This window comes from Streptomyces mexicanus (assembly GCF_902506575.1).
Classification (GTDB): Bacteria; Actinomycetota; Actinomycetes; order Streptomycetales; family Streptomycetaceae; genus Streptomyces; species Streptomyces mexicanus.
In genome coordinates this window covers 715,344-773,014 of sequence record NZ_LR732544.1, presented here as the reverse complement: position 1 = coordinate 773,014, position 57,671 = coordinate 715,344, and the positions used below count along the sequence as shown (strand labels likewise).

The window sequence follows — 57,671 nt, the reverse complement described above, 5'->3', positions numbered from 1 at the left end:
GCGGCCACGGGACGGCCGGCCTGGGGCCGAACGTCCTGGTCTTCGACCCGTCGATGGGTGACGCGGCGATCCAGGCGCAGATCGACGCCGTGTTCGCCGTCCAGGAGTCCAACCAGTTCGGCACCGAGCGGTACGCCCTGGCGTTCAAGCCGGGCACGTACAACGTCGAGATCAACGTCGGCTTCTACACCCACGTCCTGGGGCTCGGCAGCAGCCCGGAGGACGTCGTGATCAACGGCCATGTGACCGTCGACGCCCAGTGGTTCGACGGCAACGGCACCCAGGACTTCTGGCGGGCCGCCGAGAACCTGACCATCGTGCCGCCGGACGGGCTGGAGCGCTGGGCCGTCGCCCAGGCCGGCCCGATGCGTCGCGTCCACGTCAAGGGCGACATGATCCTCATGCCCAGCCCGCCCGGCAACGGCTGGTCCAGCGGCGGCTTCCTGGCCGACAGCGTGGTGGACGGCCGGATCGACTCGGGTTCGCAGCAGCAGTGGTTGTCGCGCAACGACACCATCGGCAGCTGGACCGGCGCCAACTGGAACATGGTCTTCGTCGGCGTCCAGGGCGCGCCCGCCACGTCCTTCCCGACCCCGCCCTACACGACCGTCGACCGCACGCCGGTGATCCGGGAGAAGCCGTTCCTGACCGTGGACCGCCGCGGGGCCTACCACGTCTTCGTGCCCGCGCTGCGCCGCGACAGCACCGGCACCTCCTGGGCCGGCGGGCCGGCCGCCGGCCACAGCATCCCGCTGACCGAGTTCCACGTCGCCCGGCCGGGCGACTCCGCCGCGAGCATCAACGCCGCGCTCGCCCGCGGCAAGCACCTCCTGCTCACCCCGGGCATCTACCCCCTGTCCGCACCGCTGCGGATCACCCGGCCCGGCACCGTCGTGCTCGGCCTCGGCCTGGCCACCCTCCAGGCCGTCAAGGGCAACTCACTCATCGAGGTCGCCGACGTCGACGACGTCTCCGTGGCCGGCGTGATCCTCGAGGCCGCCTCCGCCCGCTCCCGCGTGCTGCTGCGCGTCGGCGACGGCCGCACCCGCAGGAGCCACGCGCACCGGCCCACCGCGCTCTTCGACGTCTTCCCGCGCATCGGCGGCGCCGTCCCCGGCGGCACCGACGTCAGCATCCGGATCGACAGCAACGACGTGATCGTCGACCACGTCTGGGCCTGGCGCGCCGACCACGGCCTCGACGGCACGGTCGGCTGGTCGGTCAACCCCGCGGGCGTCGGCTTCCTCGTCGACGGCGACCGGGTCACCGCCTATGGCCTGTTCGTCGAGCACCACCAGAACTACGAGGTGCTCTGGAACGGCAACCACGGCCGCACCTACTTCTTCCAGAACGAGCACCCCTACGACGTCCCGACGCAGTCGGCCTGGAGACACGGCGACACCAACGGCTTCGCCGCCTACAAGGTGGGCGACCACGTCACCGAGCACCACGCGTGGGGCCTGGGCAGCTACGCCTACTTCAACCTCGACGCCGACATCTACACCGACCGCGCCTACGAGGTCCCCGACACCCCGGGCGTCGTCTTCACCTCGCTGATGACCGTCTGCCTCAACGGCGCGGGCGGCGGCGGCATCCTGCACTGCATCAACGACACGGGCGACCCCGTCGAGAACGGCTTCGGCACCTACTCCATGAAGTCCTACTCGAACGGTGTCGGCACGGTCTGACCTGTCCCACACGCGGTGACCCTCACCCCGTGCACTCTGCCCGCACCGTCTCGCCGGGTCCGCCGTCCGCGCGGGGAATCCGGCCCCGGCGGTCGGTCAGGGCACCGACGTGCAGGGGGCGCCCGCCGTCGCGCGGGTCGCGCTCTCCGAGGCGGGGCGGGGGGCGTGTGCCGCGGGTGCCGGTGACCGCGATCCGGACGGTGCGGGCGGCCGAGGCCGCGGTGAGGAGGACGGGGAGGCCGCGTCCCCGGGACGAGGCGGCAGGGGCCACCGGCTGGGGCGGAACCCGCCTTCCGAACAGCCGGGGGCCGCTCCCTGCGCCCTCGCCGAGACGTGCGAGGGCCGGCCTGTCGCCTACTCCGGGGGCGTCGGGGTGTCAGGGGTGCGGTACATCGCCTGCACGTCCAGCTCCAGCTGCACGGTCGGCCCGACGACCGCGATGCCGCGGGCCAGCATGGAACGCCAGTTGAGGGTGAAGTCCTCGCGGTGCAGCTCCGTCTTCGCCAGTGCGGCGCAGCGCAGTTCCTGCCCGTAACCGCCGTTGACGGTACCGAGATACGTCGTGTCCAGGCCCACGGAGCGGCTGGTGCCGTGCATGGTGAGCGTCCCGTGCAGCGTCCACTTCTGGCCGCCGTGGTAGACGAACCGGGTGCTGGTGAAGTCGATGTACGGGTAGCGCTCGACGTCGAGGAAGTCCGCGGACCGCAGGTGGTTGTCGCGGGTCTTGTTGCCGGTGTTGATGCTGGAGGCGTCGATGCGCACCGACACCTGGGAGTCCGCCATGTCCGGTGCGATGCGGATGCCGCCGTCGAAGCGGGTGAAGCGGCCGTGGACGTGGGCCATGCCCACGTGCTTGGCGATGAACCGGATCGCGGTGTGCGGCGGGTCGAACAACCAGGTGCCGGGGGAGGGCAGTTCCAGCTGACGGGCGGGCAGCAGCGCGATCCGCTCCGGCGGGAGGGCGACTCCGGCGGTGATGTCGACGTTCTTGCGGGCGGGCGTCAGTCCCTCTGCCGTGGCCATCACGCTGTAGGAGCCCGGTGGCAGCGTCGCCACGAACAGACCGTACGGGTCGGTGGTGCCGCGGGCGATGACACGGTGGCTGTCGAGCGCGGTCACCGTGATCTCGGCGCCGCCCATGGGCTGCCCCATGGGGTCGACGACTTCGCAGCGGTAGGCGCCCGCGCCGGCCGGCAGCGATGCCGCAAAGCCTGACGCGCCGGCGGAAGCGCTGCGGGAACGCCGACGTCGGAGCAGTCCGATGCCCATGCTGTTCACCCTTCTTCGCACGTGCCAGTCCGCGAGGCCCGCACCGTTGCCGGCGTGAGCGATCGCCAGGGTCCACCCGGGACTGGTTGCAGACGCGATGAGATCAATTTTTCAACGATCATAGAGCAGGCTGTGCGAACCGCCGTTCACCCGAAGTGCCGTGCGGCAAACCGCCGCGACGCGTCCGACACCGTGAAATGCCGTGTTGCCGGGCCGAGACGCGTCTTGCGGGTCCGGAACTTTGCAGCACTGCTGTGGCGAACGCCACGCGGCTGCCACGCGAAGCCGCGCGGTGTTCACGTGTCGCTCGACGTTCCCTCACGCGACCCGCACATGCCGCGCGCCGCAGCTTCCGCTTCGGGGCGACCGCACGCCCCGGCGAGCCCCACCTGTCCGGCGCGGCTCGCCACCGGCCACCGAACAACTCGGCGCGCGGGTCGCCCCGTTATGGCCACGGGCCTGCTGCTCGCAAGCCGGCCCCCTGCGTCGTCGTGTCACTGACGCCGACGCGCGGTGCCGGGGGCCGGACCGCATGCGCGCCAGGTGAGGGCTGTGTGATGATCAGGTGCGCAGCACTCCGGCGCGCGTACGGCGCCCTGCCGTGGCGACGCGCCGGCTGCGGCCCGTGCACAGCAGTTCACCCCGGAGTCCGATCATGCCCTTTTCCGCCGAGGAGACGGACACCCGCAAGGTGCAGACGGCGGTGGCGGGATCCCCCGGCGCCGACCACCCGGTGTACCTGCCCATGGACGCGGCCGCCTTCGACCGCTTCATCCGGGCCTACCCCGCCCGCGAGTTCTACTGCGGGACACTCCTCGGCGGCTGCGGCAGAAGGCTGTCGGCCCGCAAGTACCGCGACAAGAAGTGTCACTTCGCCCATGTCGTATCGGGGCAGTGCCGGCGCGTCGCGACGAACGAGGCCAGCGCGGACCATCTCTACATCGGCAGGGCGCTCGCCGGCTGGCTGAAGCAGCAGAAGTACCGGAACGTGCAGGTGCGCTACAGGCAGCGCGGACACGACCTGCGCGAGGTGGTCGACGTCCTGTACACCCGCGCCGGGAGCCCGCTGCGCCACCTGGTGCGCGTCCAGCTGGCCAGGGCCTCCAAGGCCGAATGGGAGCGCGCCGACACCGATCTGCGCGGCCAGTGGGTCGAGGTGCACTGGCTGTTCGGCCCCGACAGCATGGTCGCCAACTGGCAGATGGACAGGCAGGGATACGCCGTGCGCGTTCGGTGCCGGCCGCTCGGCGTGACCCGCCTCGTGGAGGTCGGCGTACAGGTCCCGGACCGTCCCGTCGCCTGGGTGCCGCTGTCGGAGTGCCGCATGACCGGCCACGGCATGCTCGTGCCCGGGTTGCGTCCCACTCCGGCCGGCCTGGTCCCGCACGACCGGCAGGCGCCCGTGCCGACCGCGGAGGCTCCACGGCGCCCGGCGGACGTTCCCCGCCCGGCGGGCCGCCCCGCGCCGACGCCGCCCGGGAACAGCGAGGCGGAACGGGTCACGGCCCCGCCCGCGGGCAGCGAGGCGGCACCGGTCGCAGCCCCGCCGGTCGTCCGGCCGGACCAGAAGCCGCGTGCGCCGCACACCGCCCCGCCCCCGGCACCCCGGTCCTGCAGGCGACCCGCTCCCGAGGGCTCCGGCGACGTGCCGCCGGCAGGACCGCTGCCGTCGGTCCTCCTGCCGGAGCAGGTCCGAGCGCAGCAGGACAGGGAGACCACCGAACGACTGCTCCTGCTCCTCGACCGCCTCGACGACATCGGGGACGAACTCCACCTGGACCAGGTGCACACCGCCCTCCGCGAGATCGCATCCTGCGTCCGAGCCCTGTGGCGCCCCCCGGCCGCCGCCGTGAGCCGGCGGATCGACGCATGGCGCGCCCATGTCTCCGCCCTGACCGCTCGCCCCACCTTTCGCCAGATATGCGCCCACGCGGACCGGCTGCGCTGGACGCTGGGCACGGCCGCCCGCACGGCCCGTCCGCTGACCTGGCGGGAGCTCGGGACACGCCTCGACGAACGGCTGCCCGCGCTCCACCCGGACGACAAGGTCGCCGTACTCGTCGAAGTCGACCGGGCCACCTGCACCGACAGACCGCTGCTGTCGGCACTGATCGCCGCCCCCGGCAACCGGGTCCATCCGCTGTACGCCCGGGTCCTGGACCACCCGGACCGGCCGGTGCCTCCGCCCGGATGCGCACAGACCTCCTGGGAAGCGGACCTGCGCCGCCACAGGCGCCTGCACGTCGGCCCGGACAGGGAGTTCGTCGTCACCGCTCGGCCCGGGCGGTCGCACGGAAAATCCGGTGCCCGGCGCCTCGCCGTTCCCTAGACTCGCCCCGTACCGCGCGCCTTGCGGCGCCCCCTGAGATCCCCGGAAGGAGCCGGCCATGCGTGAGCACACCGCACACGTCGGCTCCCTGTCACGGTTTCAGGTGATCCTGGTGTCTTCGCACCTCCGGTGCCCGCTGCGCGGCCGGCACCGGAGGTCCGTGCCGGGGGCCTGACCCGGGCCGACCGGGCTTCGCTTCCCGTTCCGTCGCACACCCGCGGTCGGCTGCCTCGCCGCACACCCGCGGACTGTTGTGCCGACACACACCCGCGGACTGTTGTCCCGTCGCACACCCGCCGTCCGCCGACGGGCGACCGGGCGAGCCCTCGCACGGCAATCGCGCTGCCCTTTTTCCCGCATCGCCAAGAAAGGCCACGCGCCGTGCGTATCCACCGTACCCACCCGGACCACCCCGTCGCCGCCGTCCGCAACCTCGGCATCCTCGCCCACGTGGACGCCGGCAAGACCACCGTCACCGAGCGGATCCTGTACGCCACCGGCGCCACCCACAAGCGGGGCGAGGTGCACGACGGCACGACCGTCACCGACTTCGACCCGCAGGAGCGGGAGCGGGGGATCACCATTTCCTCGGCCGCCGTCAGCTGCGACTGGGACGGGCACCGGATCAACCTCATCGACACACCCGGACACGTCGACTTCGCCGACGAGGTCGAGCGGTCGCTGCGGGTGCTGGACGGGGCGGTCGCCGTGTTCGACGCCGTCGCCGGGGTGGAACCGCAGAGCGAGTCCGTGTGGCGGCAGGCCGACCGGTACGGGGTGCCGCGGATCGCGTTCGTCAACAAGATGGACCGGGCGGGCGCGGACCTCGACACCGCCGTGGCCTCCCTCCGGGAACGCCTGCACCCCTGCCCGCTGGTCGTGCAGATGCCCATCGGCGCGGAGAGCGGCTTTCGCGGGGTCGTGGACCTGGTCCGCATGCGCGGCCTGGTGTGGAGCGACGGCGGCGACCTCTTGGTCCGCGACGTACCCGGCGAACTGCGGGAGGAGGCCCGGTACCGGCGGCACGCCCTGGAGGAGGCCGTGGCCGAGCGGCATCCGGCCGCGCTGGAGGAGTTCTGCGCGCGACAGACGCTCGGCACCGCCACCCTCCGGTCGGCGCTGCGCGACCTGACCCGCACCGGTGACGGTGTCGTCGTGCTGTGCGGCTCCGCCTACCGCACCCGCGGGATCGAGCCGCTGCTGGACGCCGTCGTCGACTGGCTGCCCTCGCCGCTCGACGTGCCCGCCGTACGGGGCACCCGCGGTGAGGAGGAGGTGGAGCGCCCGGCCGATCCGGCCGGCCCGTTCGCCGCGCTCGCCTTCAAGGTGCACGCCACCCCCACCGGGCGGCTCACCTGCCTGCGGGTGTACTCGGGAACCGTCGAGAAGGGGGACACCGTGTGGAACGCCACCGCGCGGCGCACCGAGCGGATCGGGCGGATCCTGCGCGTGCAGGCCGACCGGCACACGCCGCTGGACCGGGCGCACGCCGGGGACATCGTCGCCGTGGTCGGGCTGAAGTCCGCCCGCGCCGGCACCACCCTGTGCGACCGTGACGCCCCGCTCGTCCTCGAACCGCCCGGCGTCGCCGAACCGGTCGTCTCCGTGGCCGTCGAGGCCCGCAGGAGCGCCGACACCGACCGGCTGGCCGGTGCGCTGGCCCGGCTCACCGAGGAGGATCCCTCGCTGGCCGTGCGCACCGACCCCGAGACCGGGCAGACGGTGCTGTCCGGCAGGGGCGAGCTGCACCTGGAGGTGGCGGTGGAGAAGCTGCGCCGGGCGCACGGGATCGAGGTCGGGGTCGGCCGGCCCCGGGTGGCACTGCGGGAGACCGTCGTGCGCGGGGTGTCGCAGTGCGTGTACCGGCACGTCAAACAGGACGGCGGGGCGGGGCAGTTCGCGCACGTCGTGCTGGACGTCGAGCCCGCCGACGGCGAGGGTTTCTCCTTCCGGTCGGTCGTCGTCGGCGGACGGGTGCCCCAGGAGTACGTGCGTGCCGTCGAGGCCGGGGGCCGGGAAGCCCTCGCCGACGGGCCGCTCGGCGGCCATCCGGGGACCGGGCTGCGGGTCACCCTGACCGACGGCGCCACGCATGTGAAGGACTCCTCGGAGGCGGCCTTCCGCACCGCGGGGCGGCTGGGGCTCCGGCAGGCTCTGCGCGGCTGCGCGATGCGGCTGCTGGAGCCGGTCGCGGAGGTGACGGTGACCGTGCCCGAGGAGAGCCTGGGCGGTGTCCTCGGTGACCTGGCCGCGCGGCGCGGCCGGGTCACCGGGCAGGTCACGCGGGCCGGTACGGCGGTCGTCAGCGCGACCGTGCCGCTGGCCGAGCTGTTCGGCTACGCCACCCGGCTGCGCGGCCGCACCCAGGGCCGGGGCACGTTCAGCAGCCGGCCCGCGGGATACGCCCCCGCGCCGGTCGCGGCCCCGGCCGGATAGCCGGCCGCCGGGTGTGTTCCCTCTCCGGAGCAGGGGAGGGAACACACCTCACCGGGCCGTGCCCGGCCTCAGGGATACGACACCACCGTCGAGGGGGTCGTGGACGTCCCCGAGGTGGGCGCGCCCGTGTCGTTGATGACGTGCTCGTACTGTCCGTTGCCGCCCAGCGAGACCACGAGCAGGTCGTGGAACTTCACCCCCGAGCGGTTCGGGGCGGCGAAGCCGTGGTGCTGGACGATCGTCGGGTCGACGTCGTAGTTGCAGTAGCTGCCCAGGCCCCAGGCCTCGTGGTCGGTGACGTTGTCGCCGACCTTGTAGGCCGCGTAGCCCTTCACCGACCCGTCCTGGACCGCCGCCTGGTTCGGGGCGTCGTACGCCTTCTCGTTCTGGAAGAAGATCGTGCGGCCGCGCTGGCCGTACCACTGCACGTCGTACTTGTTGAAGTGCTCCACGAACAGGCCCGTGCACAGCACGTCGTCGCCGTTGACGACGACGCCGTAGTCGGCGCGGTTGGTGTCCCAGCCGACGCCCGTGCCGTGGTCCGCGCGCCACACCCAGGTGTGGTCGACGATGGTGTGGCGGCTGTTGATCACCATGCTGGTGGTGGCCTTGCCGGCGCCCGCGCCGCCGATGCGCACGAACACGTCCTGCACGGTGGTCGGGTTGGCCGAGTGGTCGGTGGTCGCGCCCTGCGGTCCGACCTCCAGCAGGGTCGCCGAGTTGACCGGGCCGGCGTCGATGAGGAAGCCGGCGAGCCGTACGCCGTCGACGTCGGCGACCTTCATCACGGTCGTGCCGTTGTCCGGGACCAGGGTCGCGAAACCCAGGCCGAGGACGACCGTGCCCGGACGGTTCACCTGGATCGGCTGGTCCACGTGGTAGATGCCCGGGGTGAGCAGCAGGTGGAGTCCCTGGGCCAGCGCCTGGTTGAGGGTCGCCGCCGTCACGCCGGGCCGGGCCACGTAGAACTGCGACAGCGGCAGCGAGGTGCCGCGCGGGGTTCCGTTGCCCCAGGTCACACCGCGCGCCGCCGTCCGCTTCTCCGGCAGGAAGACACGGAAGGCGCTGCCGTCGAGGTACAGGAAGGGCTTCTCCCGGGAGACGGGGGTGGTGGACAGCGTGGTGTACGGCGGGTTGGGGAAGCTCTGCGCGGGGGCGCCCTCGACGCCGGAGAACACCATGTTCCACACGGCGTTGACCCAGCCGCCGACCGCGCTGTCGCGGGTGTACCACTGCTGCTGCGAGTACGGGCCGACCTGGCCGTCGATCCGGCTGTCGGCGATGTAGCCGCCGCTGGCCCAGCCGTAGCCGGCCGGCGCCAGGTTCAGGCCGCCGCGCACGTGCATCCGGCGGAACGGGGCGGCCTGGGCGACGGCCCAGCGGTTGGTGCCGCTGACGGGGACCAGGGCCAGGTTCTCGGCCGAACGCCAGAAGTTCTGCGTGGCGTTGCCGTTGAACCAGCCCGCGTCGACGGTGACGTCCCCGTTGATGGTGGTGTCGTCGGGGGACAGGCCGAGGCCGGCGATGGAGGTGTAGAAACCTATCTGGGCGTTCAGGCCCTGGTAGGTGCCGGGTTTGAACAGCAGGGCGTAGCGGCCGGTGCCGAACTGGGCCGATTCCTGGCGGTGGAAGATGTCGTCCAGGGTGGCCTGGATGTTCGGTGTGGACGGGTCGAAGACGTACACGTTCGGCCCGAGGTCGCCACCGCCCTGCAGGGCACGCGGGCTGGTGCGGGCGGTGGCGACCTCGGGCCGAACGTGCACGTCTTCGACCCGTCCACACCGAACATCCAGGCCCCGCCCCTTATACACATCCCCGAGCCGGGGGGCGGGTGGGGGCGGGCAGGGCGGTGGGACGTGGGGGAGTCGGAGGACATGGGGCGGCTCTCCTGGTTCATGAAGTGAACGGGGTGGGGTTCGAGAGCGCTCTCTCGCCGCTGAATGGTTCACGCGGGTGAACGAAGCGTCAAGAGGCGGGACAGGAACGACCGGTGGGACGCGCGGGCTTGCCGACCGTCCGTCAGGCGCCCCGGCCCGCCCCTGCGACCATGGGGGACGCCCTCCCCGGCACCCGGCTCGCACGTCGTCGAACGCCGTCGATATCCAACCGTTGCAATGCGCCGGCCTCGGGCTTCCGGTGCTGGTCAGGGGTGCTGTCGGGCCTGTGCGCGGGGCTCGGTCGCGCCCGGTGCGCCCCTCTCGGCCTCCTCGCCGTTGTCGTATCCCTTGACGGAGCCACCCCGGAGGTTTTAACTCACGTCCTAAATTAAGCCCTGAGGTGGCTTCGGAAGTCGAACTCGGACGTTGCGGCCGAGTATCGCCCTTCCGCGGCCTCCTCGCGGTTCTCGACTCCCGGAAAGGGACACCAGGAGCCATGCGCAGCATCCGAGCCGCGGCCGTAGGCGCCGTCACCATGTCTCTCGCCCTGGCGGCCTCGGCCTGCGGAGGCGGGTCGTCGACGGGCGGCGGGTCCAACGACTCGCCCAAGACCCTCACGTACTGGGCCTCCAACCAGGGCGCCAGCGTCGAAATCGACAAGAAGGTCCTCCAGCCCGAACTCGACAAGTTCGAGAAGCAGACCGGGATCAAGGTGAAGCTGGAGGTGGTGCCCTGGAACGACCTGCTGAACCGGATCCTCACCGCGACCACCTCCGGGCAGGGCCCGGACGTGCTGAACATCGGCAACACCTGGAGCGCCTCCCTGCAGGCCACCGGCGCGCTGCTGCCCTGGGACGCGAAGAACTTCGCGAAGATCGGCGGCAAGGACCGGTTCGTCGACTCCGCCCTCGGCTCCACCGGTGCGCCCGGCAAGGACCCGGCGGCCGTGCCGCTGTACTCCATGGCGTACGGGCTCTACTACAACAAGAAGATCTTCGCCGACGCCGGCATCGCCAAGCCGCCCGCCACCTGGGCGGAGCTGATCGCCGACGGCAAGAAGATCCAGGCCAAGGGCAAGCAGGTGATCGGCGCCGAGGGCTCCAGCCTCAACGAGAACGTCCACCACGTGTTCGTCTTCGCCAAGCAGCACGGCGCCGACTTCTTCACCTCCGACGGCAAGCCCGACTTCACCAGCGACGGCGTGGTCGCGGCCGTCAAGCAGTACGTCGACCTGATGGCCAAGGACAAGGTCATCCCGGCCGGCAACGCCGAGTACGCGCAGAACCAGTCGGTGAGCGACTTCGCCAAGGGCAAGACGGCCATGCTGCTGTGGCAGACCGCCTCCGCCAACCTCAAGTCCCAGGGCATGAGCCAGGACGCCTACGGGGTCGCGCCGGTGCCCGTGCAGTCCGGCACCCCGGGCACCGGCACCCAGGTGAACTCCATGGTCGCCGGCGTCAACGTCGCCGTCTTCAAGAACACCCACAACCTGGACGGCGCCACCCGGTTCGTGAAGTTCCTGACCAGCGACGACGAGCAGAAGATCCTCAACAAGGCGTTCAGCTCCATCCCGCCGGTCAAGACCGCCCAGTCGGACCCCGCGTTCAACACCCCGGACAACGCCGTGCTGAAGAACACCCTGGCGACCAGCGCCGCCGCGCTGCCCCAGGTGCCCTCCGAGTCCCAGTTCGAGACGACCGTCGGCACGGCCGTCAAGGAGCTGTTCGCCGACGCCGCCGCCGGCCGCGCGGTGACCACCGACTCCGTCAAGGCCAAGCTCCTCAAGGCCCAGCAGCAGATGCCGGCGAAGTGAGCACGATGACGACCACCGTGGACGCCGGCCGGCCCGCCGTACACCACAAGACCCCCGGGGCGGCCGGCCCGCGCCGCCGCCCCGGGCGGATCCGCCGCGCCGCACTGCCCTACCTGCTGCTCCTGCCCGCCCTGCTCCTGGAACTGCTGGTCCACCTGGTGCCGATGGTGATCGGCGTGGTGATGAGCTTCAAGGAGCTCACGCAGTTCTACATCCGCAACTGGACCGCCGCACCCTGGTCGGGCCCGGAGAACTACCGCATCTCGGTGGACTTCGACGCCCCCGTCGGCGAGGCCCTGCTGCACTCCTTCCTCGTCACCGTGGGCTTCACCCTGCTCTCCGTCGCCCTGTGCTGGCTGATCGGCACGGCCGCCGCGATCTGCATGCAGGACACCTTCCGCGGCCGGGGCCTGCTGCGCGCGCTGTTCCTCGTGCCCTACGCGCTGCCGGTCTACGCGGCCGTCATCACCTGGGTGTTCATGTTCCAGCACGACAACGGCCTGGTGAACCACGTCCTGCACGACCAGCTGCACCTGACCGACAAACCGTCGTTCTGGCTGATCGGCGACAACAGCTTCTACGCGCTGCTGACCGTGTCGGTGTGGAAGGGCTGGCCGTTCGCCTTCCTCATCGTCATGGCCGGGCTGCAGAACATCCCGCGCGAGCTGTACGAGGCGGCCGCCCTCGACGGCGCCGGGATGTGGCAGCAGATCCGCCGGATCACCCTGCCGTCGCTGCGCCCCGTCAACCAGGTGCTCGTGCTGGTGCTGTTCCTGTGGACGTTCAACGACTTCAACACCCCGTACGTCATGTTCGGCAGGGCCGCGCCGCGCGCCGCGGACCTCGTCTCGGTCCACATCTACCAGGCGTCCTTCGTCAGTTGGGACTTCGGCACCGGCTCGGCGATGTCCGTCCTGCTGCTGCTGTTCCTGCTGCTGGTCACGGGCGTGTACCTGGCCCTCACCTCGCGCGGACGGAGGACCGCCGATGTCTGACACCTACCGCTCGCCGATGGCGCCGCCGCGCTCCTTCACCTGGACCAGGCGGATCTTCCTGACCCTGCTCACCGGCTTCGTCCTGGTGCCGGTGTACGTGATGGTCTCCAGCTCGCTCAAACCCTTGCAGGACGTCTCGGGGAAGTTCCGCTGGCTGCCCAGCGGGCTGACCTTCCGCCCGTACATCGACATCTGGTCGACGGTCCCGCTCGCCAAGTACTTCGTGAACTCGCTGATCGTGGCGGGCTCGGCCACGGCCGGCTCGGTGGTGATCGCGGTGTTCGCCTCCTACGCGGTCAGCCGCTACTCCTTCCGCGGCAAACGGGTCTTCACCGTCACCGTGCTGTCCACGCAGATGTTCCCGGGCATCCTGTTCCTGCTGCCCCTGTTCATGTTGTACGTCAACATCGGCAACGCCACCGGCATCGCCCTGTTCGGCTCCCGCGGCGGGCTGATCCTCACGTATCTCACCTTCACCCTGCCGTTCTCGATCTGGATGCTGATCGGGTACTTCGACTCGGTGCCGCGCGACCTGGACGAGGCCGCCCTGGTCGACGGCTGCGGCCCACTGGGCGCGCTGCTGCGCGTCGTCGTCCCCGCCGCGGTCCCCGGCATCATCGCCGTCGCCGTCTACGCCTTCATGACCGCCTGGGGCGAGGTGCTCTTCGCCTCCGTCATGACCAACGACACCACCCGCACACTCGCCGTCGGCCTGCAGGGCTACTCCACGCTCAACGACGTGTACTGGAACCAGATCATGGCCGCCTCGCTCGTCGTCAGCGTCCCCGTGGTCGCCGGCTTCCTGCTGCTGCAGCGCTACCTGGTGACCGGACTGACGGCGGGAGCCGTGAAGTGACCCACCCGCTCGACCGCACCGACCCCGAAGGGACTTCCGTGTCCATCGACGCCATCGACCTCGCCGCGCTCCCGCACGACTTCCTGTGGGGCACGGCCACCTCGGCGTACCAGATCGAGGGAGCCGTCGCCGAGGACGGCCGCTCGCCCTCCATCTGGGACACCTTCTCCCACACCCCCGGAAAGATCGACAACGGGGACCACGGGGACATCGCGTGCGACCACTACCACCGCTGGCGCGAGGACATCGCCCTGATGCGCCGGCTGGGCACCAACGCCTACCGGATGTCCGTCGCCTGGCCGCGCGTGCTGCCCGGCGGCGACGGCCCGGTCAACGCCAAGGGCCTGGACTTCTACGACCAGGTGATCGACGCCCTGCTGGAGGCGGGCATCACCCCCTCCGTCACCCTCTACCACTGGGACCTGCCGCAGGCCCTCCAGGACCGCGGCGGCTGGCCCGAGCGGGCCACCGCCGAGCACCTGGCGGCCTACGCCTTTGTCGTCGCCGAGCGCCTCGGCGACCGCGTCACCCACTGGACCACCCTCAACGAGCCCCTGTGCTCGGCCTGGATCGGCCACCTGGAGGGCCGGATGGCGCCCGGCCTGACCGACCTGACCGCGGCGGTCCGCGCCTCCTACCACCTGCTCCTCGGCCACGGACTGGCCGCGCAGGCCGTCCGGGCCGCCGCCCCGCACGCCCAGGTCGGCATCGTCAACAACCTCTCCACCGTCCACCCCGCCAGCGACCGCCCCGAGGACGTCGCGGCGGCCCGCCGCCACGACGGGCACACCAACCGCTGGTGGCTGGACCCCCTCCACGGCCGCGGCTTCCCCGCTGACATGCGCGAGGTCTACGGCGTCGACCTGCCCGAGCGCCCCGGCGACCTGGAGACCATCGCCACCCCCCTGGACTGGCTCGGCCTCAACTACTACTTCCCGGCGTACATCGCCGACGACCCCGACGGCCCCGCCCCCCGCGCCCGCCTGGTCGACCGCGAGGGCGTCCCGCGCACCGGCATGGGCTGGGAGATCGACGCCGACGGCATCGAGACCCTGCTGCTGCGCCTGACCCGCGAGTACGGCGCCCGCAAGCTCTACGTCACCGAGAACGGCTCCGCCTTCCCGGACGTCGTCCGCCCCGACGGCACCGTGGACGACCCCGAGCGCCGCGACTACCTGGAACGGCACCTGGCCGCCTGCGCCTCCGCCGCCCGGCAGGGCGCCCCGCTGGCCGGCTACTTCGCCTGGTCCCTGCTGGACAACTTCGAGTGGGCCTACGGCTACGACAAGCGCTTCGGCCTCGTCCACGTCGACTACGCCACCCAGACCCGCACCGTCAAGGGCAGCGGCCACCGGTACGCGGAGATCATCCGCGCGCACCGGGAGGGGGCGCGGAAGGCGGCGTAGGACCGACTCCCCGGGGGCGCGGACGCGGGAGCCCGCGCCCCCGGGGCACCACGCACCGCAGCGCGCGCCGCGGTCCATGCGCCTCACGCCCTTCCATGTATGTCATGTACGCGACATTCATGTCCGTTCCCCGTACGGCCCCTGCCCGGCACTGCACACCCCACCTCACCTCCCCAAGGAGAGCCGCATGCCGTCCCGTACCCCCCGCACCCTGCTGACCGCGCTCGCCGCGCTGGCGCTGCTGACGGCCGGCCCGGTCCTCACCGCACCCGCACACGCGGCCACCCCGGCGGCCACCGCCGCGAGCTGGGACACCGACCGGGCGGCCGCCGCCTACGCCGCCGACCCCTCCGCCGTGACCGCCTCCGGCAGCGAGAACGGCGGCACCGCACCGGGCCTCGCCTTCGACGGCGACGGCGCGACCCGCTGGTCCAGCAACTTCGCCGATGACGCCTGGATCCGCGTGGACCTCGGCACGACCCTCCGCATCGACCGGGTCCAGCTGGACTGGGAGGCCGCCTACGGCAAGCGGTACGTGCTGGAAGTGTCGAGGAACGGCACCGACTGGACACCCTTCTACACCGAGGACGCCGGCACCGGCGGCTCGGTCACCGCGCACACCTACCCGCAGGAGGTGACCGGCCGTTACGTCCGCCTGCGCGGCATCGAGCGCGCCACGCCCTACGGCTACTCGCTGTACTCCTTCAAGGTCTACGGCGGCGAGCCCGCCCCTGCCTCCGCGACCCGCACCAACCTCGCCCTCCACCACCCCGCATACGCCGACTTCTACCAGGACGCGGGCACGTCACCGGCCTTCGTCACGGACGGCGGCTGGCCCACCGACCTCAAGGGCGGCGCGAGCCGGTGGGCCAGTGACTGGAACGCCGACCGCTGGGTCTCCGTCGACCTCGGCGCCACCTCGACGATCGACACGGTCGATCTGTACTGGGAGTCCGCGTACGCGGTCGACTATCTGCTCCAGGTCTCCGACGACAACCGCACCTGGCGCACCGTCTACGAGCCCTCCGCCTCCGAGGTCGCCGCCCGCCGGGCCGACGTCAAGGCCCCAGGCGACGCGGCCGGCCTGCACGACAGCGTGCGGCTGCCCCAGCCCGTCACCGGCCGCTACGTCCGCATGCTCGGCAAGGAACGCCGCTCCTTCTACAACCCGGCCCCGGCCACCGCCCAGTTCGGCTACTCCCTGTACGAGTTCCAGGTCTGGGGCACCGGCGGCAGCGCGAACGCCGCCTACCCCGCCCTGCCCGCCGACCGGCCGGGTACGTACCAGACCACCTTCTTCGACGACTTCACCGGTGCGGGCCTGGACCGCGCCAAGTGGCGGGTCGTGCGCACCGGCACCGACATGGGATCCGTCAACGGCGAGTCGCAGGCCTACGTGGACTCGCCGGACAACGTCAGCACCCAGGACGGCAACCTGATCCTGCGGGCCGGGTACTGCAAGGGCTGCACCAAAGCCGGCGGCGGCACCTACGACTTCACCTCGGGTCGCATCGACACCCACACCAAGTTCGACTTCACCTACGGCAAGGTCAGCGCGCGGATGAAACTGCCGGTCGGAGAGGGCTTCTGGCCCGCGTTCTGGCTGCTGGGCAGCAACGTCGACGACCCGTCGGTGTCCTGGCCGGCCTGCGGCGAGACCGACATCATGGAGAACATCGGGTACGGCGACTGGACCAGCACCTCCCTGCACGGCCCCGGCTACTCGGCCGACGGCAACATCGGCGCCCGCCAGACCTACCCGGGCGGCGGCACGGCCGACCAGTGGCACACCTATGCGGTGGAGTGGACCCCGACGGCGATGCGCTTCACGGTCGACGACCGCCTGGTGCAGGAGACGTCCCGCACCAAGCTGGAGTCGACGCGCGGCCAGTGGGTCTACGACCACAGCCAGTACCTCATCCTGAACCTCGCCCTGGGTGGCGCCTACCCGGCCGGCTGGAACCACGTGACCAGCCCCTACTGGGGCCTGCCGCAGTCCAGCGTGGACAGGATCGCGGCCGGAGAAGCCCAGGTGGTGGTGGACTGGGTGCGCGTCGAACAGAAGAAGTGAGCGCGACGGCGCGAGCCGGACGGGCCGGCCCGGAGAGCCGGCGGGCCCCGGGCCCGGCCGGGCGCGCTCGGGCCTGTCCGGCCGCCCTCGGCAGGGCAAGGCCCGCCCGTCCGGCCGCCGGTCAGCCGTCCTTGCGGGCCACTCCGCCGTAGATCCCGATCGCCGGGGCATTGGGCCGCACCGGCTCCTCGGGCCGCCAGTGGGTCACCCTGACCAGGCCCGGGTCGACCAGGGCGAAGTCACCGAAGAAGTCCGACACCCGCTCGTGCGAGCGGAGGTTCATGGTGGCACTGGCGCTGTTGTAGACGGCTGCCGCGTCCTCGCGCCGGTCCTCGTGCAGGTCGCCCGTGGCGTGCGAGAGCACCAGGTAGGAACCCTCGGGCAGCGCGTCGCGGAGGGTGGCGACGATGCCGTCCGGGTCGTCGGCGTCGGCCAGGAAGTGCACGACGGCGACCAGCAGCAGCGCCACCGGCTCCTCGAAGTCGATGACCCTGCGCACCTCGGGGTGGGCCAGGATACCCTGCGGGTCCCGCAGGTCGGCCAGGACGACGGAGGTGCCGTCCGCGCCGTCCAGAAGCGCCATCGAGTGCGTGCTGACGATCGGGTCGTTGTCCACGTAGGCGACCCGCGTCCGCGGGGCCACGGCCTGCGCGACCTGGTGCACGGTGGGCTCCGTCGGCAGGCCCGTGCCCACGTCGAGGATCTGCCGGACGCCGCCCTCGGCGACGACGTGCCGCACCGCCCGGTGCAGGAAGCGCCGATTGGCCCGTACGCCCTCCCGCACCTCCGGTGCCATGGCCATGAACTTCTCGGCGGCCGCCTGGTCGACCTCGTAATGGTCCTTCCCGCCGAGGAAGTAGTCGTACATCCGCGCCGGATGCGGCCTGCTCGTGTCGATCTCGTGAAGGGAGGCGCGGCGGTCACCGCCGCCGGGGGAGGTCATGGCTGCCTGGCTCCGTCCTGAATCGGCCATGGTCATGATCTGACGGGCTGTCGAACATCGCCCGAGGGAGCACCTTACCGTCGCGTAAGGTTCACATTGCCTCCACGATCCGCCGGGAGAACGTAGGATGGAGCCCTTTACGGCGCCTGGGGGGCGTGGCGATGGCTCACGAGGTCGACATGCGGGGGCGTGCTTGCTCTCGGGCATGACGGTTGCAGCGGACGTCCCAGCCAGGTGTGCCATCTGCCCTCGGAGCACCCAGGAAGGACGCCCACGTGTCCGTACAGTCCTCGCGACCCGATGTGAACGCGGCCGCCGCGGCCATCAGGGGCCTCTGGTTCCCGGTCAAGGGAACCGTCAAGAAGCTGCCGGAGGTTCTGACGCCGGACGAGACGGTGGATGTCCTGGCCGTGGCTCACCACGACGGAGTCATCGGGGTGCTCGCCCTCACCGACCGCCGGGTGCTGTTCCGGGCCCAGGGCTGGGCCGGCCAGCGCCTGGTGACGCATGGTCTGGGGGAGATCTCGGATGTGCGGTGGGCGAGCGGGCTGGGTCAGGCCGTTCTCACGCTGTTCGTCGCCGGCCGGCCGGTCGAGTTCAAGAACATGGACAAACGGGATGGCCGGCACCTGGCCGACCGGCTTCAGCAGTGGCGGCAGTGGTACGCGGTCCAGACCGGCAGTACCGCGCATCACCTGCACGGGCAGCCGCCCGCCGCACCCGTGGTCGCCCCTGTGCCGTCAGTCCCGGTCCAGCCGGCACCGCCGGTTCCGGCAGTCCCGGTACCACCGCAGCCGTCCCCTGGCACCAGTGGCGGAGCGGGCGGACTTTTCGGCCGTCGCCGCAAGGAAGCCGAGGCGGAAGCCGCCCGGCTCGGTGAAGAACTGCGCGCTCGCACCACCGAGAACGAGTCCCTGCGTACGGAGAACGCCCGCCTGCTGGCCGAGTTGAACGCCCTCCTCGGTGCGGACGCCACCCGGCTGGTCCAGGAGACCGAACGGATCCGCCGCACCCATGCAGAGCATCTGGCCGAGCTGCAGCGGATCGACGCCGTGCTCGACGCCAAGGTGGAAGCGGCCGCCGAACGTGCCGAGCGTCAACTCCACGGCGCCCGGCAGCGCCTGAACGAGATGGAGGCGCAGGCCCAGGAGGCGGAGCGGCGGCTGGCCGCGGCCCGGAGCGGCCTGGTCGTCACCGACGACCAGACGATGCTGCAGGAAGCGGGCATTTACGAATACCGCCACCCGCTGGCCGACGCCGTCGCCTACAGGACGCGCCTGGAGCGCATCAAGGACCAGTACAAGGTGCTCACCAAGAACGGTCGCGCGGTCGTCGGCGTCACCGAATGGACGGTCAACGGCTCCGCGGCCGAGGGTCGGCGGATGGTGCGTGACTTCTCCAAGCTGATGCTGCGTGCCTACAACGCCGAGGCGGACGCCGCCGTGCGGGGGATGAAGCCGCACCGCCTCCTCTCGCTCATCGACCGGTTGGAGAAGTCCCGCGAGACGATCGCCCGGCTCGGCAAGACCATGCAGATCCGCGTCACCGACGAGTACCACCGGTTGCGCGTGCAGGAGCTGGAGCTGACCGCCGACTACCTGGTCAAGGTGGAGGAGGAGAAGGAACGGCGCCGGGAGGAACGGGCCCGCCAGCGCGAGGAGGAACGCCTGGAGCGGGAGATCGCCCGCGAACGGGCGCGTCTGGACAAGGAGCGCAACCGCCTGGTCCTGGCGCTGAACCGGGCTCGTTCCGCCGGCCAGGCGGACGCCGCCCAGATCGAGGAACTGCAGCGGAAGCTCGCCGACATCGACGCGGAGGAGGAGGCCATCGACCGGCGTGAGGCAAACCGCCGCGCCGGATACGTGTACGTCATCTCCAACATCGGCGCGTTCGGCGAGTCCATGGTCAAGATCGGTCTCACCCGGCGCCTCGACCCCATGGACCGCGTCAACGAACTCGGTGACGCCTCCGTCCCCTTCCGTTTCGACGTGCACGCCCTGATCTACAGTGACGACGCCGTCGGCCTGGAGCGCGCGCTGCACCAGGAGTTCGAGGCCTACCGCGTCAACCGCGTCAACGCGCGGCGTGAGTTCTTCCACGTGACTCCGGTCCAGGTCCGCGACGCCTTGGCCCGCCATGCGGGACAGCACCTGCTGGAGTTCCACGAGGAACCGGACGCGCCGGAATGGCGGGCCAGCGTTGCGGCAGTCGGCGCTCGGGGGTGAGCGGGCGCATGATGCGAAAACGCCGCTCCGTGTCGTCAGCAAGAGGTCGAGCTTGCACACTCGGGTGCAACGCGAAGGGGGTTTTCGTGTGAGTGGCCGAGGACGGCGACGGACGGTCATCGGATCCGCGAACCGTCACGCGATCGGGTGATATCGCAGGGTGCGGGCACAGGCGGTGGAGGCCGCTCGTTCGAGGAGGTGACCGGATCTTCCGGCTCACCGGGAATCGAAGGAGACGCACGACATGGGACTGTTCTTCCGCCACAACCCCGACGGCACCGTGACCGGTCGCAACGACGACACGGGCTTCACCGTGACCCTCGCCGACGAGGAAGAGGTCAAGCGGCAGTTGTACGAGGACGCGGGCTGGGAGTACACGCCCCCACCGCCCCCCGTGCCACCGGGTTTTCACCGGTTCCGCTTGGTGCACGACTCCTTCGGGACCGACGGGTTCCAGGACGCGCGGTATGCGGACCTGAGGGCACGTCCGCCAGAGGGCTGCGTACCGGTCGACATGGGCGGTTTCGCCCTGGAGTGCGAGCGCCCGGGGAAGTCGCTGCTGGACGCCGTGGCCGGTACGGTCGCGCAGGTGCGTCGCGAACACGGGCTTGTGATGAACAGCCTGGGCATCGAGAAACCCCACGAGTGGCTCGGCAACGACAGCAACGGCTGCTCGGCGCAGATCGTCGCGCACCTGATGCTCATGGCCACCCACCGTGCCGCCTTGCTGGGATACGGCCGCAAGGACCTGGTCCGGCTGCTCGACGCGGCAGGCATCGGATAGGCGTCGCGACGCGGGCCGTTCGTGCGCCACATGACCTCATGCCACCCGCGCGGACTCCAGCAGCTCCTCGGCGGCGTGCCCGGCGGGGGCCCTGACGGGAACCGCGCCAGGGGCGGCCCGCCGCACCGCACCTGCCGCCGGGGCCGCAGCCACCCCCCGCGACACCCGCCACAGCCACCCCACGTCCCGCCCGAACGACCACACCAGCAGGGCCAGGGCGACGGCCACCACACCCACGTCGGTGGCGTGCGGCAGCAGGTCCGAGTCGGCCGTCAGCAGAAGGACGCCCTGGAGGGCGGCCACGGTCTTGCGGGCGGTGCTCGGTGGCAGGGGTGCGCTCAGCCAGGGCAGGACGCGGGCGGCGGCCACGAAGGCGTAGCGCATGCCGCCGATGAGCAGTACCCACGGGCCGATGTCCCGCGCGACGTGGACGCTGAGCACCAGGATCAGAAAGGCGTCCACCTCCATGTCGAAGCGGGCGCCGAGGGGCGAGCAGGTGCCGGTGCGGCGGGCCACCCTGCCGTCCACGCCGTCCAGCACCAGCGCCACTGCCGTCAGCACGACCAGCACCGGCACCGGCGGCGCGCTCACGAACGAGTCCGCGACCAGCGCCGTCACCCCGCCCACGAGGGTGGCCCGGCCCAGGGTGACCCGGTTGGCCGGACCGAAGCGGCGCAGCCGCGCCCGGTGCAGCGCGCGGGACAGCACCGCCCAGCCGGCCACCGCGAAGGCCAGCCCGCACACCCAGCCCACGGGGCCCAGCCCCGCCGCCGCGCCGAGCAGGAGGAGCAGCAGCAGTTGCGCGCCCGCCCCCACGGCGGTCTCCCGTCGCGCGGGCCTCGCGTCGTACGTGTCGTTCCGGGCCACCGCACACCCTCCGGCCGAGTGACAGAGTCGATCGCCGCCGCGTACGTTGTGCGCGGCCTGTGCACACCTCGGTACGTGGAGAGCGTCCCGATCGTTCAGGAGGACCCCCTATGAACAGCACCGCCCGCGCCTTCTGGCTGCGCTCGCCCGGCCACGGCGAGATACGTGCGGCGAGCCTGCCGGACCCCGGCGCGGGAGAGGTGGTCGTGCGCACGCTGTACTCCGGGGTCAGCCGGGGCACCGAGACCCTGGTGTTCGAAGGGCGTGTCCCCGCCGGCCAGTACGCGGTGATGCGGGCGCCCTTCCAGGAGGGGGACTTCCCCGGGCCGGTGAAGTACGGCTACCTCAACGTGGGCGTCGTCGAGGAGGGGCCGAAGGAGCTGACCGGGCGGACCGTGTTCTGCCTTTACCCGCACCAGACCCGCTACGTCGTCCCCGCGAGCGCCGTCACCGTCGTACCGGAGACGGTCCCCGCCGGGCGGGCCGTGCTCGCCGGCACCGTCGAGACCGCCGTGAACGCCTTGTGGGACGCCGCCCCGCTGATCGGCGACCGGATCGCGGTGGTCGGTGGCGGCATGGTCGGCTGTTCGGTGGCCGCGCTGCTGGCCCGATTCCCGGGCGTGCGCGTCCAGTTGGTGGACATCGATCCGGCGCGGGCCGAGGTCGCCGACGCCCTCGGCGTCGGTTTCGCCACTCCCGAGAACGCGCTCGGCGGCTGCGACCTCGTCGTCCACGCCAGCGCCACCGAGCAGGGCCTCGCCCGCGCGTTCTCCCTGCTCACCGCCGAGGGCACCGTCCTTGAACTGAGCTGGTACGGGGACCGGAAGGTCTCCCTCCCGCTCGGCGAGGACTTCCACTCCCGGCGGCTCGTCCTGCGCAGCAGCCAGGTCGGCACCGTCTCCCCGGCCCACCGCACCCGCCGCACCCACGGCGACCGGCTGGCCCTCGCGCTCGACCTGCTCGCCGACCCGGCACTCGACGCCCTCATCACCGGGGAAAGCGCGTTCGAGGATCTGCCCGAGGTCATGCCGAAGCTGGCCGACGGCCGGATCCCGGCCCTGTGCCACCGCATCCGCTACGGGACGGACGTCAGCCATGGGAAAGAGGCGTGACATGAGAGGGCGCCTGACCCGAGAGAGACGCCTGACCTGAGAAAAGCCTGCGCGGGCGGCTGAACACCGCACAGTGTGGAACCGTACTGGAGGGCACACTCCCGGCCGGGGCCGGCAGGACCGGCGGGTCCGGCAGGGGGGAACCGATGCGCCGCACCTGGAGGGTCGCCCGTTGTTCAGTATCACCGTCCGCGATCACATCATGATCGCCCACAGCTTCCGCGGCGAGGTGTTCGGGCCCGCGCAGCGGCTGCACGGAGCCACGTTCCTCGTGGACGCCACCTTCCGGCGCGAACAGCTGGACGACGACAACATCGTCGTCGACATCGGACTGGCCACCCGGGAGCTGGGCGCGGTGCTGGGCGAGCTGAACTACCGCAACCTCGACAACGAACCCGCCTTCGCCGGGACCAACACCTCCACGGAGTTCCTCGCCCAGGTCATCGCCGACCGGCTCGCCGACCGTATCCACCAGGGCGCCCTGGGCGAGGGCGCCAGGGGACTGGCCGGCCTCACCGTCACCCTGCACGAGTCGCACGTGGCCTGGGCGAGTTACGAGCGTGCGCTGTGACCGGCGCGACCACCGGCCGCACCGCACACCCGACCGGTGCGACCACCGATCGCACCGCACACCCGACCCGGGGCGGCGGCGCGGGCGGTCGGCCTGGGCGCGGAGCCCGCCGCGGCTGCGGCGCAGGCTGATGCGGTCCAGCGGAAGGTAGCGCGCGTGCCGGCCGGGCCGGCCGTAGTACGGCGTGGGGTCCGGGTCGCCGGTCCACCAGGAGGTCGTGACGGGGCGGCGTACGGCGTTGGCGGCCCGCTCGGTCAGCGGCGGCACGAGCAGGTCGACGAAGCGGACACCGGTGCGGTGCTCGACGGCGGCGAGGAAGGCGCGGTAGGCGTCGCTGTTGCCGTAGCCGCCGTACAGGGCGCGCAGCCCGTCGGCGAACCGTGCGTCGAGCACCCCGGCGGCCGAGGCGGTCTCCAGCACGGCCACCGGCGCGAGCCCGTCGGGGCAGGGCAGGGGGCGCAGCAGGCAGTCGACCGGCCAGGGCGGCAGGACGCCGTCGCGCGGCGCGCAGGGCGGCGATGCGGGCCGCGATCCGCAGCCCGTGCGCGACCCGGGCGACGGCCGGCCCGGGCACGGCGGCGTCGGCGCCGGGGCGGCGGTAGGAGTCGAGGAACCAGGCACCGGACCCGGAGCCCGCCGGTGCCTGCGGCAGGGTGCCGCAGGAGGCGACCGTGCCGGCCGGTACCCAGCCGCTGCGATGCTGCCGGGGCGCCCGGCAGACCTGCACCACGCCCAGGGAGTGCAGATGCTGCAGGAACCCGCGCACCACGCCGGCGGCGGGCGCGGGACGCCCGGCCGGCGCGGCCAGGGCCGGCAGGGTGCCCTCCAGGTCGCCGAGCGTGCGCGGCCCGTCCGCGAGGAGGGCCAGCACGGCCTCCAGCACGCCGGTGCGGCGCAGTACGACCTGCCGCAGCCGGCCGGGGTCGCGGGGATCGACGACGTAACAGCGCACCTGCCCGGGCCCCTCGCCGGGCGGGATCGCGGCGGGTTCGGCGAAGTGCAGCGGCGCGGGCGCCAGCAGGGTCCGCGGGTCGGCGGTGCGCAGGTCCGGCGGGGCCGAGCGCGCCCTGATCAGGTGCACGTTCTCCACGGCGAGGGCGGCGAGCGCGCCCAGGGGCGTGCCGGGCGAAAGCAGCGCCGGGCAGCCGCCCGGCCCGCAGGTCACCGGGAGCGCGGCGATCTGGCCCGCCCAGCCGCGCGGCGTGGTCTTCGCGGCGGCCCGGCCCAGGATCCGCCACAGATACGCGGCACGTTTGCGCAGTTGCCTGCCCGACCAGGACTGTCCCGAGGCGAGCCGCTGGGCCACGTCCTCGGCGAGCCCGGGGGCGGCGCTGTCCACGAACGCCCGCAGCCCCGGGCTGGCGCGGGCCGTGCGCCACCCCTGCTCGGCCACCCGCCGCTGTTCGGCCGCGACCGCCTGCCGCAGCCCGTTCAGGTCCGTCTCCGCCGCCTCGGCCTCGTCCAGCAGGGCGTGGGCCTGCTCGGTGAGGTCGGCGGGCACGGCGGGGGGTTGCCGCCGCAGCAGGCAGTCCGGCACCCGGGGCGGTGTGCCCGAGTGCAGTCGCCGCCGCAGGGCGAGCACGGCTCCGCGGTCGGCGGGGGCCAGCAGCGGGTGCGGCACCACCTCGGCACCCAGCCGGTCGGCCAGCGCCCGGCACTGCGCGGCGAGCCGCTCGACGGTGTCGGCGTGCCGGGCGGCGCCCTCGAACAGGTGGGGGGCGGCGCCGGCCGGCCACGCCTCGCCGGGCATCCCGCCCAGCCGCAGCAGCGCCGTCGCCCCGAGCGCCGCGTCCCGGGCGTCGTGCGCCTGTGCCGGTACCTGCGCCCCGCTCATCGCGCCTCCTCCTGGCCGTCGGCGGCGGGCGCCTCGGTGAGCAGGCACTGGCGTGCCGTGGACAGTCCGCCCCGGTTCCAGTGGAAGACCACGTGGTGGGCGGCGGCCCGGCGCGGGCCCACCGTGGCCTCGCCGGAGGCGAAGTAGTGGGTGCGCCACTGCCGGGCGGCCCGCTCCACCGTCTGAAGGTGTTCGCCCAGGGCGTCCCGCCAGGCCTTCGGCAGTGCTTCGAGGCGGGCCTCGGGACTCGACTGCCAGTAGTCGCGGATGCCGGCGGCGGCCCGTCGCAGGTCCGGTGCGTCCAGCCCGCGCGGCAGCCGGCGCCCGGTCTCCTCCCGGACGACCTGCCAGACCCCGCGGTGCTCCCAGCCGACGATGCCGAGGGCGTCGAACACCGTGTGCAGCAGCGCCAGTGACACCCGCCAGGCGGGCGGTGCGGGCGCGCCGGCCGCGGCGGTGTGCACCTCCAGCCAGGCCCGGGAGTCGGCGGTGAACAACCCGTGCACGAAGGGCATGGACCGCGGGCCGCCGAACAGATACGTCTCCGGCTCGTACACACTCGGCACGGGCCGCGCCCAGGTGTCCGTCCGCCGCCCGGGTGCCAGGCACCGCAGCAGGGTGGCGCGCAGCTCCTGGACGCGGGCGGGGTCCGCCGCCCGGAACCGGACGCGCAGCCCCGGCGGCTTGTGCATGAAGAAGAAGTCACGGGCCTGCCCGGTGTCGGTCAACTCCCGTACAACTAAGGTGAGTTGCTCATACGGCCGCGGTTCGGGACCGGGTGCTGCGCAGGCCACGTCGAGCTGCCCCCAGCCGGCTTCGGGGGTGGGGGCGCGCGGGGCCTGCAACCCCGCCGTGAGGAAGACCCTGCGGGCCGCCGCGTAACCGGCGTCCTCCGCCGCCAGGGGCACGCAGCCGAGCGGCTCGGCACGTGCGTCGTCCAGGCAGTCGGCCAGTAAACGCTCGACCCGCACCATGCGGCCTCCTTGCCGGGGAGAGGGGAACCACCCCTGTGATGTCCGGCCCGTGAGTGCTCCAAAGCGCCGCCAGCATTGGTCATATGATCAACAGGTGTGCGCGGGAGGTATGCCGCTGCCCGTGCACGGCCGGCCGACGCGCCGGTTTCCCGCCGGCGCGCCGGTGGGACCACGACGGCGCGGCGCGCCGCCCCCCGGCCCCCGTCCGGACGGCCGGCGTGCGGATCACCGACCGGGCCCACGCCTCGCGGCGGCCCGGACGCCCCCCGCGCACGGCGAAGGGGCGGTGCGCGCACGCACCGCCCCTTCGGCGAGCATCCGGTTCCCCGGGTCCGGTACCGGTCAGCCCACCGGAGCGGGCGGGGCCGGGTCGGCCTCCTCGGCGAGGCGTTCCATGCCGCTGGTGGTCTTCAGCGGCTTCTCCTTGACGCACACGACCGCGACAAGAGCGAGCAGCGCGCAGGGCGCGGCGATGAGGAACAGGTCGGCGGTGGCGACACCGTAGGCGTGCTCGACGATCGAACGGATCGGGGCGGGCAGGGTCTTCACGTCCGGCACCCCGGACCCGCCGCCCGAGCCCCCGGACGTCGGGGTGATGCCCGCGGCCTTGAGGCCCTTGGTCATCTCGGTGGTGACCCGGTGGGCGAGGATGGCGCCGAGGACGCTGGTACCGACGGTGCCGCCCATGCTGCGGAAGAAGGACAGCACGGACGTGGCGGCCCCCAGCTCGCCGGCGGCCACGTCGTTCTGCGCGGCCAGGACCAGGTTCTGCATCAGCATGCCGACGCCCACCCCGAGCACCACCATGAACAGGCTGAGCACGGCGAAGGAGGTGTCGGCGTCGATGGTGGACAGCAGCGCCAGACCGACGGTCATGACGACGGCGCCCGCCACCAGGTACCGCTTCCACTTGCCCGTCCTGCTGATCACCTGGCCGGCGACGGTGGAGGACACCAGCAGACCGAGGATCATCGGCAGGCTCATCAGGCCCGCGACGGTCGGCGACTTGCCCAGCGAGATCTGGAAGTACTGCGAGAGGAACACCGTGCCGCCGAACATGGCCACACCGACCAGCAGGCTGGCGACCGTGGTCAGGGTGACGGTCCGGTTGCGGAAGATGTCCAGCGGGATGACCGGTTCGGGGGTGCGGGCCTCCACGACCACGGCGGCGGCGAGCAGCAGCACTCCGCCCACGGTGAGCGCGGCGGTCTGCCAGGACGCCCAGTCGAACTGGTTGCCGGCCAGCGACACCCAGATGAGCAGCGCGCACACACCCGCCACGATGAGGAAGGCGCCGAGGAAGTCGATGCGCACCTCGCGGCGGACGGTGGGCAGTTGCAGCGTGCGCTGCAGCAGCACGATGGCCAGTAGGGCGAACGGCACGCCGATGAAGAAGCACCAGCGCCAGCCCAGCCACGAGGTGTCGACCAGGACACCGCCGACCAGCGGCCCGGCCACGGTGCCGACCGCGAAGACGGCGCCGAACATGCCGGCGTACTTGCCGAGCCGGCGCGGCGGGATGACCGAGGCCATGACGACCTGGGCCAGTGCGGTCAGACCGCCCGCGCCGGTGCCCTGGACCACGCGGCTGAAGATCAGCAGTCCGACGCCGTGCGAGAAGCCCGCCAGCAGCGAGCCGACGACGAACATGCTCAGCGACAGCTGCAACAGCAGCTTCTTGTTGTACAGGTCCGACAGCTTGCCCCACAGCGGCACCGTCGCGGTCATCGCGAGCAGTTCCGCGGTGACGACCCACGTGTAGGCGGACTGGCTGGCGCCGAGGTCGGCGATGATCGTGGGCAGGGCGTTGGACACCACGGTGCCCGCGAGGATCGCCACGAACATTCCGGCCATCAGGCCGGACATCGCCTGGAGTATCTGGCGGTTGGACATGGAGGTGGGCGCCTGGTCGGGCGCCGGCGGTGAGGTCACGACAGCTCTTTCGGCTCAGTTCACGGAAGTCGACGGATCACAGAGGTCGGCGCACCGCCCGCGCGACGGGGCGCGGGCGGCGGTGTGTCGGAGAGGTGCGGGACGGCGCGGGCGCGATGTCACGCCCGGCGGCGGTCACGTGGTGTCACGCCCGCGACGGAGCCGGCAGCCCCGCGGCGAGCAGGGCGAAGACCTGCCGGAAGGCGTCGGCGAAGGCGCCCTGGTCCGGACGGGAGCACCAGTGCTCGACGCTGACCCGGACCGCGGTGCCCGCGACCGCGGCCACCAGGCGCGGGTAGAGGTCCAGCGCCTTGCGCCGCTCCTCGGCGTCCGCCGCGGCCTGCCCGGTCGCACGGGCCGCCGGGGCGGGTTCCTCCATCACGCCGGTGCCGGATGCGGGGGCCAGACGCTCGGCGACGGCCTCGGCCAGCCGCGTCTCGTCCGCCAGGTGGGCGCCGAGGCTGCGCACCAGCAGCTCCGGCGCGGTCCGCAGCACCTGCGCGTACAGGGTCCACAGCTCGTGCTGCTGCTCGGCCTCCGCCAACTCGCAGGCGAGAGCGTCCCGCACGGCCTCCAGCGGGGTGAGCGCGGCAGGCGCGTCGAGCACCGCGCGCCGGATCCGCTCGGCCGCGTCCGCGTCCAGGATCAGGAACGCGTCGTCCCGCGAGGCGAAGTAATTGAAGAAGGTGCGCGGAGAGACACCCGCCGCGGCGCTGATGGCCTCGACGGTGACCTTCTCCACCCCCTGCTCGGCGGCCAGCCGCACCGCGGCCTCGGTCAGCGCGGCACGCGTCGCCCGCTTCTTCCGTTCCCGCAGCCCACCCCGAGCGGTCTCCCTCTCCGACATGGGATGCATCCTATGCAAACATGCACGTCCTGCAAAAATTCTGTGCTCACGGCCCTGCCGACGGCCCGACGGCCCGACGGCCCTACGGCCCGATGGCCTGATGGCCCAACGGTCATCGTCGGCCGGCACCCCTGTCCGGCACTCTGTCCGGCCCCCTGCCCGGCGCCGGACAGCGCACCGCCCCGCCGGTCGGGGACCGGCGGGGCGGTGGGGAGGGAAGCGGTCGGCGGCGGTGCGCCGGTCGCCGGGTGTCAGCCGGCGACGGACGCGGCCGGCTGCGGCTCGCTGTAGACGCTCTCGATCTCCTCGACGGGGGAGGCCGTGGCGCTGTCGTACTTCGTGTGGTCGAGGATCTTCTCCCGGGCGGAGACGAGGACCGGGATGAGGGCCTGGCCCGCGACGTTGGTGGCGGTGCGCATCATGTCCAGGATCGGGTCGATCGCGAGCAGCAGGCCCACGCCCTCCATCGGCAGGCCGAGGGTGGACAGGGTCAGCGTCAGCATCACGGTCGCGCCGGTCAGGCCGGCGGTGGCGGCCGAGCCGATCACCGAGACGAAGGCGATGAGCACGTACTCCTTGACGCCGAGGTGCACGTCGAAGATCTGGCTGACGAAGATCGCGGAGATGGCCGGGTAGATGGCGGCGCAGCCGTCCATCTTGGTGGTCGCGCCGAACGGCACCGCGAAGGAGGCGTAGTCCTTCGGGACGCCCAGGCGGATCGCCGACTGCTGGGTGACCGGCATGGTGCCCACCGAGGAGCGGGAGACGAAGGCCAGCTGGATCGCCGGCCAGGCGCCCTTGAAGAACTGCAGCGGGTTGAGCTTGGCGACGGTGGCGAGCAGCAGCGGGTAGACGCCGAACAGGACCAGGATGCAGCCGACGTAGATGTCGATGGTGAAGGCCGCGTAGTTGCCGAGCAGGTTCCAGCCGTACTGCACGATGGCGCGGCCGATGAGGCCGGCGGAGCCGATCGGGGCGAGCAGGATGACCCACCACAGGGCCTTCTGCAGCAGCTCCAGGACGGTCTCGGACAGGTTCAGCAGCGGCTGGGCCTTCGGGCCGATCTTCAGGACGGCGATGCCGGCGACGACCGCCATGAAGACGATCTGCAGGACGTTCAGCTCGGTGAACGGCGTGATGACGTCGGTCGGGATGATGCCGGTGAGGAAGTCCAGCCAGCTGCCGGCGTGGTCCGGCTTGGCACCGTCGGCCGGGGTGAGGTCGGAGCCGGAGCCCGGGTTGGAGACCAGGCCGATGACGAGGCCGATGACGACCGCGATCAGCGAGGTGATCATGAACCAGAGCAGGGTGCGGCCGGCCAGCCGGGCCGCGTTGTTGACCTTCCGCAGGTTGGTGATGGACACCATGATCGCGAAGAAGACCAGCGGGGCCACGGCCAGCTTCAGCAGCTGGATGAAGATGCCGCCCACCTTGTCGAGGGTGGTGGCGAGCCAGGACACGTCGTAGGTGCGGGCGACGAAGCCGAGCACCAGGCCGACGACGAGACCGAGCAGGACCTGGGCCCAGAAAGGTATGGGTATCCGGAAGCCCGACTTGGCGGACTTGGGGTCAGCGGTGGTGGAGGACACGGACACAACTCCAGTGAGGACGCGCGGAAAGAGACAGCGGGACGTACAGGAGCGGCGACCGTGGACGTGTCAACGGCGCCGCTGCATCGAGGAGTTCGCGATCAGGCGCGACAAGCCGCGGACATGCAGCGGCAGAGATCGACATGCAGGCGCGCCACGAGCAGGACGCCCATGGCGTTGCGGCGGACGCCGTAAGGAGCGTCGGCGCGGTTCGCAGCTGCTGTCTTCATGGCGGAAACGTTAACACTTGTACTTTGAGAACATCAAAGCGAATCTTTGGTCCGCGCACAGCTTCGTGTGCGGCGACGTGCCGAGCCGCCTCACCGTGCGCGCCGGGAGCCGGCCCGGCGCGGTCTCCCGGGGTGCTTCGAAGTGGTCTCCTGGGTGGTGCACGCGCTGCCGCGCCACCGCCCCTCTTGACGTGTCTGGTTCAGACCTTTAGGTTCACGGGTCACCGACGGTCCAGGTTTCTGTCCAGCGTTCACCATGATGAACGGATGGCGCACTCGGTCCGACGGTGAGACCTGCTCCGCTCCCCTCTCAGGCGGAAGGACCCCCCACCATGGCGCGTGCTCAGCGCTTCCGGACGACCGCGACGACGGTCGCGGCACTCGTCGGCACCCTCGCTCTCTTCGGCACCGGCACCGCGAACGCGGCGGACCCGAACGTCGCTCCCGGCGGCAACTTCGACCTGTCCACCTGGGAACTCCAGGAGCCGGTCGGCTCGCCCGGCTCCCCGACCACCATCCCCTCGTCCCGGCTCCAAGGGCCCGACGGCTACCAGGACGCCTACTTCTACACCGACACCCGCGACGGCGCCATGACCTTCTGGGCGCCCGAGAAGGGCGTGACCACGCCGAACTCCCACTACGCGCGCTCGGAACTGCGGGAGATGAACCGCGACGGCACCGCCGCCGACTGGTCCCTGACCGGCACCCACCGGCTGAGCGCCACCCTGCGCGTGGTCTCCGTGACCTCCAACGTGTGCGTGGGGCAGATCCACCTCGGCACCGGGGGCACGTCCACCAAGCCGCTGCTGGAGCTGTACTACCACGCGAACGGGGACATCGTCCTCGGCACCGAGAACTCCCCCTCGGGCGGCCAGACGCTGCACACGGTCGGCCACGTCTCCCTCGGCAAGACCTGGCGCTACACCATCGGCGTCTCGGGCGGCAGCACCATCGACGTGACCGTCGACGGCAGCACCACCCACTACCCGATCGCCTCCTCCTTCCAGCAGTACAAGCAGTACTTCAAGGCCGGTTCCTACAACCAGTCCTCCTCGGACAGCACCACGAAGGGCGCCCGGGTCGCCTTCTACGGCCTGACCGTGTCCCACAGTTGAGGCGCTGACCCCCGGCCGGCGCATTCGCCCGTGGCCGGCGCGCTCGCCCGTGCTCGGCGCGTCGCCTGTGGTCGGCGCGCTCGGCCACGCCCGATGTGCTGATGCGGTCCACCGCCGGGTTGCCGAGAGCCGGCCGCTCTCCGGGCAGGGTCAGGCCGCTCCCGCAAGTCAGGCCGGTTCGGCGGCGTCAGGCCGGGGTGGCGAGGCGGCCCGGGCGGTGGGATCAGGCCGGAGCGACGGGAGCCGGGCCGCCCGTCTCGCCCAGGAGGAAGGCGGCCAAGGTCAGGGCGGCGCCGCGGTCGGTGGTCGGATCGAGGCCCGTCAGGGCGGTGAAGCGGACCAGTCGGTTGTCCACGGTGTTGGGGTGGACGCCCAGCCGGTGCGCGGTGGCGCGGCGGTTGCGGCTCTGGGCCAGGTGGGTGCGTACGGTGCCCAGCAGGTCGGGCCGGTCGGCGGCGCCGTCGAGCAGGACGCGGATCCGGGCGCCGCTCTCGCCTGGCCGGGACAGTGGGTACTCCCGGCAGGACGTCGTCGAGCCGGTGCGGCCCCGCAGGGCGGCCGCGGGCGCGCGCGATGCGCAGGACCTCGGCGGCCGTCCGGGCCGCGGCGGCGATCCCGCCCGGCCCGTCGGCCTCGGCGACGGCGCAGTGCAGTTCCGCGACGCCGCAGGCGTCGGCGAGGCGCCGGACCGGCGCGTCGCCGTCCCGCAGCGGGCCGGGCAGCAGGGCGTGCCCGCCGCGGTCGTCGGACAGGGGGAGGGCGTCGCTGCCCGCTGCGGTCCAAGGCGGCCTGGAGCCGGTGGGTGGCCCGGCGCACCGCGACCGCATCGTGCGTCTCCTCGCCCTCGTCGGCGTGCTCGCCCATGCCCGGCGGGACGGCGGGCAGGACCAGGACGGACACCGTGCCGTGCGGCGGCCGAGCGGAGCGAGGGCCGCGGGGTCCGCCCGGACGGTGCCGGCGAGCAGAGCGCGCACCAGGGCCCGGCGCCGGGCCCCGTGGCCGCCGGCCAGGGCGGCGTGCTCGTACGCCCCCCAACGGGCCCTCCGCACGCGCCCACCCCGTCCTCACGCGCCCACCCCGCGCCATACTTGACATCAGGGCACTCAAGTTTTATTCAGTCAGGTAGGCCAACCTGGTCCGAACCCGCAGCTCACAGCGGTCGGGGAGACGAGGGAGGAGAGCCCAGATGGCGCGTGCGGTCGGCATCGACCTCGGTACGACGAACTCGGTGGTCTCGGTCCTCGAAGGCGGCGAGCCCACCGTCATCACCAACACGGAGGGCGCGCGGACCACGCCGTCGGTCGTGGCCTTCGCCAAGAGCGGCGAGGTGCTGGTCGGCGAGGTCGCCAAGCGGCAGGCGGTGACGAACGTGGAGCGCACCGCCCGCTCCGTCAAACGGCACATGGGCGACCACGGCTGGCGGTTCCCCGAGAAGGGCGACATCGACGGCAAGCGGTACACGCCCCAGGAGATCTCCGCGCGCGTGCTGCAGAAGCTGAAGCGGGACGCGGAGGCGTACCTGGGCGAGGACGTCACCGACGCGGTGATCACCGTGCCCGCGTACTTCGACGACGCCCAGCGGCAGGCGACCAAGGAGGCCGGCGAGATCGCGGGCCTGAACGTGCTGCGGATCATCAACGAGCCGACGGCCGCCGCGCTGGCCTACGGCCTGGACAAGGAGAACGACCAGACGGTCCTCGTCTTCGACCTGGGCGGCGGCACCTTCGACGTGTCGCTGCTGGAGATGGGGGAGGGCGTCATCGAGGTGAAGGCCACCAACGGCGACACCCACCTCGGCGGTGACGACTGGGACCAGCGGATCGTCGACCACCTGGTGAAGCAGTTCAAGAACGGCTACGGCGTGGACCTGTCCCAGGACAAGATGGCCGTGCAGCGGCTGCGCGAGGCCGCGGAGAAGGCCAAGATCGAGCTGTCCTCGTCCACCGAGACCTCGATCAACCTGCCCTACATCACGGCCTCCGCCGAGGGCCCGCTGCACCTGGAGGAGAAGCTCACCCGCGCCCAGTTCCAGCAGCTGACCGCCGATCTGCTGGAGCGCTGCAAGCAGCCCTTCCACCAGGCGGTCAAGGACGCCGGGATCCAGCTGTCCGCCATCGACCACGTGATCCTGGTCGGCGGCTCGACCCGGATGCCCGCGGTCACCGACCTGGTGCGCGAGCTGACCGGCAAGGACCCGCACAAGGGCGTCAACCCGGACGAGGTCGTCGCCGTCGGCGCCTCGCTCCAGGCCGGTGTCCTCAAGGGCGAGGTCAAGGACGTCCTGCTGCTCGACGTCACCCCGCTGTCCCTGGGCATCGAGACCAAGGGCGGCATCATGACCAAGCTGATCGAGCGCAACACGACGATCCCGACCAAGCGCTCGGAGATCTTCACCACGGCCGAGGACAACCAGCCGTCGGTGCAGATCCAGGTCTACCAGGGCGAGCGCGAGATCGCGGCGTACAACAAGAAGCTCGGCATGTTCGAGCTGACCGGTCTGCCGCCGGCGCCGCGCGGCGTCCCGCAGATCGAGGTCGCCTTCGACATCGACGCCAACGGGATCATGCACGTCTCGGCGAAGGACCTCGGCACCGGCAGGGAACAGAAGATGACGGTCACGGGCGGTTCCGCGCTGCCCAAGGACGACATCGACCGCATGGTCCGCGAGGCCGAGCAGCACGCCGAGGAGGACCGCCGGCGCCGCGAGGCCGCCGAGACCCGCAACCAGGCCGAACAGCTGCTCTACTCGACCGAGAAACTCATCCGGGACAACCCCGAGAAGATCCCGGCCGAGGCGAAGAGCGAGACCGAGACCGCGCTGGCCGACCTGAAGGAGAAGCTCAAGAGCGAGGACACGGCGGCCATCCGGCAGTCCATGGACCGGGCGGCCCAGGCGGCGCAGAAGCTGGGCACGGCCCTGTACGACCGGTCGCGCACCGAGCAGCCCCCGGGTGCGGCCGGGTCCTCCGCGGGCGGCGGCACGGCGGCCGGCGCCCCGGGCGAGGACGAGGTGGTGGACGCCGAGATCGTCGACGACGACAAGCCGGAGGCGGGCTGACGATGGACGGGGACCGGCAGTGCACGACGGACCTCGCCCGGCTGCGGCGGCTCGTCGAGGAGCGCACCGCCGACCTGCAGCGGGTGAAGGCCGAGTACGACAACTACCGCAAGCGGGTGCACCGCGACCGTCTGGCCGTGCGGGAGATCGCGGTGGCCAACGTCCTGCGCGCTCTGCTGCCCGTCCTGGACGCCGTCGACCGCACCTGCGCCAACGAGCCCATGACGCCGGGCCTGAAGGACATCAGCGACACCCTGCACACCCAGCTCGGCTCCCTGGGGCTCCAGGCCGTCGGGGAGCAGGGCGAGCCCTTCGACCCGGCCCGTCACGACGCCGTCACCCAGCACATCAGCCCGGACGCCGACCGGCTCGTGTGCACGCAGATCCTGCGCCGCGGCTACCGGATCGGCGACCAGTTGCTGCGCCCGGCCCACGTCGAGGTCACCGGGCCGCCCCCGCCCGCGGGCGGTCGGCCCGGAGCCGCACAGGGCAGCCGGCCGGCAGGTGCAGGGGAGGAGCCCTCGGGGCGGGGGGGCGGATATCGTGGTCGGGAGATGCTGCCGTAGGAACACCATGGCTCGCCGGCCGCTCCTGGCGCACCGGCGATCCATGGTCTGCCGGAAATCCCTGGCCCGGCGGGCGACGACCTCGCCGGGACGCTCCTGCCGGTCCACGGGGGGCGCCGTGAGGATCGAACTGCGTCAACTGGCCGCCAATGTGCTGTTCGACGTCCCGGACGCCGTGCACGAGGAGATCATCACGCTCATCGACGCCGTGGCGAGCGACCCGGAGGCGCAGGTCGCCGATCTGTCCGCCGCCTTCGGCGAGTGGTGCTGGCTGGTCTACACCGCGCACGGTGACGTGCTCGAGGTGCTGGACGTGGGCTGCGCGCGGTGACGGGGTGGGAGTCCCTGGACGCGGGTGCGTGTGGTGACGTGGTGGAGCCCCTTGGACATGGGCTGCGCGCGGTGACGGGTGGGAGTCCTGGACATGGGCCGCGTGCGGTGAACCCGGCCGCCCGCCCCGGGGCGACCCGGCGTCACACATCCCGGGGACCCGGCGTCACACATCCCGGGGACCCAGCGTCACACATCCCGGGGACCCGGCGTCACACATCGTCGGCCGCCCCGGGCCCCCGGTCCGGCTTGGGCTGACCCGGGTCCCCGGGCAGAGCCGGCGCCTCCGCCTTCCGCTGCCCGTCCGGCTCCTCGGGCACGGGCAGCGGCTGCCGATACGGCGTGGAGTCGTCGAGCCTCGGGGCGGCCGGGCGCAGCGCGGCGGCGGTGGTCTCGGCCGCCCGGACGCCGGGAGCGCTGACCGCGAGGAGCGAGAAAGCCGCGCCGGGCCACAGCTCGACGCACACCACGGGTCTGCCGGGCCGCAGCGCCACGAAGTCCCGCCCGGCCTGATGCGCGCGCACGCCCACGCACACGACGCCGGGCACCTGGACCCCGCTTTGCCGGCTTCCGCGCAGTGCGCGCCACCAGTCGGGTTCGACCGTGACCCGGCGCACCGCCGCGAGCGGCACGCACGCCTCCCGCCGCCGGACGGCCACCTGCTCCCACCAGGCCGGACGGGCGACGAACCGGTCCGCGGTGGTGCGCATGCGTGCCATGGGTGCTCTCAGACGGCTGCGGCGTACGGGGGAGGGGTGCTGCCCCTCCAGCAGACTCCGGCGCGGCAGGGCGCCGCACATCCGCCACTGCCGTTCAGGTGACCGGCCGAGCATCGACACCTCGTCAGGACTGACACCGTGTCGGCCAGGGGCGGCCGACCGCCTAGGCCGCTTCGAGTGAACGGGGGGGGCAGCGCGTCGTGCCGCTGCGTCAACTGCCGTACCCGCGAGCCCGGTTGGAGCGCCGAATGATTCCTCCGCCGTCCGCCGGGCACCTCGGCCGAGCCCCGGCCACCGCCGTGCTTCCCGGGTATCGACCACCCGTCAGGCGGCCCCGCCGAGGGAGACCGGCGTCTTTAACACACCACCGGATCGCCACCCGGCATCCGGTCTCGCGCCGCACCCTGGTTTTCCCCCGGCCGGAGGTACGAATGGGCCGTCAGTTCATCCGTTTGCGACGCTCCGATGGTGCGGGCCGCGCATGGCGCTGAAGGTGATCACGTCGGACCTGCGCCCCCAGAACCGAGGGGCGTGGTGTCGACACTCGTAGTCGCGACGGAAGGAACACCCATGCGTATCACCCGTACTCTGTTCACCTCCGCGGCGGTCGCAGCCGCCGTGGCGTTCGCCGCACCCGCTGCCGGTGCCGCGAACCTGACGACACCCTGGACGTCCCAGGGCGCCGCCCAGACCGCCGCCTCCCACGGCGACCACTCGGACGACCACGGTGGCCGTGGCGGCGACGAGGGCGGCCGTGGCGGCGACGAGGGCGGTCGCGGCGGCGATGAAGGCGGCCGTGGCGGCGATGAAGGCGGGCGCGGCGGCGATGAAGGCGGCCGCGGCGGTGACGAGGGCGGCCGCGGTGGCGATGAAGGCGGTCGCGGTGGCGACGAAGGCGGTCGGCACGGTGGCGGCAAGCCGCACGGCGGTGTGCACGCCGGTGGCGGCTTCCTCGCCCTGAAGGCCGCCGGCGACAGCGGCGAGGGCAGCGGCCGCGGCGGTCGCGGTGGCGATGAAGGCGGCCGTGGCGGCGACGAGGGCGGCCGCGGTGGTGACAACGGCCGTGGTGGCGACAGCGACCGCGGTGGCGACAGCGGTCGTGGTGACGACCACGGCTCGTCGAAGGGCGACGACGACCGGCAGGGCGGCGGCAAGCCGCACGGTGGCGTCCACGCCGGTGGCGGTGGGCTGGCCCAGTCCCCCGACACCATGGCCCTGGGCGCCCTGCTCGTGGCCGGTGGTCTCGGCACCGGGGCCTACATGCTGCGACGCCGCCGGGCGTCGGGCCCCCCCGCCGCCTGAGCCGGTTTCCTGCAGCCGTCGCCTCGCGGCCGCGGTCTGCGCCCCCTCTCCCGGGGGTTCCCTCCCGGAAGAGCTCCCTCCCCGGGGAGTCCTGCCGGAGGAACAGCAGGCCGCGGCAGCGGCGCTCCCGCCCCTGCCGCGCGGGGGCAAGCACCACTCTTCACGAAAGGCACCGTCCATGGCCTCCCACCGTTCGCCTCAGACGGAACAGTGCAGGACCGTATCCGGCCCGCGTCGCGGCAGGCTGCGCCTGCTGTTCCCCGCGGCAGCGGTCGGACTGGGGATCGTGCTCATCCACAACTCGCTGGACAGCAGCCCGGTGACCGCCCTGCGCCCGTCGGACCGGCCGGCGGCCGTCGCCTCCCACGGGCTCCCGACCCTCGCGCAGACCGCACCGTCCGCACCGCCCGCCCGGTCCGCAGGACCGGCCGTCCAGGCGCTCGCGCAGGCCGGTCGCGCGGCGGCGGGCGTCGCGCACCGTCAGCGGCAGCGGCGACCAGCCCGCCAGCCGGCCCAGCTCCACCACCGGCGGGCACACCGGGGAGACGGCCATGACCTCGGCCGGTGTGCCCAGGCGCGGGGCGGCGCCCGGGGCGGGCAGCAGCAGAACCTGGTCGGCGTACTGCACGACGCGCTCCAGGCGGTGCTCGGCCATCAGGACGGTCGTGCCCAGGTCGTGCACGAGCCGCTGCAGGACGGCGAGGACCTCTTCGGCGGCGGCCGGGTCGAGCGCGGAGGTGGGCTCGTCCAGGACGAGGACCTTCGGGTGCGGGGTGAGCACCGAGCCGATCGCCACCCGTTGCCGCTGACCGCCGGAGAGTGTGGCGATGGGCCGGTCGCGCAGGTCGGCCAGGCCCAGCAGGTCCAGGGTCTCCTCCACCCGGCGCCGCATCACGTCCGCGGGCAGCCCCAGCGACTCCATGCCGTAGGCGAGTTCGTCCTCGACGGTGTCGGTGACGAAGTGCGCGAGCGGGTCCTGACCGACCGTGCCGACCACGTCGGCCAGCTCCCGCGGCTTGTGGGTGCGGGTGTCGCGGCCGGCCACGGTGACCCGGCCGCGCAGGGTGCCGCCGGTGAAGTGCGGCACCAGACCGCTGACCGCGCCCAGCACGGTGGACTTGCCGACCCCGGACGGGCCGACGAGCAGCACGAGTTCACCCTCGGGCACCTCGAAGTCCACGCCGGTGTGGTAGCCCTTGGACCAGTGGGAGCCGGCGACCCGGTAGCCGGTGCCGAGCGGGCCCTGCACGGGGGCGGTGAGCGCGTGGGCGGTGTGCTGCGTGCCTGCCGCCCGCTTCGTGTGCGTCTTGGGTTTGGCACCCGTCGACTGCTCGGTGCCGGTCGAGTGCTTGGTGCCCGTTGATCGCTCGACACCCGTCGAGTGCTTGCTGCCCGGCGAGCCCTTGGTACCCGTCGAGTGCTTGCTGCCTGTCGACCGCTCGGCATCCGTCGACTGCTCGGTACCGGTCGAGCGTGTGCTCCGCTTCGTTCCCTCCGTGCCCGTCCCGCTCCCCGTGCCCGGGCCCGTGGTCGGGGGCCGGACCGTGGTGCGCAGTGACAGCCGCTGCCCGGGCAGGATGAGGTCCGGGTCGTCGCCGACCGTCGCGCGGTTGGCCTCGTACAACCGGGGCCAGCCGCCGCGCACTTGCTGCTCCTCGGCGATCCCGGAGAGGGTGTCCCCGCGGACGACCGTGTACATCTCGGCTCGCCCGGCGCGCGACTGCGGCGTGGTCTGCGGCCGCACATCGTGCGCGGCGGACCGGTGGGAGGAGGCGGCCCGGCCGTTCCGTACGGTCGTGGCCGCCGCCCCGTCCGGGTGCACGTCGGGTGCCGGGCCGCCGCGGGACAGGCCGGCACGCACCGAGCACACCGGCCAGGCACCCGGGCCCTGTCCGTCCAGCACTTTCTCCGCGACCGCGATCTGCTGCTCCCGCGTGGCCAGGTCCGCGCGCGGGGCGTACCGGGTTCCGCCGTACGCCTCCCAGGTGGAGCGGGTGAACTGCAGGCCGCCGAAGAAGCCGTTGCCGGTGTTGACGTTCCAGTCGCCGCTGGACTCGCAGGCGGCGACCTTGTTCCAGGTGGCGGCGTCGGCCGCGTGTGCGGCGCCCGCGCCGACGAGCGGGAGGGCCATGCCGGCGCCGCCGACGGTGACGGTGAGCGAGGCGCGGTTGATCCTGTTCGGCTGGTACCGGCGGTGCCGGCCGCGTGCGGCCATGTCTGGAGCCCCCTTGCCGTGGGTCAGGAGGGGCAAAAAGTAGACGCCGTGAACGGGCCGTGACAAGACGGCTGTCGGCCGCTTCCCCGCCCCAAATGGCCGGGAACGAGCGCTCCTTGGCCGGACCGGCACGCCGGGGCGACGCGCCTCGCGCCGAGACGGGGGCCGCATGCGGGACGTAAGGGGGGCTGCCGGCAGACACGGTCCGGCCGGCGGACCGGAACGGATGTGCGGTGACGGCACCGGCGCGTCAGGATGGTCGGGAGTCGTTCCCGCGCGGGGCGAGGGACGACTGCCCCGGGTGGGCGGCGGCGGGCCGGGCACCGCCGGCGTCCCCCCGACCGATGACCGCCCGACCGCCCGACCGCCCGACTGCCCCGGACGACTGATGACCGCCACGAATGACTAGGAGCAAGCGGTATGAGCACGACAGCCCAGATCGGCGTCACGGGGCTCGCGGTCATGGGCCGCAACCTCGCCCGCAACTTCGCACGCAACGGCTACACCGTGGCCCTGCACAACCGCACCGCGTCACGCACGCACGACCTGGTGGAGCAGTTCGGGCACGAGGGCGACTTCGTGGCGACCGAGACCGCCGAGGACTTCGTGGCGGCGCTGGAGCGGCCCCGCCGCCTGATGATCATGGTGAAGGCGGGTGAGCCGACCGACGCGGTGATCGGCGAGTTCGCACCGCTGCTGGAACCCGGCGACATGATCATCGACGGCGGCAACGCGCACTTCGCGGACACCCGGCGCCGGGAGCGGGAACTGCGCGAGCGGGGCATCCACTTCGTGGGCACCGGCATCTCGGGCGGCGAGGAGGGCGCCCTGCACGGGCCGAGCATCATGCCGGGCGGCTCGACGGAGTCGTACGCGTCACTGGGGCCGATGCTGGAGAAGATCTCCGCGAAGGCGCAGGACGGGTCGCCGTGTGTCACGCACGTCGGCCCGGACGGTGCGGGCCACTTCGTGAAGATGGTGCACAACGGCATCGAGTACGCCGACATGCAGCTGATCGGCGAGGCCTACCAGCTGCTGCGCGAGGTGGCCGGGTACTCCCCCGCGCAGATCGCGGAGATCTTCCGCACCTGGAACACGGGGCGGCTGGACTCGTACCTCATCGAGATCACCGCCGAGGTGCTGTCCCATGTGGACGCGGCGACGGGCAGGCCGTTCGTGGACGTGGTGGCGGACCAGGCCGAGCAGAAGGGCACGGGCCGCTGGACGGTGCAGATCGCGCTCGACCTGGGCGTGCCGGTGTCGGGCATCGCCGAGGCGGTCTTCGCGCGGTCGCTGTCGGGCCACGCGGACCTGCGCAAGGCCTCCCGCGACCTGGCCGGCCCCAAGGCGGCCCCACTGTCCGGATCCGAGGCGGCGGCCTTCGCGGACCGCGTGGAGCAGGCGCTGTACGCGTCGAAGATCGTGTCGTACACGCAGGGCTTCCACGAGATCGCCGCGGGCAGCGACGAGTACGGCTGGGACATCGACCTCGGCGCGGTCTCCGCGATCTGGCGGGCCGGCTGCATCATCCGCGCGGCCTTCCTGGACCGCATCCGGGCCGCCTACGACGCCCGGGCCGACCTGCCGAGCCTGCTGTCCGACGAGACCTTCGCGCAGGAGATCGCGGCGGCCCAGGACGACTGGCGCGAGGTCCTCGTCGCCGCGACCCGCCAGGGCGTGCCCGCGCCCGGCTTCGCCGCGGCCCTCGCCTACTACGACGCCCTGCGCGCCGAGCGCCTGCCGGCCGCGCTCACCCAGGGCCAGCGGGACTTCTTCGGCGCGCACACCTACCGGCGCGTGGACCGCGAGGGGTCCTTCCACACGCTGTGGGGCGGGGACCGGTCGGAGGTCAGCGCGTAGCGCTCAGCGCGACACCCGCCATCCGCCACCCCCCGACGGCCGCCCGCTGACCGCCGACCGGCGTCCCCCGTTCGCCGATCACCAACCACCACCCACCATTCACCACCGTTCGCCGTGCGCGGGTGGGCCGCTGCCCGGTCACACGCCGCTCACCGAGGCGGCACACCCGGCGGACGGGCGGGGTACGCCGTACCGCTCAGGTGAGGGGCGGACCCGGCTCGGGATTCGGTACCGGTTCCGGGCCCGGCGGGATCGGTGACGGGGAGGGCTCGGGCGGCGGCGTCGGGTGCGGTCCCGGAGGCGGGCCGGGCACGGGCCCGCCCCCCCGCAGAGCGGGGCCGGCGCCGCCGCCCACCACCACGGCGCGGGGGCGAGCGGGGCCGTGGGGCGCCCCGCGACCACCGCCGCCGAACTGACCAGCGCCCCCGTCGGCACCACCGGCACCAGCGCCCCGATCAGCACCAGCAGGAACAGCGACGGATAGCCGACCGCTTGCTGCGTGGACTCCGGCGGGACCACCGTCGTCACGGCGGCGGCGAGCCGTATCACCGGGCGACCTCCAGCCGCAGGCTCTCGCCGTGCCCGAGCCGGTGCACCGCCACCTCCGGCGCGCGCAGCGCCGCCTGGCGCACGAACTCGTCGCCCGGCGCGTGGAACTCATGGGGGCGCACGGCGTCCATTCCGATCGGCCAGTACGTGCCGTAGTGCACCGGCACCGCGGTGTGCGGCGCCAGGCGGGCCAGGGCCTGCGCGGCCCGGCCCGCGTCCAGATGGCCCTCGCCCAGGTTCGGCCCCCAGCCGCCCACCGGCAGCAGCGCCGCGTCCACCGGCCCGACCTCCTCGGCCATCGTCTCGAACAGCCCGGTGTCCCCGGCGAAGTAGGTCCGGGCCTCGCCCTCGACGACGTAGCCGAGCGCGGGGGAGCGGTGCGGGCCGAGCGGCAGCCGCCGCCCGTCGTGCCGCGCGGGCACCACCCGTACGACCACCTCGCCGACGCGCACCCGGTCGCCGGGGACGACCTCGGTGATGTCCAGCGCGAGCCGGCGCAGCCCCGGCACCGCGCGCGGCGCGCCGCGCGGCACCAGCAGCCGGCTGCCCGGGGCGAGCCGGGCCAGCGAGGGCACGTGGAGGTGGTCGGCGTGCAGGTGGGAGACCAGGGTGACGTCCGCGTGCCGGGCGGCCGGCGGCGGCAGCGCCCCGCGGCGGCGGCGCAGGTGCGCGAGGCGGCGGGCGAACAGCGGATCGGTCAGCACGCGCACGTGCGAATCCTCCACCGTGCACGTCGCGTGACCCCACCAGGTGATCTCCACCGGCACCTTCTTTGCCTCCTTCGCGCGACTCCCCCTGAGCCTACGTGCAGCGGTAGGGTCGGCGGCGGAAACCCGGAGGTGAGGGGGACGCCATGGGAGAAGTGCGCCATGCCCCGGGCGGGGCCGCCCGGACACCGGTGCAGGTCACCGCGATCGCCAGCCTGACCCCGCTGGAGGAGCTGCACGACGACCCCTTCCTGGTGGACTCCCGCAGCCAGCACGCGATGTGCGCCCGCTGGGCCGCCGAGCGCGGCTACGTCGTCACCCGTGAGCTGCTGGTGCGCGGGCTGCGCCCCGACCACTGCGCGCTGTGGGACGGGATGCGGCCCGGCGTCGACCTGTTCGTCGCGCCCAGCCGGCGGGTCCTGGAGCGGGCGCTGTCCTCCGTGGAGGACTTCACCGCCGAGTGCGCGCGGCGCGGGGTGCGGGTGGAGACGGTCGGCCGGGCCGAGCCGTCGTACGACGCCCAGATGAAGGCCCGCGTCCACCGCCGCCTGTCCCTGCCGACCGCCGGCTACGACGGGCGGTAGCCACCGCCTCCCTCACCCGCGTCGTCGGCGCCGCACCCTCCGTCCACAGGCCGGCGGGGCCGCTTCGCCCGTGTGACAAGCTGGAGCAGGCCCGTGCGAAGGTCCGGGCCGGGACGTGAGGTGTGCTGGCGTGCGGGACGGAAGGTGGCGGCGGGCCGCCAGTCAGGTCGGGCGGAGCGTCGCGGTGTGGGCCGTCTCCACGGTCACCATGCTCGTCCTCGCCGGGATCCTGCCGGACTTCCGGCTGCAGTCCGCCGACGGCGACAGCGCCACCACGATCGCCGTCACCGCCGCGCTCGGCGCGGGCGCCTTCGGTGTGCTCTCGGCCGTCGTGTGGCCGCTGCTGGTGCGGCTGCTGCTGCTCGTGCCCGCGCTCGTCCTCGGGCTGCTGGTGTTCTTCCTCAACGGCTCCCTGCTGCTGCTCGCCCTGCGCATCAACCCCTCGGGACAGCCCCAGGCCGCCCCCGAGACCGCGGTCATCGTCGCCGCGGTGATGTCCGCGGTCGCCTCCGCCACCGGCGGCGCCCTGGCCGTGCGCGACGACGAGGCCTACCGGCGCCGCCTGCACCGGCTCGCCGTGCGCCGCCGCAGACAGCAGCCGCCCTGCCCCACCGCCCCCGGCACCGTCGTCGTCCAGCTCGACGGTGTCGGCCACGACGTGCTCCGGGGCGCGGTCGAGCGGGGGCTGATGCCGACCGTGGCGCGCTGGCTGGGCACCGGCACGGCAGCGCACACCCCGCGGGCCACCCACCGGCTCACCCCCTGGCGCACCGACTGGTCCAGCCAGACCGGCGCCAGCCAGCTCGGCATCCTGCACGGCACCAACCACGACGTTCCCGCCTTCCGCTGGTACGAGAAGGACACCGGCGAGGTGATGGTCTGCAACCGGCCCACCAGCGCCGTGGAACTGCAGCGCCGCGCGGTCGCGCGCAGCGGCCACGCCGGGCTGCTCGCCGTCGACGGCGCCAGCCGCGGCAACCTGTTCAGCGGCGGCGCCGGCGAGCTGGCGCGGGTGCTGTCGGTCTCCGCCCGGCGCGGCCCCGCAAACCGCTCCCGGGCCGGCTACTTCGCCTACTTCTGCGACCCGGCCAACGCCGTGCGCACCGCCCTGTCCTTCATCGCCGAGGTCGCCCGCGAGATCGGGCAGTCCCTGCGCGCCCGCGCGCGCAAACAGCGCCCGCGCGTCTCCCGAGGCGGCCTGTACCCGCTCGTGCGCGCCTTCGCGACCGTCGTCGAACGGGACGTCGTGGTGGCCGCCGTGATCGGCGACCTGCTCGCCGGCCGCACCGTCGTCTACGCCGACCTCGTCGCCTACGACGAGGTCGCGCACCACTCCGGTCCGCACAGCCGGGACGCGGCGAAGGTGCTGCAGCGCCTGGACCGCGCGCTGGCGCTGATCGAGAGGGTCGCCGAGCACGCCCCGCGCCCGTACCGGATCGTCGTGCTGTCCGACCACGGCCAGAGCCCCGGCGAGACCTTCCACGCCCGCTACGGCCTCACCCTCGGCGACCTGGTGCGGGCCGGCTGCGGGCTGCACGTGCCGCGCCGGGCCGGGCGGACCAGGAGCGGCGCCGAGGCGCGCGCCGCCGTCCGGGCCGCGCTGCGCCGCCCGGTGGAGGAGCACGGCGAGCCCCAGCGGCACTCCCGCCGCTTCGAGCCGATCGTGCTGGCCTCCGGCAACCTCGGCCTGGTCTCCTTCCCCGACGTGCCGCACCGCATGACCCGCGAGGAGATCGACGCCCGCTACCCGGCGCTGCTGCCCACGCTCGCCAACCACCCCGGCATCGGCTTCCTGCTGGTGCGCAGCGAGCGGCACGGCGGTGTGGTGCTGGGCGCGCGCGGCGTGGAGATCCCCCTGGACGAACTGGACGACGATCCCGGCCCGCTCGCCGTGTTCGGTCCCGGCGCCGCCGACGCCGTGCGCCGCACCCACTCCTTCCCGCACACCGCCGACATCATGGTCAACTCCTTCTACGACCCGGCCGACGGCGAGGTGCTGGCCTTCGAGGAGCAGATCGGCTCGCACGGCGGCCTCGGCGGCGCGCAGTCCCGCCCGTTCCTGCTGGCGCCGCTGGCCTGTTCCCCGCCGGTCGAGGACGGCGCGGACCTCGTCGGCGCCGAGCAGGTCCACCACGTCCTGCGCCGCTGGCTGCGCGAGGCCGCCGGCCCGCAGGTGCCCCTCCCCGCGCAGCCCGCGCCCCCCGCGCAACCGGCGCGAGCGGCCGAGTCCGAGGAGGAGCAGGCCGCCTGAGCCACGGCGGGAGGGGCCGGGAGACCGGGCCGGTCACCGCCGACGGACCCGGGCGGCCCGCGGAAGTCGCCCTCGCGTCACGGCCCGTTCGTTGGCCGCGGGCCGCGGTGATGTGATCGGATGTGACCCAGAAGCCCGGCAACGGGCCCTTAGGCGAAAGGCAGGAACCACACCGTGGCAACCACGCGCACCGCTCACACCGTCTGGGAAGGCAATCTGCTCCAGGGCAGCGGCGTCGTCAGCTTCGACTCCTCCGGCATCGGCGAGCAGTCGGTGTCGTGGCCGTCGCGCGCCGAGCAGGCGAACGGGAAGACCAGCCCCGAGGAACTGATCGCCGCCGCCCACTCCAGCTGCTTCTCCATGGCGCTGTCGCACGGCCTGGCCGGTGCCGGCACCCCGCCCACCAAGATCGAGACCAAGGCCGACGTCACCTTCCAGCCCGGTGAGGGCATCACCGGCATCCACCTCACCGTCGAGGGCACCGTCCCCGGCATCGACAACGACGCGTTCGTCGCCGCCGCCGAGGACGCCAAGAAGAACTGCCCGGTCAGCCAGGCCCTGGCGGGCACGACGATCACCCTGGACGCCAAGCTCGCCTGAGACGGCCGGACGGCTCCGCACCGGCCGACCGGCGCACACCGCGCGCCGACCGCACACCGCGCGCCGGCCGCATGACGCGCACCTCGGCCGCACGGCGCACGCCGGCCGCCCGCCGGTCGGGACCGCTCCCGACGGCTCCACGATGCCGCGCCCCACTGCCCCGGGGCGCGGCATCATCGTTCCCGGCCGGCGGGGTACCCGGCAGACAACCGCCCCCGCGGGTCCTGTGCTGGTCGTGCGGGGGAGGAGGCCCGGCGGAAAGGGGACGACGATGGCACGCGCGGTCGGGATCGATCTGGGGACCACGAACTCGGTGGTCGCCGTCCTGGAGGGCGGGGAGCCCACCGTCGTCGTCAACGCCGAGGGCGCCAGGACCACGCCGTCGGTCGTGGCCTTCGCCAAGAGCGGCGAGGTGCTGGTCGGCGAGGTCGCCAAGCGGCAGGCGGTGACGAACGTGGAGCGCACCGCCCGCTCCGTCAAGCGGCACATGGGCGACGCGCACTGGCGCTTCCCCGAACAGGGGTCCGTCGACGGCACCCGCTACCGGGCGCAGGAGCTGTCCGCGCGGGTGCTGCAGAAGCTGAAGCGGGACGCGGAGGCGTACCTGGGCGAGGACGTCACCGATGCCGTCGTCACCGTCCCCGCCTACTTCGACGACGCCCAGCGCCAGGCGACCAAGGAGGCCGGGGAGATCGCCGGCCTGAACGTGCTCAGGATCATCAACGAGCCCACGGCCGCCGCCCTCGCCTACGGCCTGGACCGCGGCGAGGAGCAGACCGTCCTCGTCTTCGACCTCGGCGGCGGCACCTTCGACGTCTCCCTGCTGGAGATCGGCGAGGGCGTCATCGAGGTCAAGGCCACCAACGGCGACACCCACCTCGGCGGCGACGACTGGGACCAGCGCGTCGTCGAGTACCTGGTCAAGCGGTTCAAGGGGCAGTACGGCGTCGATCTGGCCGCCGACAAGATGGCCGTGCAGCGGCTGCGCGAGGCCGCCGAGAAGGCCAAGATCGAACTGTCCTCGTCCTCCGAGACCACCATCAACCTGCCCTACATCACCGCCTCCGCCGAAGGCCCGCTGCACCTGGAGGAGAAGCTCACCCGCGCCCAGTTCCAGGACCTCACCTCCGACCTGCTGGACCGCTGCAAGCAGCCCTTCCACCAGGCGGTCAAGGACGCCGGGATCCAGCTGTCCGCCATCGACCACGTGATCCTGGTCGGCGGCTCGACCCGGATGCCCGCGGTCACCGACCTGGTGCGCGAGCTGACCGGCAAGGACCCGCACAAGGGCGTCAACCCCGACGAGGTCGTCGCCGTCGGCGCAGCCCTGCAGGCCGGGGTGCTGCGCGGCGACGTCAAGGACGTCCTGCTGCTCGACGTCACCCCGCTGTCCCTGGGCATCGAGACCAAGGGCGGCATCATGACCAAACTGATCGAGCGCAACACCACGATCCCGACCAAGCGCTCGGAGATCTTCACCACCGCCACCGACAACCAGCCCTCGGTCGGCATCCAGGTCTACCAGGGCGAACGCGAGATCGCCGCCTACAACAAGAAGCTCGGCGTCTTCGACCTGACCGGCCTGCCGCCCGCCCCGCGCGGGGTGCCGCAGATCGAGGTCACCTTCGACATCGACGCCAACGGGATCATGCACGTCTCCGCCAAGGACCTGGCCACCGGCCGCGAGCAGAAGATGACCGTCACCGGCGGCTCCGCGCTGCCGAAGGACGACATCGACCGCATGATGCGGGAGGCCGAGCAGTACGCCGAGGAGGACCGCAAGCGCCGCGAGGCCGCCGAGACCCGCAACCAGGCCGAGCAGCTCGTCTACACCACCGAGCGGTTCCTGCGGGACAACGCCGACCGCGTCCCCGCGGACACCAAGGACGAGGTGGAGTCGGCCGCCGCGGAGGTGAAGCGGCTGCTGGAGCGGCGCGAGGACGACACCGACACCGCCGCCCTGCGCACCGCCGTGGACGCACTCGCCACCGTCAGCCAGAAGATGGGCCAGGCGATGTACGCCCAGGCCCAGCAGGAACGACCGGCCGAGGACTCCGGCGCGCACACGGACTCCGGGGCGCGCACGGACTCCGGTGGGCGCACCGGCTCCCCGGAGGACGAGGGCGTCGTCGACGCGGAGATCGTCGACGACGACCGGCAGGACAAGCGGGGCGGTGCCGCCTGACCAGGAGCCGGCAGGACAAGCGGGGCGGTGCCGCCCGACCAGGAGCCGGCAGGACAGGCAGGGCGGTGCCGCCCGACCGGCGGCCGGGCTCAGGGCTTGACGGCGACCCCCGCGTACACCGGCACGATGCCCTCCGCCTGCGCCGCCACGTCCTCAGGCTCCGGCCGCCACCCGGTGACCGGGATGATCCCGGGGCCCAGCAGGCGCAGACCCGTGAAGAAGCGGGAGAACTCCGCCAGCGACCGCGGGAAGAACGGCGTGCCGTTGCTCGCGAACAACCCGGCGGCCTTGCGCACCGCCTGAGGGTTCAGGTCCGCCGTCACCTGCGACAGGATCAGGTGACTGCCCGGGGCGAGGGCGTCGACGTAGCGGGCCAGCAGGCCGTACACGTCGTCGCCGTCGGCCGCCTCACCGAGGTAGTGGGTGAGCGCGACCAGCGACAGCGCCACCGGCCGGGAGAAGTCCAGGGTCCGGCCGGCCAGCCGCAGGATCGTGTCGGGGTCGCGGACGTCGGCGTGCACGTAGTCGGTGCTGCCCTCGGCGCAGCCGTGCAGCAGCGCCTCGGCGTGCCGCAGCACGATCGGGTCGTTGTCGGCGTACACGACCCTCGACTCGGGCGCGACCCGCTGGGCGACCTGGTGGAGGTTCGGCTCGGTGGGGATGCCGGTGCCGATGTCCAGGAACTGCCGTATCCCCGCCTCGGCGGCCACCCGCACCGCCCGGTGCATGAACCGGCGGTTGGCGCGCGCGCCGCGGACGGCGGTCTCGTCGGCGGCGAGGATCCGGCGGGCCAGCTCCTCGTCCACCGGGTAGTTGTCCTTGCCGCCCAGCCACCAGTCGTACACCCGCGCCGGGTGCGGCCGGCTGGTGTCGAGGGGGAGGGGCCCGGCCTCGGGTCGGGGCATGCGGTTGTCGCTCCTCTCGGTGACGCGCGCGGTCAGTACTGCTCGCGGCACTCGCGCAGCAGCGTGCGGGTGCGCTCGGCCGACGCCGCGCGCGCCGTCATGTGGTCGAGGACCTCCAGGTGCGCGGAGACCTCCTTGCGGGAGTCCAGGTACAGCGCGCCGGTCAGGTACTCGGTGTAGACCATGTCCGGCAGTTCCGGCTCGGCGAAGCGGAACAGCGAGAACGGCGCGTACGTCCCCGGGTGCGGCCCGGCGGCGAACTCGGCGACCTGGACCGTCACCCGGTCCCGCTCGGTGTACTCCAGCAGCTTGTCCAGCTGCGCGCGCATCACCTCGCCGCGAACGCTCACCGGCCGCCGCAGCACCGTCTCCTCGATGATCACCCACAGGTGCGGGGCGTCGTCGCGTTCCAGCAGCCGCTGGCGGTCCATGCGCAGCGCCACGTGCCGCTCGATGGCCTCCGGACCGGTCTGGCCGACCGTCCCCGCCTCCAGCACGGCCCGCGCGTAGTCCTCGGTCTGCAGCAGTCCGGGCACGAAGTGCGGCTCGTAGGAGCGGATCAGCCGGGCCGCGCCCTCCAGGCTCACGTACAGGCTGAACCACTCCGGCAGCACGTCGTGGTACCGCTGCCACCAGCCGGGCTCGTTGGCCTCCTCGGCGAGCCGCACGAACGCGGCGGCCTCCTCCTCGCCCACGCCGTAGGCGGCCAGCAACACCTGCACGTACGGGATCTTCAGCGCGACCTCGGCCAGCTCCATGCGCCGCACCGTCGCCCCGGCCACCCGCAGCGCCCGCGCGGCCTGTTCACGGGTCAGGCCCGCCTTCTCCCGCAGCTCCTGCAGCCGTCTGCCGAGCACCACCTGGCCCACGGTCGGCGCGGGCCGCCGCTCACTCACGTCACGCCCTCCCCACATGTGCCGGCGTCCGCGGAGCAGTCTGACATGCCGACCGCCCTCAAGACAGCAGTGAGTGCAGGTACTTGACGGTAGCCGGGTCGGCCGGCAGCAGGGTCTCGATCGCCAGCTCCGACACCGTCACGTCCATCGGGGTGTTGAACGTCGCGATCGACGACACGAACGACAGGACCCGGTCCTCGTGCTCGATGCGCAGCGGCAGCGCGAAGTGCGGCACGTCCGGCTCGGGTTCGTCGAACGGGCCGGTGTCCGGCACCGGATAGCCGGCCACCTCCTCGTACAGCGCCCGCAGCGCCGGCGAGCGGTGCAGCGCGAGCTGCCGCTCCATCTGGGCCAGCAGATGCCCGCGCCACTCGAGCAGGTTGCGGATGCGCGGCGCCAGGCCCCGCGGGTGCAGCGTCAGCCGCATCGCGTTCAGCGGCGGGGCCAGCAGCGACTGCGCGACGCCGTCGAGCAGCATCGCCACGCCCCGGTTCGCCGCCACCACGTCGTAGGCGGCGTCCACCACCAGCGCCGGGAAGGGCTCGTAGCTCTGGATGAGCCGCTCCAGGCCCGCCCGCAGCGCGTCGAGCGCCGGATCGTCCAGCGGCGTGTGCCGATAGCGCGGGGCGTAACCCGCCGCCAGCAGCAGCGCGTTGCGCTCGCGTACCGGCACCTCCAGGTGTTCGGCCAGCCGCAGCACCATCTCCTCACTGGGCCGGGACCGGCCGGTCTCGATGAAACTGATGTGCCGGGCGGAGGAGTCGGCGCGCAGTGCCAGTTCCAGCTGGCTGATCCGCCGCCGCTGCCGCCAGGCCCGCAGCAGCGGGCCCACCCCCTGCCCGGCGGGGGCGGTGCTCGGCGCGGAGTCACCGGTCGCGACAATGGTCATAGCCATGACCGTAGTCCACGCCACTGCTGAGGAGGGGCGCATGAACGAGCCGTGGAGGCCGTCCTGGGAGTCGACGGCGGTGTACCGCGCCAGAGTGCGCGGCTGCCTGCTGGGCGGCGCCGTCGGAGACGCCCTCGGCTATCCGATCGAGTTCAGCGCCCTGGACGGGATCCGGGCCGCGCACGGCGCGCGCGGCGTCACCGGCCTGGTGACCACCGGCTCCGGCGCCGTCGGCCTGATCAGCGACGACACCCAGATGACCCTGTTCACCGCCGAGGGCATCCGCCGGGCCCACGCGCAGCGGCCGTCAGGTCGCCGGGGCGCCGACGCCTTCCGCCGGATCCGCGGGGCCTACGAGCGCTGGCTGGCGACGCAGGACTACGCGGGCAGCCCGGAGAGGGGCGAGATCGGGCCCGCCGGCGGCTCCTACACCGGCCCGCGCGACGGTCTGGTCACCGAGGCGTGGCTGTTCGCGCGCCGCGCACCGGGCAACGCCTGCTTGTCCGGGCTCGCCCTGGACTTCGTGCCCGACCCGGCGGCCCCCCTCGGCCCGCCCGGACCGATCAACCCCGACTCCAAGGGCTGCGGCGCGGTGATGCGTGCGGCGCCGTTCGGCCTGACCGGCGCCGCACCCGAGGACGCCTTCGACGCTGCCGCGCGCTGCGCCCAGATGACCCACGGCCACCCCACCGGCTACTACGCCGCCGGCGCCCTGGCCGCGATCGTCGCCTGCCTGATGACCGGGGAGTCGATCGAGGGCGCGGTGCTGCGCTCCCTGCGGCTGCTGGCCCGCCACCCCGGCCACGAGGAGACCACCGCCGCCCTGCACGGGGCGCTGGACCTGGCCGCCCAGGGCGCCCCGAGCGCGGAGCGGCTGCAGCAGCTCGGCGCGGGCTGGATCGCCGAGGAGGCCCTGGCCATCGGCGTCTACGCCGCCCTCGTCGCCCCCGACGACGTCGAGCGCGCCCTGCTGCTGTCCGTCAACCATTCGGGCGACAGCGACTCCACCGGGTCCATCTGCGGGAACATCCTCGGCGCCCGCCACGGCGACCACGGCCTGCCGCACGCCTGGGTGGAGCGCGTCGAGGGCCGGACCACGATTGTAGCCCTGCGCCTCGATCTCCTTCCACGGCGCGTCGAACCGCTTCGGCCCGATGAGGGAGAACACATCCGACTCCCGGCCGTCCTCGCGCACCAGGGGCTCGGCCCGGCCCAGCCCCCGCCGCTGCACCACACGGCCAGACGCGGTCGGCCACCCGCACCGATCTCGCCGCACGCGGGTCCGTCGCACCGCGCCTGGCTCGAGCCGGTCCGCAGCGTCTTGTTCGCCAGCGGCCTGACGCTCGACGACATAGTCGACCGCTCTGGCTACTCCAAGACACGCATCAGCGAACTCCTGCGCGGCAACGGCTACTACCCCGCCTGGGAGATCACCTTCAGCGTCACCCGCGCCCTTGGCCTGCCCACCCGACCCCTGCGCCGACTGTGGACCGTGGCCGCACGCGAAGCACACAAAGACAACGACTGGATCCGCCACTCCATACAACAGGTCGCCCACGACGGCGAGGAACCACCTCTGCCCTACCAAGCGTTCACCGAAGACGTCCAAGGCGCCTACACCGACTACGCCCGTGCCTTCCTCCTCACCGACCAACGCGCCCACTGGGTCGTAGCGGAAGCCTTCGACATGCTCTGGATCTGCTGGAACGAGGCCGCCGCCAGCGCCAACATCCACCGCTACGCCTGGCGCATGTTCCGCTCACGCGTCATGATCCGCGCACCCCGTCATACAGACGGCCACCCGGATCTGCGCGCCGCCGTCTTCTCCACCCGCGAGGTCCACGACCACACCACGAATCCCGGGCATCTCGTCGCCCTGACCGAACTCATCGACCTGTTCGACGCCATCGCCCGCCTGCCCGAGGACCAGATGGACCTCGCCGTCCTGCAGTACCTGTGCGGCATGCCCGACACCCGCATCGCCCACACCCTTGGCATCAGCCCCGCGCTCACCCACGCCACTGGCCACCACGCCCGCGCCACCGTCGAAGCCCTCCTGAACGCACCGACCTCGGAGTGACCCCGCTCGCCATGTCTGCCATCGACCAGCTCCTCGCCCGCGCCCGCCTTCGCCCCCAGCCCGACGTCCCTGACGACACCGTCCCCTACGAAGACGCCCCCTACCCCGCAGAACTCCCCGACGCCGGGCACCGGCCCAGCCACACGCACGACCGCACCGCAGCCCAGCACCTGCACACCCTGTGCGAGACAGCCATCGCCACCCTTACCCCCGACAGGCTGGACTTCCTCACCGACCAGATCCCCGACCTGCATTCCGCCTGGCTCCTGGGCTGCACACTGCACGTCGCCGGCATCGAAGACGGCGCCCGCTTCTGGTGGCAATACGCCGCAGGAGACAGCCACGCCCCCGCCTGCTACTCCCTGTTCCTCTACCACCAAGCCCGCGGCGAACAGCACGCCGCCGATTTCTACCGACACCAGGCCCACCTGGAAGCCACCGCGTACCCCGACACCCTTCCCGTGGCGGGCACCCGCCCGCCACGGGAGATCAGCTTCGACGACAGCCTCCCCACCGTGCTGCGCACGCTCAGCCGACTCTGCGCGGCTCCTGGAGAGCGTCCGCGACCCCATAGCCACCGCATCGACGCCCTGACCAACTACGTCGCTGACACCATCACCCGCCACTACACTCGCCACCCCAGCGTGGAGCTCCCCATTCCCGAGCCGCGCTTTGCCGACCGAGTGGAATGGCTTCTGACCGCCGCCCTGCCGTGGACGAGGTGCATCAGGACAGCCCGAGCCACCAAACCACCGCTTCCGGCGCGCAGCTCTGCACACTCGACCCATGACCCGACCGCGACAACCAGCAGCAAGTGACATGGCCACCTGAACCGAGCCGCCGGGTTTACCCGTCTGACAAGCATGACGAGCGTGATCAGCTGCGGCGTCTTAGCGTCGTAGTGCCTTGTGGTGACAGGACGCAGGGCTTGGGCGGCCCCCGCACGCAGCGCCCTGGGCAGGGGCCGCCCTGCGGCCGGGACGTGGCGGGAGCCCTGATCCGGTAGATCATCCCGATGCGCGCATCCGCTATAGTTGATCTTGAGCACGCGGCCGGGTTCCGGCTGGTGGGCTGGTGCGTTGGTGGTCCAAGGAAAGACGCCCCGCTTCCTGCGGGGAGATGCAGGTGCAAGGCCTGCCCGGCGCTCGAGACGAACCCCGTCCCTGACCTGTCAGGGGCGGGGTTTCTTCACGTCCGTCACAGGCCGGCGACTGGGGACGGCTGTTACCCACTTTTGGGTGACGGCTTGCTGCCCGGCGGGGTGGCGCCACCCGGCGGACAGGTGTCAGGAGCCGGTTGCTGCAGGCCTGGACGGCCCGGTGAGGCGTCAACTTCGGGCATACCGCGCATGAATGGACGTTACATGCGAGGGTCACAGGAGTATGGGCAGTCTGTAACACGGTTCACGTTTCACCCGCATCGGCTTCACGCCGTCGGCAGAGTGTGAGGGCGCTGGCCGACCGGCCCGCACCAGCACACCGCACCACACCCCCCGGTCCCCGGGCCCGCCATGCGCGGCCCAGGGACAGCCCGGGGGAGTGGTGCCCGCACCATGCAGGGGGAACCTGTGACCGTATCCACGACTGCTCGCCGCTTGACCGCTGCCGCGCTGACCGCCGCCGCGGTCACCGCGGCGATCGCCGTGCCGGCGTCCGCGGCCGACCACCGCTCCCACCGCTCCAGCGTCGAGATCAGCCGGGTGCAGTACGACTCGCCGGGCCGCGACGACCGCTCCAACCGCTCCCTGAACAACGAGTGGGTGGAGATCACCAACACCACCCGCAACTCGGTGAACCTGGACGGCTGGACGCTGTCCGACGGGTCCGGGCACACCTACACCTTCCACCACTACCGCCTGGCCGGCCGCTCGACCGTCCGCGTCCACACCGGCATCGGCCGCGACGCCCGCCACGACGTCTACCAGGACCGCCGCACCTACGTGTGGAACAACGACTCCGACACCGCGACCCTGCGCAACAACCACCACCGCCTCGTCGACTCCGTCTCCTGGGGCGGCCACCGCCACCGCTGACGCGGTAACCGGCCGCTGCAACCAGCCGGTGACACCGTGACAGCAGCCGGTCGGCTCTCGTTGACCTGGCGAGGGCCTGACGCTGCTGACACGGATGGAAGGCTCCCCGGCTGCTGGAACTGCCGGCGACAAGGCGGCTCCAGCAGCCACACATGAGACGAGACCTGCACCTTCTCCAAGAGGTGCAGGTCTTGCAGACCGGACGACCGTACGATGATCACGTGACTGCTCGCCGCGCTCTTGGTCCTGGCCCCGAGGCTCCCGCGTACAGCATCCGCGCCTCCCAGGCCGACCTCATCGACGGGCTGCCCGGCGTCCGTCTTCCCGACCTTGACGAGCTGCGCGCCCGCGGCGTGCTCGGACCCGGGTCTACTACGGCCTCAAGCGGGCGACGGACCCTCGGTAGCGGTCGCTGTCCGGATGACGATCAATGGGCAGCAGCGGAACCGGGAGCCTAGCCAGCAGTCACTCCTCCCGCCCGGCAGGACGGTGTCGCGGCAGGAGTGTGATGCTCATAGGCTGGTGGTGCTCGGGGCCTGACGGTGGAGGGTGCCCTGATGCCTCGGACGATCTGGTCGGGTGCGATCAGCTTCGGCCTGGTCACGGTCCCTGTCCACGTCCAGTCCGCGACCGACGACCACTCGATCCGCTTCCGCCAGTATCACCTGGCCGACATGGGCCGGGTCCGCTACAAGAAGGTCTGCGAGCTGGAGGACCGTGAGGTCGCTCAGGGCGAGATCAGCAAGGGTTACGAGGTCAGCCGGGACCACATCGTCCCGATCAGCGACGCCGACCTGGAGAACCTGCCGCTGCCGACGGCGAAGGCGATCGAGATCGACGCGTTCGTCCCGCTGGCCTCCGTGGCAGTGCGCGGGGACCGCTGTTCGGCGGTCTGCTGAACCGCCTGGTCCACCGGAACTCGTGGCGGCGTTCCTCGACCACCCGGCTCCGTTCTTCGACAGCACTACGCCCAATCCACGCCCAGCTCTCGCAGAGCGTCCCGCTGCTCCTGGGTGAGCTTGTCGCGCCTGGACTTGGTGTTGGAGACCCATACGCCCAGCTTGACGACCACCGGTTCCGTCTCGCCGTCGACCGTGATCTCGACGACCGCGCCGCGTGGGACGGGCCGGTCGGCGCCTTCCGGTTCCACCCACTGTGCGAGGGCCGCCAGACCCCGCTGGAACGCCGCCTGCGCCTTGCTCGGGCCCTTCGCCGCACGCTTGGCCGCCGGGGCGGGAGACGGCGCCTCCAGCGGCTTGATGCCGAGCGTCGACAGCCGCTCCTGCTGTTCGGGCAGGAGCCGCGCCCAGACGGCCGGCTGCTTCTGCTGCTGGAGCCACTTGCCGATGTCGTCGCCGTCCATGAGCACGCCGGGCTGGATCTCGGGCAGGCTGCCGTCGGCTTCGACCAGGTCCGCCAGCATGCGGTAGTGCCGCTGCCAGTCCAGCGGCCACGGGCAGTTCCAGTCCGGGTCGATCGCGGCCAGCTGCGCCGCGCGCTGCTCTGCCCGCTTGGGGTCCTTGCCCAGGCCGTTCTTGGCTCCCTTCCGGCGGAGGTTGGCCATGTGCTGCCCGATCGGCACCTGAGTCCCGTCAGCGGGGTCGGTCCACACTGCGTCCTGCCGGGGCGCGAGATGCCCGGTGGCCCGCCGGTACGACCGGAGCGCGGCGAGCTTCGCTTCCCACGCTTCCTCGCCGGGCTCCCAGACCATCCCGGCCTCGGGCGCGTCCAGCAGCTCATTGCGGTGTGACGGAGCCCTGATTTTCAGGGGGCTTGGTCGTTCGGGACTGGTGTCCTGTCTTTGGGGTTGGGACTGGGGATGGTTGGAGCGGCTGTGTTCGGGTGTGTTGGGCGTGGCCTGGTTGCGTGTTCGGTTTAGTTGTTCGGGTGGTTGGGCTGCGGTCCTGTAGTTGCGTGGGAATGATCTTGGGTTTCCTGTAGGTGTAGTGGTGCGCCCCATGGCAACTGCGCCATCTGGGCTACAGTCCCGCATGGGCATCGCAGACACACCTATCGCGGCCGCTTCAGCCGTGTTCAGCGGACTCGCTGCATTCGGCGCTTGGAAGGCTTCACGTGAGGCGAACGACACCGCGGCATCTGTTGCTCAGATCGAACGGGACCGGTGGCATAACGCGCTGACTCCACAGCTTCGGCTGAGGCTTGAGCAGTCAGATGGGTTG

41 protein-coding genes and 5 pseudogenes (2 of these 46 cut by a window edge) are annotated in these 57,671 nt (G+C 72.5%); 26 read left to right on the top strand and 20 right to left on the bottom strand.

The window, feature by feature from the left end; genetic code table 11:
• Positions 1 to 1,688: the 3' portion of a pectate lyase-like domain-containing protein gene (locus GV126_RS03560; protein ID WP_237331154.1), read on the top strand. It extends 220 nt beyond the left edge of the window; only the last 1,688 of its 1,908 coding nucleotides appear in the window; its start codon lies off the left edge, out of view; the stop codon is at positions 1,686 to 1,688.
• Between the two features lie 354 nt (positions 1,689 to 2,042).
• Here GV126_RS03560 and GV126_RS03555 read toward each other — a convergent pair whose 3' ends face one another.
• Complete coding sequence (locus GV126_RS03555; protein ID WP_159662582.1) at positions 2,043 to 2,957, bottom strand: YceI family protein; 915 nt, start codon at positions 2,955 to 2,957, stop codon at positions 2,043 to 2,045.
• 655 nt (positions 2,958 to 3,612) lie between these two features.
• Here GV126_RS03555 and GV126_RS37100 point away from each other — a divergent pair.
• Together GV126_RS37100 and fusA are read left to right on the top strand one after the other, a co-directional pair.
• The gene (locus tag GV126_RS37100) at positions 3,613 to 5,286 is read left to right on the top strand and encodes a competence protein CoiA family protein (RefSeq protein WP_159662580.1); all 1,674 of its coding nucleotides are present in this window, start codon (positions 3,613 to 3,615) and stop codon (positions 5,284 to 5,286) included.
• Between the two features lie 381 nt (positions 5,287 to 5,667).
• Positions 5,668 to 7,722 (top strand): elongation factor G, encoded by a 2,055-nt coding sequence (gene fusA, locus GV126_RS03545; protein WP_236569860.1) that lies wholly within the window; start codon positions 5,668 to 5,670, stop codon positions 7,720 to 7,722.
• A gap of 68 nt (positions 7,723 to 7,790) precedes the next feature.
• Here the strand turns inward: fusA and GV126_RS03540 are convergent, their stop codons facing one another.
• A complete protein-coding gene (locus tag GV126_RS03540) occupies positions 7,791 to 9,515 on the bottom strand; it encodes a pectate lyase-like domain-containing protein (RefSeq protein ID WP_500305244.1) in 1,725 nt (574 codons plus the stop codon).
• 580 nt (positions 9,516 to 10,095) lie between these two features.
• Here GV126_RS03540 and GV126_RS03535 point away from each other — a divergent pair.
• The 5 genes from GV126_RS03535 to GV126_RS03515 all read left to right on the top strand — a co-directional run bounded on the left by GV126_RS03535 (position 10,096) and on the right by GV126_RS03515 (position 16,740).
• Complete coding sequence (locus GV126_RS03535) at positions 10,096 to 11,412, top strand: ABC transporter substrate-binding protein (RefSeq protein ID WP_159662578.1); 1,317 nt, start codon at positions 10,096 to 10,098, stop codon at positions 11,410 to 11,412.
• Positions 11,413 to 11,417: 5 nt separating this feature from the next.
• Positions 11,418 to 12,407: a carbohydrate ABC transporter permease gene (locus GV126_RS03530; RefSeq protein WP_185947189.1), complete on the top strand. Its 990-nt coding sequence runs from the start codon at positions 11,418 to 11,420 to the stop codon at positions 12,405 to 12,407.
• Entirely contained in the window at positions 12,400 to 13,263 is an 864-nt protein-coding gene (locus GV126_RS03525; protein ID WP_159662574.1) for a carbohydrate ABC transporter permease, read from the top strand. The genes GV126_RS03530 and GV126_RS03525 overlap by 8 nt, the downstream gene beginning before the upstream one ends.
• Positions 13,260 to 14,669 (top strand): GH1 family beta-glucosidase, encoded by a 1,410-nt coding sequence (locus GV126_RS03520; RefSeq protein ID WP_236569858.1) that lies wholly within the window; start codon positions 13,260 to 13,262, stop codon positions 14,667 to 14,669. The genes GV126_RS03525 and GV126_RS03520 overlap by 4 nt, the downstream gene beginning before the upstream one ends.
• A 187-nt stretch (positions 14,670 to 14,856) precedes the next feature.
• Positions 14,857 to 16,740: a discoidin domain-containing protein gene (locus GV126_RS03515; protein ID WP_159662572.1), complete on the top strand. Its 1,884-nt coding sequence runs from the start codon at positions 14,857 to 14,859 to the stop codon at positions 16,738 to 16,740.
• Positions 16,741 to 16,861: 121 nt separating this feature from the next.
• Here the strand turns inward: GV126_RS03515 and GV126_RS03510 are convergent, their stop codons facing one another.
• Positions 16,862 to 17,683 carry an SAM-dependent methyltransferase gene (locus tag GV126_RS03510; RefSeq protein ID WP_185947190.1) on the bottom strand — a complete coding sequence of 274 codons (822 nt, stop codon included), beginning with the start codon at positions 17,681 to 17,683 and terminating at the stop codon, positions 16,862 to 16,864.
• 275 nt (positions 17,684 to 17,958) lie between these two features.
• Here GV126_RS03510 and GV126_RS37095 point away from each other — a divergent pair, with 275 nt between their 5' ends.
• Both GV126_RS37095 and GV126_RS03500 read left to right on the top strand, forming a co-directional pair.
• A complete protein-coding gene (locus GV126_RS37095) occupies positions 17,959 to 19,908 on the top strand; it encodes an SNIPE associated domain-containing protein (protein ID WP_159662568.1) in 1,950 nt (649 codons plus the stop codon).
• 244 nt (positions 19,909 to 20,152) lie between these two features.
• Positions 20,153 to 20,692 (top strand): hypothetical protein, encoded by a 540-nt coding sequence (locus GV126_RS03500; protein ID WP_159662566.1) that lies wholly within the window; start codon positions 20,153 to 20,155, stop codon positions 20,690 to 20,692.
• A 36-nt stretch (positions 20,693 to 20,728) separates the two neighbouring features.
• Here GV126_RS03500 and GV126_RS03495 read toward each other — a convergent pair whose 3' ends face one another.
• Positions 20,729 to 21,559 carry a CDP-alcohol phosphatidyltransferase family protein gene (locus GV126_RS03495; protein WP_159662564.1) on the bottom strand — a complete coding sequence of 277 codons (831 nt, stop codon included), beginning with the start codon at positions 21,557 to 21,559 and terminating at the stop codon, positions 20,729 to 20,731.
• Between the two features lie 110 nt (positions 21,560 to 21,669).
• On the opposite strand from GV126_RS03495, the gene GV126_RS03490 reads away from it, so the two are divergent.
• A complete protein-coding gene (locus tag GV126_RS03490) occupies positions 21,670 to 22,671 on the top strand; it encodes a zinc-dependent alcohol dehydrogenase (protein WP_159662562.1) in 1,002 nt (333 codons plus the stop codon).
• A gap of 172 nt (positions 22,672 to 22,843) precedes the next feature.
• Positions 22,844 to 23,242, top strand: a complete 399-nt coding sequence (locus GV126_RS03485) for a 6-pyruvoyl trahydropterin synthase family protein (protein WP_159673280.1) — start codon at positions 22,844 to 22,846, stop codon at positions 23,240 to 23,242.
• Here GV126_RS03485 and GV126_RS03480 read toward each other — a convergent pair.
• From GV126_RS03480 to GV126_RS37090, 6 genes are all read right to left on the bottom strand, one after another.
• Positions 23,190 to 25,076 carry a hypothetical protein gene (locus tag GV126_RS03480; protein WP_201299795.1) on the bottom strand — a complete coding sequence of 629 codons (1,887 nt, stop codon included), beginning with the start codon at positions 25,074 to 25,076 and terminating at the stop codon, positions 23,190 to 23,192. The genes GV126_RS03485 and GV126_RS03480 overlap by 53 nt on opposite strands.
• Positions 25,073 to 26,050 carry a thiopeptide-type bacteriocin biosynthesis protein gene (locus GV126_RS03475; protein ID WP_159662560.1) on the bottom strand — a complete coding sequence of 326 codons (978 nt, stop codon included), beginning with the start codon at positions 26,048 to 26,050 and terminating at the stop codon, positions 25,073 to 25,075. Before GV126_RS03475 ends, GV126_RS03480 begins: the two co-directional genes overlap by 4 nt.
• 342 nt (positions 26,051 to 26,392) lie before the next feature.
• Positions 26,393 to 27,943 carry an MDR family MFS transporter gene (locus GV126_RS03470; RefSeq protein WP_185948407.1) on the bottom strand — a complete coding sequence of 517 codons (1,551 nt, stop codon included), beginning with the start codon at positions 27,941 to 27,943 and terminating at the stop codon, positions 26,393 to 26,395.
• A gap of 184 nt (positions 27,944 to 28,127) precedes the next feature.
• Positions 28,128 to 28,838, bottom strand: a complete 711-nt coding sequence (locus tag GV126_RS03465) for a TetR/AcrR family transcriptional regulator (RefSeq protein ID WP_159662556.1) — start codon at positions 28,836 to 28,838, stop codon at positions 28,128 to 28,130.
• Between the two features lie 242 nt (positions 28,839 to 29,080).
• On the bottom strand, positions 29,081 to 30,424 hold the full coding sequence (locus tag GV126_RS03460) for a dicarboxylate/amino acid:cation symporter (RefSeq protein WP_159662554.1): 1,344 nt from the start codon (positions 30,422 to 30,424) through the stop codon (positions 29,081 to 29,083).
• A gap of 95 nt (positions 30,425 to 30,519) precedes the next feature.
• Complete coding sequence (locus GV126_RS37090; RefSeq protein ID WP_268977393.1) at positions 30,520 to 30,648, bottom strand: hypothetical protein; 129 nt, start codon at positions 30,646 to 30,648, stop codon at positions 30,520 to 30,522.
• Between the two features lie 332 nt (positions 30,649 to 30,980).
• Here GV126_RS37090 and GV126_RS03455 point away from each other — a divergent pair, with 332 nt between their 5' ends.
• Entirely contained in the window at positions 30,981 to 31,763 is a 783-nt protein-coding gene (locus GV126_RS03455) for a polysaccharide lyase family 7 protein (protein WP_159662552.1), read from the top strand.
• Positions 31,764 to 31,986: 223 nt separating this feature from the next.
• Here the strand turns inward: GV126_RS03455 and GV126_RS35640 are convergent, their stop codons facing one another.
• Positions 31,987 to 32,820, bottom strand: coding sequence for a helix-turn-helix domain-containing protein (locus GV126_RS35640; RefSeq protein ID WP_201299794.1), 834 nt, complete (start codon positions 32,818 to 32,820; stop codon positions 31,987 to 31,989).
• 129 nt (positions 32,821 to 32,949) lie between these two features.
• On the opposite strand from GV126_RS35640, the gene dnaK (GV126_RS03445) reads away from it, so the two are divergent.
• The 3 genes from dnaK (GV126_RS03445) (at position 32,950) to GV126_RS03435 (ending at position 35,718) form a co-directional block, all read left to right on the top strand.
• Complete coding sequence (gene dnaK, locus GV126_RS03445) at positions 32,950 to 34,821, top strand: molecular chaperone DnaK (RefSeq protein ID WP_159662550.1); 1,872 nt, start codon at positions 32,950 to 32,952, stop codon at positions 34,819 to 34,821.
• 2 nt (positions 34,822 to 34,823) lie between these two features.
• A complete protein-coding gene (gene grpE, locus GV126_RS03440) occupies positions 34,824 to 35,387 on the top strand; it encodes a nucleotide exchange factor GrpE (RefSeq protein ID WP_159662548.1) in 564 nt (187 codons plus the stop codon).
• 118 nt (positions 35,388 to 35,505) lie between these two features.
• Positions 35,506 to 35,718 (top strand): hypothetical protein, encoded by a 213-nt coding sequence (locus GV126_RS03435; protein WP_159662546.1) that lies wholly within the window; start codon positions 35,506 to 35,508, stop codon positions 35,716 to 35,718.
• Positions 35,719 to 35,929: 211 nt separating this feature from the next.
• Here the strand turns inward: GV126_RS03435 and GV126_RS03430 are convergent, their stop codons facing one another.
• The 3 genes and pseudogenes from GV126_RS03430 to GV126_RS37585 form a co-directional block, all read right to left on the bottom strand.
• Entirely contained in the window at positions 35,930 to 36,427 is a 498-nt protein-coding gene (locus GV126_RS03430; RefSeq protein ID WP_159662544.1) for a hypothetical protein, read from the bottom strand.
• Between the two features lie 453 nt (positions 36,428 to 36,880).
• A complete protein-coding gene (locus GV126_RS03425; RefSeq protein ID WP_159662542.1) occupies positions 36,881 to 37,609 on the bottom strand; it encodes a hypothetical protein in 729 nt (242 codons plus the stop codon).
• Positions 37,610 to 38,162: 553 nt separating this feature from the next.
• A pseudogene (locus GV126_RS37585) lies at positions 38,163 to 39,953 on the bottom strand (transglycosylase family protein); the annotation flags it as partial.
• A gap of 420 nt (positions 39,954 to 40,373) precedes the next feature.
• On the opposite strand from GV126_RS37585, the gene gnd reads away from it, so the two are divergent.
• Positions 40,374 to 41,813, top strand: a complete 1,440-nt coding sequence (gnd, locus tag GV126_RS03415; RefSeq protein WP_159662540.1) for an NADP-dependent phosphogluconate dehydrogenase — start codon at positions 40,374 to 40,376, stop codon at positions 41,811 to 41,813.
• Between the two features lie 324 nt (positions 41,814 to 42,137).
• Here the strand turns inward: gnd and GV126_RS36200 are convergent.
• A pseudogene (locus GV126_RS36200) lies at positions 42,138 to 42,362 on the bottom strand (DedA family protein); the annotation flags it as partial.
• Positions 42,359 to 43,129, bottom strand: a complete 771-nt coding sequence (locus tag GV126_RS03405) for an MBL fold metallo-hydrolase (RefSeq protein ID WP_185947173.1) — start codon at positions 43,127 to 43,129, stop codon at positions 42,359 to 42,361. The gene GV126_RS03405 and the pseudogene GV126_RS36200, both read right to left, overlap by 4 nt.
• An 86-nt stretch (positions 43,130 to 43,215) precedes the next feature.
• Here GV126_RS03405 and GV126_RS03400 point away from each other — a divergent pair, with 86 nt between their 5' ends.
• The 4 genes from GV126_RS03400 to dnaK (GV126_RS03385) all read left to right on the top strand — a co-directional run bounded on the left by GV126_RS03400 (position 43,216) and on the right by dnaK (GV126_RS03385) (position 48,689).
• Positions 43,216 to 43,653: a hypothetical protein gene (locus tag GV126_RS03400; RefSeq protein WP_159662538.1), complete on the top strand. Its 438-nt coding sequence runs from the start codon at positions 43,216 to 43,218 to the stop codon at positions 43,651 to 43,653.
• A 130-nt stretch (positions 43,654 to 43,783) separates the two neighbouring features.
• Positions 43,784 to 45,904 carry an alkaline phosphatase family protein gene (locus tag GV126_RS03395; protein ID WP_159662536.1) on the top strand — a complete coding sequence of 707 codons (2,121 nt, stop codon included), beginning with the start codon at positions 43,784 to 43,786 and terminating at the stop codon, positions 45,902 to 45,904.
• Between the two features lie 174 nt (positions 45,905 to 46,078).
• The gene (locus GV126_RS03390; RefSeq protein ID WP_159662534.1) at positions 46,079 to 46,504 is read left to right on the top strand and encodes an OsmC family protein; all 426 of its coding nucleotides are present in this window, start codon (positions 46,079 to 46,081) and stop codon (positions 46,502 to 46,504) included.
• Positions 46,505 to 46,775: 271 nt separating this feature from the next.
• A complete protein-coding gene (gene dnaK / locus GV126_RS03385) occupies positions 46,776 to 48,689 on the top strand; it encodes a molecular chaperone DnaK (protein WP_159662532.1) in 1,914 nt (637 codons plus the stop codon).
• A gap of 89 nt (positions 48,690 to 48,778) precedes the next feature.
• On the opposite strand, the gene GV126_RS03380 is transcribed toward dnaK (GV126_RS03385), so the two are convergent.
• From GV126_RS03380 to GV126_RS03370, 3 genes are read right to left on the bottom strand one after another with little or no spacing between them, the layout of a single operon-like run.
• A complete protein-coding gene (locus GV126_RS03380; RefSeq protein WP_159662530.1) occupies positions 48,779 to 49,594 on the bottom strand; it encodes an SAM-dependent methyltransferase in 816 nt (271 codons plus the stop codon).
• A gap of 32 nt (positions 49,595 to 49,626) precedes the next feature.
• Positions 49,627 to 50,490 (bottom strand): Sco1979 family transcriptional regulator, encoded by an 864-nt coding sequence (locus GV126_RS03375; RefSeq protein ID WP_159662528.1) that lies wholly within the window; start codon positions 50,488 to 50,490, stop codon positions 49,627 to 49,629.
• Between the two features lie 58 nt (positions 50,491 to 50,548).
• Positions 50,549 to 51,379: a helix-turn-helix domain-containing protein gene (locus GV126_RS03370; protein ID WP_159662526.1), complete on the bottom strand. Its 831-nt coding sequence runs from the start codon at positions 51,377 to 51,379 to the stop codon at positions 50,549 to 50,551.
• Positions 51,380 to 51,419: 40 nt separating this feature from the next.
• On the opposite strand from GV126_RS03370, the pseudogene GV126_RS03365 reads away from it, so the two are divergent.
• The 4 genes and pseudogenes from GV126_RS03365 to GV126_RS03345 all read left to right on the top strand — a co-directional run.
• Positions 51,420 to 52,502, top strand: a pseudogene (locus GV126_RS03365) (ADP-ribosylglycohydrolase family protein); the annotation flags it as partial.
• Between the two features lie 968 nt (positions 52,503 to 53,470).
• Entirely contained in the window at positions 53,471 to 54,277 is an 807-nt protein-coding gene (locus GV126_RS03355; protein WP_159662524.1) for a hypothetical protein, read from the top strand.
• A gap of 734 nt (positions 54,278 to 55,011) precedes the next feature.
• On the top strand, positions 55,012 to 55,491 hold the full coding sequence (locus GV126_RS03350; RefSeq protein ID WP_159662522.1) for a lamin tail domain-containing protein: 480 nt from the start codon (positions 55,012 to 55,014) through the stop codon (positions 55,489 to 55,491).
• A gap of 557 nt (positions 55,492 to 56,048) precedes the next feature.
• Positions 56,049 to 56,354 (top strand): annotated as a pseudogene (locus GV126_RS03345) (Ku protein); the annotation flags it as partial.
• A 101-nt stretch (positions 56,355 to 56,455) separates the two neighbouring features.
• Here the strand turns inward: GV126_RS03345 and GV126_RS03340 are convergent.
• Positions 56,456 to 57,235, bottom strand: a pseudogene (locus GV126_RS03340) (helicase associated domain-containing protein); the annotation flags it as partial.
• Between the two features lie 247 nt (positions 57,236 to 57,482).
• Between GV126_RS03340 and GV126_RS03335 the strand changes: the two are divergent.
• On the top strand, positions 57,483 to 57,671 hold the beginning of the coding sequence (locus GV126_RS03335) for a hypothetical protein (RefSeq protein ID WP_159662518.1). 261 nt of this gene lie beyond the right edge of the window; 189 of the gene's 450 nt are visible here — the first part of the coding sequence; its start codon is at positions 57,483 to 57,485; its stop codon lies off the right edge, out of view.

Coding starts and splice junctions, on each gene's coding strand:
- GV126_RS03555 (WP_159662582.1), bottom strand. CDS start 2,957: ATGGGCATCGGACTGCTCCGACGTCGGCGTTCCCGCAGCGCTTCCGCC.
- GV126_RS37100 (WP_159662580.1), top strand. CDS start 3,613: ATGCCCTTTTCCGCCGAGGAGACGGACACCCGCAAGGTGCAGACGGCG.
- GV126_RS03535 (WP_159662578.1), top strand. CDS start 10,096: ATGCGCAGCATCCGAGCCGCGGCCGTAGGCGCCGTCACCATGTCTCTC.
- GV126_RS03530 (WP_185947189.1), top strand. CDS start 11,418: ATGACGACCACCGTGGACGCCGGCCGGCCCGCCGTACACCACAAGACC.
- GV126_RS03525 (WP_159662574.1), top strand. CDS start 12,400: ATGTCTGACACCTACCGCTCGCCGATGGCGCCGCCGCGCTCCTTCACC.
- GV126_RS03515 (WP_159662572.1), top strand. CDS start 14,857: ATGCCGTCCCGTACCCCCCGCACCCTGCTGACCGCGCTCGCCGCGCTG.
- GV126_RS03510 (WP_185947190.1), bottom strand. CDS start 17,683: ATGACCTCCCCCGGCGGCGGTGACCGCCGCGCCTCCCTTCACGAGATC.
- GV126_RS03500 (WP_159662566.1), top strand. CDS start 20,153: ATGGGACTGTTCTTCCGCCACAACCCCGACGGCACCGTGACCGGTCGC.
- GV126_RS03490 (WP_159662562.1), top strand. CDS start 21,670: ATGAACAGCACCGCCCGCGCCTTCTGGCTGCGCTCGCCCGGCCACGGC.
- GV126_RS03480 (WP_201299795.1), bottom strand. CDS start 25,076: ATGAGCGGGGCGCAGGTACCGGCACAGGCGCACGACGCCCGGGACGCG.
- GV126_RS03475 (WP_159662560.1), bottom strand. CDS start 26,050: ATGGTGCGGGTCGAGCGTTTACTGGCCGACTGCCTGGACGACGCACGT.
- GV126_RS03470 (WP_185948407.1), bottom strand. CDS start 27,943: ATGTCCAACCGCCAGATACTCCAGGCGATGTCCGGCCTGATGGCCGGA.
- GV126_RS03465 (WP_159662556.1), bottom strand. CDS start 28,838: ATGCATCCCATGTCGGAGAGGGAGACCGCTCGGGGTGGGCTGCGGGAA.
- GV126_RS37090 (WP_268977393.1), bottom strand. CDS start 30,648: ATGAAGACAGCAGCTGCGAACCGCGCCGACGCTCCTTACGGCGTCCGC.
- GV126_RS03455 (WP_159662552.1), top strand. CDS start 30,981: ATGGCGCGTGCTCAGCGCTTCCGGACGACCGCGACGACGGTCGCGGCA.
- dnaK (WP_159662550.1), top strand. CDS start 32,950: ATGGCGCGTGCGGTCGGCATCGACCTCGGTACGACGAACTCGGTGGTC.
- grpE (WP_159662548.1), top strand. CDS start 34,824: ATGGACGGGGACCGGCAGTGCACGACGGACCTCGCCCGGCTGCGGCGG.
- GV126_RS03430 (WP_159662544.1), bottom strand. CDS start 36,427: ATGCGCACCACCGCGGACCGGTTCGTCGCCCGTCCGGCCTGGTGGGAG.
- gnd (WP_159662540.1), top strand. CDS start 40,374: ATGAGCACGACAGCCCAGATCGGCGTCACGGGGCTCGCGGTCATGGGC.
- GV126_RS03400 (WP_159662538.1), top strand. CDS start 43,216: ATGGGAGAAGTGCGCCATGCCCCGGGCGGGGCCGCCCGGACACCGGTG.
- dnaK (WP_159662532.1), top strand. CDS start 46,776: ATGGCACGCGCGGTCGGGATCGATCTGGGGACCACGAACTCGGTGGTC.
- GV126_RS03380 (WP_159662530.1), bottom strand. CDS start 49,594: ATGCCCCGACCCGAGGCCGGGCCCCTCCCCCTCGACACCAGCCGGCCG.
- GV126_RS03370 (WP_159662526.1), bottom strand. CDS start 51,379: ATGACCATTGTCGCGACCGGTGACTCCGCGCCGAGCACCGCCCCCGCC.
- GV126_RS03355 (WP_159662524.1), top strand. CDS start 53,471: ATGTCTGCCATCGACCAGCTCCTCGCCCGCGCCCGCCTTCGCCCCCAG.
- GV126_RS03350 (WP_159662522.1), top strand. CDS start 55,012: ATGCAGGGGGAACCTGTGACCGTATCCACGACTGCTCGCCGCTTGACC.